Source organism: Allorhizobium sp. GW101-3B10 (genome assembly GCF_059424725.1).
The window spans coordinates 3475838-3531072 of the sequence record NZ_JBWKZR010000001.1 but is presented as its reverse complement, the minus strand read 5'-3'; the positions used below and the strand labels follow the sequence as shown (position 1 = coordinate 3531072).

The window sequence follows — 55235 nt, the reverse complement described above, 5'->3', positions numbered from 1 at the left end:
TCGGTCGAGAGAATGACCGGCGCGTCGCCGCGGCCGCGTTTGCCGAGCCGTCCGAGCAGGTCCGGCCGCGGATGGATATGGCCCTCCTCGTCACCCGACGAGATGACGAAGGCGGCCGGGTTGACCGCGTCGAGAAAGGCATCCGTCACCTTCTCCGATCCGTGATGGCAGACCTTCATCAGGTCCGAGCGCAGCCGGGTCGACGCTTTCGCGATCATCGCCGCATAGGCCGGCGTGCCGATCTTCGGGAACTTGGCCTCGCCGCCGTAGTGGCAGAGCAGGTATTTTTCCGCCTTCTCGTTGAGGTCGCCGCCGAACAGGATTTTGAAGTCGCCATAGTGCAGGCGCAGGATGACGGAATGGCCGTTCTTCGTCTCGCCGTAGTCGCCGAGCACGCGCAGGCGGTCCTTTCCCGCCGCATCCGGTTCGGGCACCGGTCCGAGCACCTCGATGCTGAAGCCCCGCTGATTAGACGGCGCAAAGCCGGGCAGCCAGCCGCGTCCGTCCTCCCGCTTGCCGTGGCGGGCCGACAGCATGGCGAAGTCGCCGATATTGGGGTTGTCGAGCGCATGCTTCATCGTCTGGGCAAAGGCCTGCCTCTCATTCGCCCCGACGGCACCGAAATGCCGCTCGATGTCGGCCCGCGACATTGCCAGGTCGCCGACATAGTTGATGCCCGTCGCGGCATTCTTCACCTTGCCGCCCAGCTTGTCGAAGGTGCCTCCGCCGACCCGCTCGACCAGGCCATTTTGATAGACCGTTTCGAAGCCGAAATTCGGCCAGTTGAAGATCGGCTCGAAGCCGCCATAGTGGTCGATGTCCGGATGGGTGATGATCGCGGCGCGGAACTTGAAGCTGGTGTTGTAGGAGCGGAAGCGCTGCAGCAGGAATTCGTACATGTGCTCCGAGACGCCGGCGTCGATGACGACAACCGCCTCGCCGAGATTTTCCTCCGGCGCGATCAGCACCGCACCGTCGCCCTGTCCGACGTCGAGAAAGACGATTTCCAGCGGCCGCTCGTCGGTCGTATGGTCCTTGCGGATGTAGAGCGTCTCGGGCGTCGTGCCCGTCGGACCCCAGAGGACTTCCAGCCAGCCGTCCGGCTGTTCCGAGGTGACCTGCAGCCAGTCGCCCCACAGAACCTGGCGTTTCCGGGTCCGGCGGTCGGCGGCGTAGAGATAGGTTTTCGCGGTCTTTCCCCGCGCATCCTTCGGCAGTCCGACGAAACGATGATCCATGCCATTCGCCTCCTCGTTGCAGCGCCGCAAGGTCCCGGCGCGCCTCTATCTGGGATGGTTCCACCATAGCGCACACCTTGGCCTCTGGCGAGATTGGCGGCTCAGAATTCGCGCTATGCGGGTGTTGCTGTCATGCGCCGGCGAGGCAGGTGACAGCCGCTCTGGCGATGTCTATAACAGGTCCATTGAGAGACAGGGGCGTTCGTCGCAAGGCGGGCTGAGAAGTACCCTTAGAACCTGAACCAGATAATGCTGGCGGAGGGAGTCGCTCGGGGCCTTTCGCCGTTCGCGCGCCGTCCGCCCCCTGCACTTGCCCCGCCCGAAAGGGGCAAGATGACGAAGACCGAAACACCCGGAATCCTGCTGACGGAAATGCGTAGCAATGCGCCGCTCGTCCAGTGCATCACCAATTACGTGGCGATGAACGTCGCGGCCAATGTCCTGCTGGCGGCCGGGGCCTCGCCCGCCATGGTGCATGCGGAAGAAGAGGCCGGCGAATTTGCCGGCTTCGCGGGCGCGCTCACCGTCAATATCGGCACGCTCTCGCCGGCCTGGGTGGCCGGCATGAAGGCGGCGATCGGTGGCGCCGTGGCGGCCCGTCGTCCCTGGGTGCTCGATCCCGTCGCCCATTTCGCCACCGCCTTTCGCCGCAAGGCGACGGCCGAACTCCTCGCATTGGGACCGACCATCGTGCGCGGCAATGCCTCGGAGATCATCGCCCTTGCCGGTGGCGTGAGCAGCGCAAAGGGCGTCGACAGCCGCGATCCGGTCGAGCAGGCGGAGGAGGCTGCAGGGCGCCTGGCGGGAACGCAGCGCTGCATCGTCGCCGTCACAGGCGTGACCGATTTCGTCACCGATGGCCGAAGGGCGGCCAGGATCGAAGGCGGCTCGCCGCTGATGCCGAAAGTGACGGCGCTGGGCTGCTCGCTCACCTGCCTCGTCGGCGCCTTTGCCGCGATCCGCCCGGACGATCCCTTTGACTCCACGGTGGCCGCTCTTGCCCATTTCGCCGTCGCCGGCGAGCAGGCCGGCAAGGAGGCGCAAGGGCCGGGCAGTTTCGCGGTGCGCTTCCTCGACCTCTTGGCCGAGGTCGACGGTGCCGTGCTCGACAACCGCGCCCGGGTGGTGCGGCTGTGAAGCGCTTCGACCTCTCCCTCTATCTCGTACTCGATCCGGATCTTTGCCGGCCGCTCGGCATGGTCGAAACCGCGCGGCTGGCCGTCGCCGGCGGAGTGACCATGGTGCAACTACGCGACAAGGATGCCTCGCCCAGGCAGATGATAAGAACCGGCCGGGCACTGAAGGAGGCTCTGGCCGGAACCGGTGTGCCGCTGATCGTCAACGACGATGTAGAGGCGGCGATCGCCATCGGCGCGGATGGCCTGCATGTCGGCCAGGACGACAGGGATGCGCTGACGGCGCGTCGCCTGATCGGGCCGGACATGATCCTTGGACTGTCGGTCGAGACGGAGGCGCTGGCCGCTGCGGTCGATCCGGCCGTCGTCGACTATGTCGGTGCCGGCCCCGTCTTTGCCACTCAAACCAAACCCGGTCACAAGCCGCCGGTCGGTTTGGACGGGCTTGCCCGGTTGATTGCGGCGACGTCGCTGCCTGCCGTCGCCATCGGCGGCCTGAAGACCTGCCATGTCGAGGAAGTTCTCAAGTCGGGCGCCCGGGGTCTCGCCGTCGTTTCCGCGATCTGCGGACAGCCGGATCCGCAGGTTGCCTCAGGTCAACTCTCTGAAGCCATCCGAAAGGCCCGATCATGATCCGCAATGTCCTCTCCATCGCCGGCTCCGACCCTTCGGGCGGCGCCGGCATCCAGGCCGACCTTAAGGCTTTCTCCGCCCGGGGCGTCTACGGCATGGCGGCGCTCACCGCGCTGACGGTCCAGAACACGCAAGGCGTTTCCGCCGTCCACGTCGCGCCGCCGGACTTCGTCACCGAGCAGATCCGCATGATATTTGCCGATGTGCGTGTGGATGCGGTGAAGATTGGCATGATTGCCAATGCCGCGATCGCCGAAGCCGTCGCCGGTGCCCTCGAGACGCATCGCGGCATGCCGATCGTGCTCGACCCGGTCATGGTCGCCAAGGGCGGCGCCTCTCTGCTCGATCCGCGCGCCGTCGCGGTGCTGACGACGCGCCTGCTGCCGCTCGCCACCCTGATCACGCCCAACCTGCCGGAGGCCGCCGCCCTGCTGGGCGAGCCGGAAGCAACCGACCGGGCGACAATGGAGGCGCAGGCGCTGAGACTTCGCGTGCTCGGCCCGGCCGCCGTGCTGGTCAAGGGCGGGCATCTCGGCGGGACGGAGAGCCCCGACGTGCTGGTCTCGGACGGCGGCACGCATTGGTTCGAGGCGCCGCGCATCCAGACGAAGAACACCCATGGCACGGGCTGCTCGCTGTCGAGCGCCATCGCCGCGGAGCTCGCCAAGGGCTCTGCGCCTGCTGAGGCCGTTTCTGCCGCCAAGGCCTGGCTCGCCGGTGCGGTTGCCGCGGCTGGAGATCTCTCCGTCGGCACCGGCCACGGTCCCGTCCATCATTTTCATGCGCTGTGGAACATGGAGAGAAACCGCTGATGAGCCTGCCATTGAACGAACAGACGGTCCTCATCACCCGTCAGAATCTGATCGTCGACGGCGGGCCGGTGTTCAACTGAACCGGTGGTCTACGGCATCTTCGACGCGAGGGTGATCTCCTCTCCGTCGATCGCGAAGGTGCCGTAGCCCTTGTGATGCAGGGTCTTCGGCGCAACCCGTTTCGGGTCGTACCATGCCTGCACCACATCGAGCACGAACAGGTTGTGGCGCTCGACGAAGTCCCGGTCCGTGACCTTGCATTCCAGATTGGCGAAGCATTCGCCGATCAGCGGGGCCGAAACCTCTTCGGCCGGCAGCGCCGTCAGGCCGATCTCGGCGAACTTGTCGGTGTCGCGGCCGGAGCAATTGCCGATCGCCACGACATTTCTCGCCATGTCGGCCGAGGGAATGGCGATCACACATTCGCCGGTCCTGAACAGCGCGGTAAAGCTGTGGTCGGCGGAACTGACGATGCAACCGATGCGCGGCGGCACAAATTCCATCATCATGTGCCAGGACATGGTCATGACGTTCGGCTTGTCGTCGATGGCCGTGGTCAGCAGCACCACGGGCCCGGGCTCGATGAGCTGATAGACCTTGTCGAGCGGGAAGGGTTTCATGATTTTTCCTTCTCGGGCTGGTTCTTCGTGCGGCGATAGTTTTCCACCCAGGCACGATAGGCCTCCGCATCGCCGTATTCGAGGAATTTTTCGAAATGCGGATGCGGGTCGGCGACCCGGCTTGCATGCTTGATCGGGCACCAGAAGCGCTCGGTCCGTCCGGCGATCTCCCGGGCATAGGCGATCACGCCATTGCCGTAGCCGCAATAGACGCAGTTGAGCTTTTCGAGGGCGTTGAGATAGGCGAGGTGATGGCGGTCGATGACGACGTAGTCGCTCCGTTTCACCCGATCGATGCCGTAGACGCGAAAGCAGATCTGCTGGTAGATCGTTACCGAAAGGTCGAGCAGCGCCAGCGGGATGACGAGGCCGTAGATCACCGGCGCCGTCAGCAGATAGGCAAGGTTGCCGCGCGTGACATAGCGCAGAAGGCCGGTGCGATACTGGCGCTGCCATGCCTTCATGTCCTTCTCGAAGCGGACCTTGCCTTGCTGCAGCTGGTAGCGGAAGCGCTCGCGCTGTGCCGCGATGCGGCGGTCAAGCTCGTCCTCCAGTTCCCGACGCGCTGCGGCGAGCCGCTCCTGAATGTCTTCGAGAACGGTCTTTTCCATGATTCACTGTTCCTTGTCGCGATACGCGGCGATGGAGCCGGCGGATGTCCGCCTAGCCGAAATGGACCGCGTGAATGGGGGCGACAAGCGGGTTCTGTGCGATCGTTGCGGCCAGCGCCGTGATTTTCGGACAATGGGCGGCCAGCCAGTCCTGGTCCATCCAGCCGGCCAGCATCCACAGATAGACGTCAGCCATGGTCATTTCCGGCCCGAGGATGAAGGGTCCGACGATTGCGTCCTCCAGGATGGCGTGATGCCGTTTCACATAGGCGTCGGCGCTGGTCCTGACGCCTTCGATGCCGGCCGGATCGTCCGTATAGCGATCCGAATAGCCCTTGCGCAGTTCGCCCTCGTAGATGTTGACCGCCATGAAGACCAGCCAACGGTCATGCTGGGCGCGGGCGGGCGTCCCAGGTGCCGGCGCAAGCCGTGCGGCCGGAAGGGCGTCGGCCAGGTGCAGCATCATCGCCGAGCCTTCGGTCATGACGGAACTGTCGGGCAGCCGCAGTGCCGGCACCTGCTGGCGCGGATTGATGTCCTTGAAGTCCTCGGTGAGGTGCATGCCTTCGGCGGTCGGTGTCTGGACGACCCGATATTCGGTGCCGGTCAAGGCCAGGGCCGCTTCGACCGATGCGCTGCCCGAACCATTCGATCCATAAAGTAAGTACATGAAAGTGCCTCTATTGTTCCCCCGGCACTCTATCGCAAGGCGGCGGGATGGAAAGGCATGTTTGACGGGAACCGTCCCCAAACGAAAACGCCGGGCGCATCGCCCGGCGTCGCGTCTTTCTGGTCTTGGATGCAAAGGTCAGTGATCGGCCTTGATGAAGGTGCCGTTCTGCAGTTCGCGCATCGCCTGCATCAGTTCCTCGCGGGTGTTCATCACGATCGGCCCGTGCCAGGCGACCGGTTCCTTGATCGGCTTGCCGGTGACCAGCAGGAAGCGGATGCCCTCGTCGCCGGCCTGCACCGTGACTTCGTCGCCGGTATCGAACACGACCAGCGTGCGGTTGCCGGAGAGGTCGCGGATATTCAGTTCCTCGCCCATGTATTCCTTCTCCACCTTCACGCCGAAGGGCTGGGAGGCGCCGCGGAAGGAGCCGGAGCCGGCGAAGACATAGGCGAAGGCCGAGCGGTAGGTGTCGACCGGAAAGCTCTGGCGCTTGCCCGGCTGTACGGAGATGTCGAGATAGACCGGCTCGGCGGCGATGCCATCGACGGGACCCGTCTTACCCCAGAACTCGCCGGTGATGACGCGCACCACGGTGCCGTCGTCGTCGACGACCACGGGAATATCCGTGCCCTTGATGTCTTGGTACCGCGGCGCGGTCATCTTCAGCGAAGAGGGCAGGTTGGCCCACAGCTGGAAGCCGTGCATCTTTCCGGCGAAATCGCCCTTCGGCATTTCCTGGTGCATGATGCCGCTGCCGGCCGTCATCCACTGCACGTCACCGGCGCCAAGCAGTCCGCGGTTGCCGAGGCTGTCGCCATGCTCGACCGTTCCGGCCAGCACATAGGTGATGGTCTCGATGCCCCGATGCGGATGCCAGGGAAAGCCGCGGATATAATCGGACGGATTGTCGTTGCGGAAATCGTCCATCATCAGGAAGGGGTCGGTCATCGACGGATCGCCGAAGCCGAAGACGCGGTGCAGCTTGACGCCGGCGCCTTCCATGGCAGGCGTGGCGCGGCTCTCGTGCTTGACGGGGCGTATGGACATCGGTCGTGCTCCTTTCGAGCGTGGCTTGAACTTGCGGTCAATATAGTCGATCTCCGCCGCGCCCGCAGGTGCACGGGGCGGAACGCAGTGTTCACAAAAGGCAATGCCGCACCGCAAAAAGTGATTGCCGGTATCGTCAAAATTCTGTCATCAATTGCGCCATTGTTTAGATTTCGTTAGCCATTCGAGCGAAGACTGTCGATGTTGCCGGTCTTCGCGGTTTCGGACCTCCGCGTCCGGGCGAAGGCAAAGGCTGACAGGCCATCGGAGTACGGGAAAGCATGTGTCGTTGGGCAGCCTATCGCGGTGAACCGATCTATCTCGAGGAACTCGTCACCTCGCCCGCCCATTCCCTGATCGAACAGTCGCACTGCGCCACCAAGGCGAAGACCGCGACCAATGCCGACGGCTTCGGCATTGCCTGGTATGGCGACCGGCCGGAACCGGGGCGCTTCCGCGACGTGCTGCCGGCCTGGTCCGACTGCAACCTCAAGAGCCTCGCCCGCCAGATCCGCTCGCCGCTTTTCCTCGCCCATGTGCGGGCCGCGACCCATGGCGCGACGCGTCGCGACAACTGTCACCCCTTCGTCAACGGCTCCTGGTCGTTCATGCACAACGGCCAGATCGATCACTTCGAGCGGCTGCGCCGTCCCATGGAATCCATGCTCGACGACGAGCATTTCCACGCCCGCGCAGGCACGACCGATTCCGAGCTGCTCTTCCTGCTCGCCCTGCAATTCGGCCTGCGCGACCGCCCGATCGCCGCCATGGCGGAGGCGATCGGTTTCGTCGAGCAGATCAGCCGCCATCTGATGGGCACGGCCCGGGTGCGCTTCACGGCCGCCTTCTCCGACGGCCGCACCCTCTATGCCGTGCGCTATGCCACCGACGCCCATGCGCCGACGCTTTTCGCCGCGCCCATGGGCGGGAAAGGCGGTTATTGCCTCGTCTCCGAACCGCTCAATGACGAGACCGACACCTGGGTCGAGATCCCGGCGGGCAGTGCGGTCATCCTCGATGCCAACGGTCTCGATGCCGCGAAGTTCGAGCCGGCCTGGGAGCGGGAGACCAAGATCGAGCGCGTAGCCGAACCCGCCATGGCACTCTGACAGGCAAGGCGTATCAGTTGAGCGGAACGATCCCTAGCTCGCTCCGAAGCTTGCGGGTCAAGCCGTCGGCGACGAGATCGTAGGATCGCTTCACGTAGTGCACGACCTCTTCGGCCGGCAGTGATGCCCCGTCGGTGATCGACACCCATTTGCGCTTGGCGAAATAGGGCGCCTGACCGACACCTTCGAGCGAAGTCAGGATCTCGAAGCTCTCCTCCGTGACCTTGACGCAGATATTGGCGCCTTGATCGCCGCGATGCAGCAGGGTGAAGACCTTGTCGCCCACCTTGGCGACATGTGATTCCCACTGGTCGACCAGCGTGACGCCGGCAAGTCCGGTGACGAAGGCATCGAAATCCACTTGGTCGAAAAGGTTCATGGCCGTCAGCCTCCGTTGAACGTTTCGGCGATCCGCTGCGCCAGTCGGTCGGCCACCTCGTCCTTGGAAAGGTCTGGCCATTGCTCGACGCCGGTCTTGGTGATCAGCGTCACGCTGTTGCGCGTGCCGCCCATGATGCCGGTCTCGGGCGACACGTCATTGGCAACGATCAGGTCGGCGCCCTTGCGTTCCAGCTTGGCGCGGCCATTGTCCTCGACATTCTCGGTCTCTGCGGCAAAGCCGACGACGACTTTCGGACGGTGTTCGTGGTGGCCGACGGTCTTTAGAATATCCGGGTTTTCGGTGAGCTGCAGCGGCGCGGGAGCCTCGCCGGGTTTCTTCTTGATCTTCTGGCCGGCGGATGCAGCGACGCGCCAGTCGGCGACGGCGGCGACCATGACCGCTATGTCGGCCGGCAGCCGCGAGATGACGGCGTCGCGCATCTCCTCCGCCCGTTCCACATGCACCGTCTCCACGCCCTTCGGATCGGCAATCGTGACGGGTCCGGAGACGAGGGTCACGTTCGCGCCGAGCCTGGCGAGTGCGGCGGCGATCGCATGGCCCTGGCGGCCGGAGGAGCGGTTGGCGATATAGCGGACCGGATCGATCGGCTCATGCGTCGGACCCGAAGTGACGATCGCGGTCCGGCCGGCAAGCGGCTTCGGGGTATCGTCGAGCAGCCGCTCGGCGGCAGCGACGATGTCGAGCGGCTCGGCCATGCGGCCAAGGCCGCTTTCGCCGCTCTCGGCCATTTCGCCGGCCATCGGCCCGACGAAGGAAAGCCCGTCAGCAGTGAGTGTCGCGACGTTGCGCTTCGTCGCCGGATGCGCCCACATCTTCGGGTTCATGGCCGGCGCAACCAGCACCGGCTTGTCCGTGGCCAGCAGCACCGTCGAGGCGAGGTCGTCGGCGAGGCCGTTCGCCATCTTCGCCATCAGGTCCGCGGTGGCCGGCGCAATCACGATCAGGTCGCAGTCCCGCGCAAGGCGGATATGGCCGACGTCCTGCTCGTCCTCGCGGGAGAACAGCTCGGTATAGACGTGGCTCGCCGACAGGGCGCCGACCGCAAGCGGCGTGACGAATTCCTGTGCCCCGCGCGTCATGATTGGCCGGACCGCGGCGCCGCGTTCGCGCAGACGCCGGATGAGGTCGAGGCTCTTGTAGGCGGCGATGCCGCCCGAGATGATGAGAACGATGCGCTTGCCGGCCAAGGTCATGCCAGTGGAGTCTCCCTCAGAGCAGTTCCAGGAAAGATGCGAAACGATTTCCGTCCGGAACTGCGTCAATACAAAGAGATAGAGTTTCTCACCGTTCCCGTGAAACGATGAAACGCTCTAAGTCGCGGCGACACTATCCGAAATTCCGTATCGGGGAAATCGCCGGGCGATGGCGGAAATCAGCCACGCCACGGCGCTCAACTGCGGGCCACTTGCGGGATGCAGATCTGCAAGGGCACTTCGGCGATCGTCCCGTCGGGCGTTTCAAGATAGGAAATGCCGGGTCCGAGCGTCGCGGCCATCGACTTGACGATGCGGCTGCCCAGGCCCGTGCCGGCCGGGGCACTTGCCGGCTGGATGCCAACCCCGTCGTCCTCGACGCGCAACAGGGCCTCGTTCTCGCCGGTGCGCTTCAGCTTGACGCGGATTTCGCCGCCCTTTGCTTCGTCGGGATAGGCATATTTGAATGCATTGGTCACCAGTTCGGTGACGATCATGCCAACGGAGACGGCGCGGTCGGCGCTGATCGAGATCGGATCGACCTCAAGCACAAGGTGCATCGGCTTTTCCGGATTCTGCAGCGAGCCCGCGAGTTCTCCGGTGAGGTTTTGCAGGTAGCGGTCGAGTTCGACGCGGCTGACGTCGTCGGAGGTATAGAGACTGCGATGCATGCCGGAGATTGCCGTGATGCGCGCCTGCGTCTCGGCGAGTTCGCTCTTCACTTCATCGCTGTTGGAGTTCGAGATCTGCAGCCTCAGCAGGCTTGCGACCAGCGCCAGGGAATTGGCGACGCGATGGTTGACCTCGGCCAGAAGCGCTTCCGCACGCTCCTTGGCGCGGCGGATTTCCTCTTCGGCGCGCTCCTTGGCGGCGCGCAACTGTGCATTCGCCACCGAATGCTCGATGGCGCTGATGAGCAGCGGCATGAAATCATCGCTGACGGTCTTGATGACGTAGTCGGAAGCGCCGGCCCGAATGGCCTCGATGGCGATCTTGGCTTCGTTCGAACCGGTCACATAGACGACGGGCACAGTGATGTCGCGCGCGCGCAAACGCTTGAGGACTTCATGGCCTGTGATGTTCTGGAGGTAATGGTCGAGCACCATGACGTCGAAGCTTTCCGCCTCGAGCAGCGCAATGGCCTCCTCGGGCGTTGCGGCATGCGCCAGCGAGTGCCCGAGGCGTTCCAGAGCCTTCTGTACCAGACGGACGATGGCCGCATCGTCATCCAGATAGAGTATCCGGATGCTCATCGGCCCGCATCCGCATCACGGGATCTGCATGACCGAGAAAAACAGCCCAAGCTGCCGGATAGCATTGGCGAAATTGTCATAGTCGACAGGTTTTGTGATGTAGACATTCGCCCCAAGATCGTAGCATCGCTGAATTTCGCGCTCATCGTCGGTCGTGGTCAGGATGACGACCGGCAGGCGACGTGTATGCAGGTTGGATTTGACTTTTTCGAGAATATCCGTGCCGGACATGTCCGGCAAGTTGAGATCGAGCAGGATCAGCAGATAGCGGTCGATCGAGGCGGTCCCGCTCCTGTCCTTGCCGAGGATGAAGTCCAGCGCTTCGGTGCCATTGGTGAACGGGATGATCTCGTTGTTCACGCCGGCCCGGCGCACATTCTTCTCGATCAGACGGGCGTGACCCTCGTCGTCCTCGACCATGACGATGGTGACTTCTTTTCCCACGGCTTTCATCTCTCAACTCCGTACGATACGCGATAAATCCGATGGCAGGCGCAGCACGAAGGTTGACCCCGAACCAAGCCTGGACCTAACGGTTATCTCGCCACCGAGGTTCCTTGCCAGGGATCGCACATGCGCAAGTCCGATGCCTTCGCCCGACTTGTCCTGTTGGCCGGAGCGCCGGAACAGCTCGAAAATGCGTTCGTGGTCCTCGTCTGCAATGCCGCGACCGTTATCCTCGACCTCGATGCGCACCAGATTGCGGCCTTCCGGTATCGCGCGCACCGTCAGGTTGAGCGGTCTCTCCGGATGTTTATACTTCACGGCATTGTCGAAAAGGTTACCAAGGATCTGTTCGAGCGAAAAACGATCGGTTGTGATGGACGGAACGCGGATATCCAGCTGGACCTCACCATTGCTTTCGCTGATCTGATGATGGACGCTGGCGCTCGCCGACTCCACCAGGCTCTTGAGGCCGATCTGCTCCGGCTTCAGGGCGCGCCGTCCGTCGCGCGAAATCTTCAGGATGGCATTGATCAGGCCGTCCATCTTCTTCGTCGACGAACGGATGAAGCCGATCGCCTCCGGCAGGTCTTCCGATGCGGCGAGCCGTGCTTCCCGGATCTGGTCCTCGCTAAGCGTGCCGCCATCGGCGAGCACATAGGTCTGCAAGGCCTTGAGCGATGTATCGAGCTCCGCGGTAAAGCCCATGACGTTGACCAGCGGCGCACGCAGGTCGTGCGTGACGATATAGGCGAAGCGCTGGATTTCCTGGTTCGCCTGCATCAGGTCTTCGGTGCGTTCGTTGACCCGCTCCTCGAGTCCGCTGTTTAGCAGTTCCACCTCGCTGCGGGCACTGGAGAGCGCGCGGACATGCTGGGTGATGATCGCGATGGCCCCGCCCATGATCGCGAGGATCGCGATGGCGCCGCCGAGGGTGAACCACTTCAACTGGCGGGTGGCCTCGAGCTGCTCATCGACGCCGCGCTGGACGTTGGCGTCGGATTGAGTCTTGAAAAATTCAAGGATCGCCCGGATATCGTCCATCAACACGCGCCCGAGCTCGGACTTGATCAGTTGGATCGCTTCGTCCTGCCGGCCGCTGCGGGTCAGCTCGACGCTGTGGATCATCTCTTCGAGCTTGCTTTCGCTCAGGCTGCGAAGTTCCGGTATGCGCTCTTCCTTGATCGGCCGGTCTTTGACCAGATCGGCGACCAGCGCAAGGTTCTGGCGCACCTCGGTCAGGGACTTTTCGTAGACGCCGAGGAAGCTCTCGTCCTGGGTCAGGACGTAGCCCCGCTGCCCGGTCTCCGCATCGACGAGCGTCTGCAGCAGGTCGGCGGCGGCCCGGCGGATGTCGCGCTCCTGGATGATGTAGGCGAAGGTCGACTGGTTCCGCTCGACGAGCCAGAGCGACGAGATGATGATACCGGTCAGGACGATGGTCCCGACGATCAGCATCAGGAAGGTCGTGCGAACGAAATTGGCATTGGTGGCCGACATGGCATTTCCCGGATCATGACGCGCGAAAGGAGCGCAGATGGGTCAGATCGAAAGCGTGGCGAGCAGCACGGACGCCGTTGCGGCCGAACCGACCACCCATTCCGAGGTGAATGGAGCACGAAGGCGTCGTCTAACGGGTAGAAAGGATTGAACGGCAAATCAACCGATTTTGACCGCGATCAAGAGCAGGAGCCCGGCGATCACCCAGAGCGCCAGCCGCCCGAACCGGCTGTGGCGGGCTTCCGAACGTCCGATTGCCTCGGTCGTCTCAGGGTCGAACCTGAGACCGTTCTCGCTCATATGGACGATTTCGCCGTGCAGCTTTTCCGTCTTGGCGGCGATCTCCGGAAGTGCTTCCGCCAGCCTGAGCGCCGCGCGCACCCCATCCTTGAGGTCGCCAACGATGCGCTTCGGGCCGAGATTGTCGCGGATCCATTGGGAGACGACCGGATCGGATGCCTTCCACATGTTGAAGCGCGGATTGAGCATGCGCGCCACGCCCTCGACCACCACCATGGTCTTCTGCAGCATGACGAGCTCGGGCCGCGTTTCCATGTCGAACAGCTCGGTCACCTCGAACAAGAGGGTCAGCAGCTTGCCCATGGAAATAGTCTCGGCCGGCTGGCCGTGGATCGGCTCGCCGATTGCCCGGATCGCCTGGGCAAAGCTCGCGACATTGTGGTGCGAGGGCACGTAGCCGGCCTCGAAATGGACCTCGGCGACACGCAGATAGTCGCGGGTGATGAAACCGTAGAGGATCTCGGCGAGGAAGCGGCGTTCCTTCTTACCGAGCCGGCCGGCAATGCCCATGTCGACCGCGACGATCATGCCGTCCGGGGCGACAAACAGGTTCCCCGGATGCATGTCGGCGTGGAAGAAACCGTCGCGCAGGGTGTGGCGCAGGAACGACTGGATCAGTGTGTCGGCCAGATCGTCGAGATCGTGGCCGGCCGCCTTCAGCGCCTCGATATCCGACATCTTGATGCCGTCGATCCATTCCATGGTGACGACGTCGCGGCCGGTGCGTTCCCAGTCGACGACCGGCACGCGGAAACCCGGGTCATCCCTGGTGTTCTCGGTGATTTCCGAAAGTGCGGCTGCCTCGAGCCGGAGGTCCATCTCGACCTTGGTGGTCTGCTCGAGCGTGCGCGTCACCTCGACCGGACGCAGGCGCCGCGTGTGCGGCAGGAAACGTTCCTGCAGGTGGGAGACGAGATACATGGCCTCGAGATCGTCGGCGAAGCGCTTGCGCACGCCGGGCCGGATGACCTTGACTGCCACCTTCTTGCGTCCCTCGGGCGTGTCCACCTCCGCCGGATGGACCTGGGCGATCGAGGCCGCGGCGATCGGCTCGCCGAACGAGGCGTAGAGATCGTCGATGGAACGGCCGAGCGATCCCGTCACGGTCGCCTTGGCGGCCTCCGTCGGGAAGTAGGCCATGCGATCCTGCAGGCCGGCGAGGTCGTCGGCGAAATCGGCACCGACCACGTCCGGCCGTGTCGCCAGGAACTGGCCGATCTTGACATAGGAGGGGCCGAGCCGCTCGACGGCGCGGGCCAGCCGGTCGGAGCGCTGTTCACGCCTGGCGCGCTTGCGCGCCAGAAGTCCGGCCGCGCCCTTGGCGAAGGCGATGAGCGGCGGAAGGCCTTCGGAGGGCAGGGCCGCGATCACGCCTTCCCTGACCAGCACCCAGCCGACCCGCGCCAGGCGGAAATATGCCCCGACAGTGCTCATGAAGATCAGAGTTTCCAGCCGGAATGCAGCGCTGCGATGCCGCCGGAATAATTGGTGAAGGTCACGCGCGAGAAGCCGGCATTGGAGATCATCTTGGCGAAGTCGCCCTGGTTGGGGAACTTGCGGATCGATTCCACCAGATACTGGTAGGGCTCGGCATCGCCGGTGATCATCTTGCCGAACCGCGGAATGGCCTTGAACGACCACTGATCGTAAAAGCGGTCGAGCAGCGGCATCTCGACTTCGGAGAACTCCAGCACCAGCAGGCGCCCGCCGCGCTTCAGCACGCGATAGGCTTCACTCAAGGCCACGTCGATGCGCGGCACGTTGCGGATGCCAAACGCGATCGTGTAGGCGTCGAAGCTCTTGTCCTCGAAGGGCAATTCCTCGGCATTCGCCTCGACGAAGGTGAGATTGTCCGACAGGCCCTTTTTCTCGGCGCGCTCGGCGCCGACGCCGAGCATCGAGCCGTTGATGTCGAGCACGGTGGCGTGTGCCAGCCGGCCGGACGCCTCGACGATGCGAAAGGCTATGTCGCCGGTGCCGCCGGCCACGTCGAGCACCTTGTAGGCGGGATCCTTGCGCGGGTTGAGCGCAGCGATCATCGCGTCCTTCCAGATGCGGTGCAGGCCCGCCGACATGACGTCGTTCATGATGTCATAGCGCTTGGCGACCTTGTGGAAGACCTCGTTGACCAGAACCTGCTTCTCGCCTTCGGCGACCTCGCGGAAGCCGTAGGAGGTTTCCATGCCGCCATCGGCGGAAGTGCGGCTCTCGGCCATCTGATCACTCCATTGTCTCATGCGGTCGAAAGACCATAGCGAAATCGCCTCAGGCGCGCTATCTCGGGCCTGGCCGGCAAACGCGCTGTTGCGCTGGTCTACAGACGTTTCAGGCGCCGTTCAAACGGAAAGATGGGATGCAATGCCGGAATTGCCAGAGGTCGAGACGGTCAAAAGAGGGCTTTCGCCGACCATGGAAGGGGCGGTGATGCAGCGGGTCGAGCTGCGTCGTCCCGACCTGCGCTTTCCCCTGCCGCGCGATTTCGTCGCACGGTTGACCGGACGGCAGATCATCGGCCTTGCCCGCCGCGCCAAATACCTGCTGATTGATCTCGACGACGGAACCACCCTCATTGCCCATCTCGGCATGTCGGGTTCGTTTCGCATCGAAGAGGGCGAAAGGTCCGACCAGCCGGGCGATTTCCACCATGCCCGCTCAAAGGACGAAAAGCACGATCACGTCATCTTTCATCTGCAGCAGGCGCAGGGCAGGGGCGTCGCGCGCGTCATCTATAATGACCCGCGCCGTTTCGGCTTCATGGATCTGGCGCTGCGCAACGATCTCGACGCCTATCCGGCCTTTCGCGAACTCGGACCCGAGCCCGTCGGCAATACGCTCGACGCCGCCTATCTCGCCGGCCGTTTCGCCGGAAAGCAGCAGCCGCTGAAGACGGCCCTGCTCGATCAGAAGGTCGTGGCCGGGCTCGGCAATATCTATGTATGCGAGGCGCTGTGGCGATCGCACCTGTCGCCGAAGCGCGCGGCCGCCACCTTGGTGACCGCGACCGGCCGGCCGAAGAAGGAACTGCAATCGCTCACGGAGGCGATCCGCGCGGTGATTGCCGATGCGATCGAGGCGGGCGGCTCGTCGCTGCGCGACTACATCCAGACCGACGGCACGCTCGGCTATTTCCAGCACAGTTTCTGCGTCTACGACCGCGAGGGCGAAGCTTGCCGGACGCCGGGCTGCGGCGGTAGGGTCGAGCGCATCGTGCAGGGCGGACGCTCGTCATTCTATTGTCACCACTGCCAGAAATAGACTTCGAGAAGAAACGGGAGATACCGATGACCTATGAAACCCTCCTGCTGGAGACCCGCGGCCGCGTGGCGATCATCACGCTCAACCGGCCGCAGGCGCTGAATGCGCTCAATTCGACAGTGCTGGCCGAAATGCGCCAGCTGCTCGGCGCACTGCAGGCGGATGACGGCATCGGCGCCGTCGTGCTGACCGGCTCGGAAAAGGCCTTTGCCGCCGGCGCCGACATAAAGGAGATGCAGTCGCTCGAATTCGTCGATGCCTATCGGGACGACCTGTTCAGCGGCTGGGACGACGTCGCGGGCTTCCGCAAGCCGATGATCGCCGCCGTATCCGGCTTTGCCCTCGGCGGCGGCTGCGAGCTCGCCATGATGTGCGACTTCATCATTGCCGCCAAGACGGCGAAGTTCGGCCAGCCGGAAATCACCCTGGGCGTCATTCCCGGCATGGGCGGGACGCAGCGCCTGACCCGGGCGGTCGGCAAGGCGAAGGCGATGGATCTCTGCCTCACCGGCCGGCTGATGGACGCCCACGAGGCCGAGAGCGCCGGACTGGTCGCGCGCGTGGTGGACCAGGAGCGCCTGCTGGACGAGGCGGTGGCCGCGGCGGAGAAGATCGCCGGCTTCTCGCAGACGGCCGTCGGCATGGTCAAGGAGACGATCAGCCGGGCTTTCGAGCAGACGCTGAGTGAGGGGCTGCGCTTCGAGCGTCGTCTTTTTCATTCGCTCTTTGCCACGGAAGACCAGAAGGAAGGCATGGCGGCCTTCACCGAGAAGCGCAAGCCGGTGTTCAAGAACCGCTAAGGGACTCGCAACGCGCGATTTCCTGCAAATTGCGCGTTGACGACCCTCCGCTTTCGGGCTATATGCCCGCCCACGGTTGGGAGAGCCAATGGCTCTTCCGAGAATAGCTCCCGAATTGCTGATATGGCAGGTCGCAACGACCCGACGCGGCGGTGGCGGGTTTTGGTTTGAATTCGAAGAGAGGCATCCATGGCCAATACAACTTCGGCGAAGAAGGCGACCCGCAAGATCGCTCGCCGTACTGCAGTCAACAAGGCTCGCCGTTCCCGCGTTCGCGGTTTCATCCGCAAGGTCGAGGAAGCCATCGCCTCCGGTGATGCCGCTCTCGCCAAGGACGCCCTGCAGGCCGCACAGCCGGAACTGCAGCGTGCAGCCAGCAAGGGTGTGGTTCACGCCAACACCGCTTCGCGCAAGATCTCGCGTCTCGCGAGCCGCGTTAAGGCCCTGGCGATCTAATTTTCGCCGCATTTTTGTCATGATTGAATGAGCCTGGCTGCGAAGCCGGGCTTTTTCTGCGTTTGCTCGGTTCGGCTTTGGCCTGCGACCCGTTTGACAATTGGGTGTCAGCTGGATGACAAAAAAAGCACAATAAAATCATATGGATACGGGAGGAATGCCGACCGCTGTCGGCTTCACTTAACGGCAGGCGGCCCCGGTTTCGAGTCAAGCGAATTTTTATTTTTGGCCGATTTCCCCCTCCTCGTCCCCGCCATTTTTTGAATCTCGTTGATTCAAAAGCGATTCTCCAGACGGTAATTGTGACAGTCTGATGAGGGCGCGGGAGTCAATGGCCGCGGTTTAATTTTGCGTAAAAATCACAGTTGATCTTCACTTTTGATCCTGCCTTAATGCTTCTCAACAAGGGGCGCGGAGTTGACCTCCGGGGGTGATCTGAACTGGCAAATTGCGTGTCAGGACCACTCATCGTCTCTTGTGGCGGGATTATCCTATTCCGTTTTTTCAGACAGTGTTGGTCTTGCGCCGGGAATCTCATGGTTTCCGCGGAAGGGTGATTTTGTCGAATGCGCCGGTGATCAGTCGGCGCTGAAGAACAGGTGTAGGAACTGGATCGCCGCCACGGCCAAGGTCTTTCATGTCGAGGATGAAAGATCCGCCGGAATTTGCGGGATGTACGTCACTGTTGCGGTGACCGCGTTTCGTGTCGCGTGGGGAACCCTTTGGCTGGGGCGGGCCACGCGATGAAGGGGTGTGGCCGTTGTCTTCTTGAGGGCGCGGTCCGACACCCCGTACGGGGATAAAAGTTGCACATCGGACGTTCAGCGCCCGGTGGGACAGAGAAGTGAAAAAGGCGGCGAAATGCAGATGAATACAGTGACGGCCGGTGCGCTGGTTAACGGGGACCATGCACAGACGGCGCTCGGCGCCGTATGCTCCGATGCGGCAGGGGGCAATTCCGAAATGAAGCATGATGTGCTGTTCGAGCGTTTCAGCCAGCGGCTGAAGGCACAGGTCGGTCCTGATGTCTATGCCAGCTGGTTCGGTCGACTGAAGTTGCACTCCGCCTCGAAGAGCCTCGTGCGCCTGACGGTGCCGACGACTTTCCTCAAGTCGTGGATCAACAACCGTTATCTCGACCTGATCACCAGCATTTTCCGGCAGGAAGATCCGGCGATTCTGAAAGTCGAGATCCTGGTGCGCAGCGCAAGCCGCAACCTGAAGGCCCCGGCCGCCGACGAGCGTCCCGCTGCGGAAACGGCGCCCGCCGCCCCGGCCCGCAAGTCTTCCGCCCAGTCGATCGGCCAGCTCGCAGGACCTGTCGGCAATGCGACGACGACGCGCAGCACCCCGAACGGCCCGCTCTTCGGTTCGCCGCTCGACAGCCGCTATACCTTTGACGGCTATGTCGAAGGCGCCTCGAACCGCGTGGCTCTTGCCGCGGCCAAGACGATTGCCGAAGCCGGCGCCGGCGCCGTGCGCTTCAACCCGCTGTTCATCCATTCCTCCGTCGGGCTGGGCAAGACCCACCTGTTGCAGGCGATCGCCAATGCCGCCGTCCACAGCCCGCGCGCGCCGCGCGTCGTCTATCTGACGGCCGAATATTTCATGTGGCGCTTTGCCACCGCGATCCGCGACAACGATGCCCTGACGCTCAAGGACTCGCTGCGCCATATCGACCTGCTGATCATCGACGACATGCAGTTCCTGCAGGGTAAGATGATCCAGCACGAATTCTGCCATCTGCTCAACATGCTGCTCGACAGCGCCAAGCAGGTCGTTGTCGCCGCCGACCGCGCACCCTGGGAGCTGGAGTCGCTTGATCCGCGGGTGCGTTCGCGCCTGCAGGGCGGCGTGGCCATCGAGATGGAAGCGCCGGACTATGAGATGCGCCTGGAAATGCTGAAGAGCCGTCTCGATGCCGCCAAGAAGGACGATGCATCGCTCGACATTCCGCTGGAAATCCTCTCGCATGTCGCGCGCAACGTGACGAGCAGCGGCCGTGATCTGGAAGGCGCCTTCAACCAGTTGATCTTCCGCCGCTCCTTCGAGCCGAACCTGTCGGTCGAGCGGGTCGACGAACTGCTCGCCCACCTGGTCGGCGCCGCCGAGCAGAAGCGTGTCCGTATCGAGGACATCCAGCGCATCGTCGCACGCCACTACAACGTCTCGCGCCAGGAACTGGTGTCGAATCGCCGCACCCGCGTCATCGTCAAGCCGCGCCAGATCGCCATGTATCTGGCCAAGACGCTGACGCCGCGCTCCTTCCCGGAAATCGGCCGCCGCTTTGGCGGTCGCGATCACACGACCGTGCTGCATGCGGTGCGCAAGATCGAGGAACTGGTTGGCGAGGACACCAAGCTCAGCCACGAGATCGAGCTGCTGAAGCGGCTGATCAACGAAAACAACGCATGACGAAAGGCCGGCGGAAACGCCGGCCTTTCTCATTGCGGCCGGTCGCGGAGCCACGACTTGGAGAATTCAGCGCAAAAGCCCATCGCCTTCTATGACGAGAACGCGGCCACCTATGCGGCCCGGCAACGCCGGGAACCGGTCGCACGGCTGACGGCTTTCGCCGAGCTTTTGCCGCCGGGCGGCACGATCCTGGAGCTCGGCTGCGGCGCGGGCGCAGACAGCGCATGGCTGATCGAACGCGGCTTTGCCGTCACGCCGACGGACGGATCGGCGGCCATGGCGCGCGAGGCCGAGGCAAGGCTCGGCCGCGCGGTGCGGGTGATGCGTTTTTCCGATCTGGACGAGGTGGCTGCCTATGACGGCGTCTGGGCCAATGCCTGCCTGCTGCACGTGCCCCGCGCCGAACTTGCCGATATCCTTCGCCGCATTCGCCGCGCGCTGAGGGGCGGCGGACACTTCCATGCAAGTTTCAAGGCAGGGGTCGAGGAGGGGGCGGATCGCTTCGGCCGCTACTACAATCGGCCCGACCAGGAATGGCTGACGGAAGCTTATCGTCTGGCAGGCTTTACCACGCCGCGGATAGAGGCGGCGTCCGGCGGCGGCTATGACGGGGAGCCGACCGAGTGGCTGCATGTCTGGGCGCAAGGCTGACCTGCCGATCGCGTCCGACGGCTGTGTCAGGCTTCGGCAATCACGATGATTTCTGGGCTGTGCGGGTGAAGCGGCGCTCCGTCCCAGTCTCCGAGCCATTTGACCGAAGAGAAGTCGGCGGCTGCGAGCAGGTGCGCGATGGCGTCGCGGCCCGGAAACCGCAGCGTGCTCTCGCTGATCCGGCGCTCGCCGCTCTTCAGCAGGGTGAAGACGGCGTCGAAGCGGACGAAATCTCCCCATGCCTCCCGCACCTGATAGTAGACCTCGACCGGTCCGATGCCCGGCACATCGGTCCGTTCGCGCGTCAGCTCTTCGGTCCAGCCTTCCCACGCCCGCGCCGGCGGGTTGCGGCTTTCGAAAACGAGCCGCCCTCCGTCCGCCAGGTGCCTGCGCGCGCTGGAAAGGACGGCCAGCGTCTCGGAGTCGTCGAGAAAGACCTGGAAGACATGGCCGGTCATGATGATCAGGTCGAAGGTCTCACCCAGGACAAAGTCGCGGGCGTCCCCGGCAATCCAGCGGACCGTGCCCGCCTTGTCCTTCTCGCGGGCGACTTCGAGCATGCCGGGCGCGGGATCGAGCCCGGTGACACGGTGGCCGAGGCTCGCGAACCGCAGCGTGACGGAACCGGTGCCACAACCAAGGTCGAGAATGCGCCAGGGGCTGTGAGCGAGGCTCAGATAGAAATCGCCATCGGCGCCGTGAGCATTGAAGCTGTCATAGAGGATTGCCATGTCGTGGCGGGCAAAGGCTGCATCGACCGGCATGGCGTCCTCTCCTCGTTTCAAGCCTTCTTAGCAGGCGAGATCGGCCACCACCGCGTCGAGGATCAGCATTCCCTTCGGCGTGCAGCGCAGCCGCGAATTGCCCAGGCGTTCGATGAAGCCGTGTTCCAGTAAAGTCTGTTCGCGCGCCGGATCCGGATCGCGGCCGGAAAGCTGCTGCCAGCGGGCCAGATCCACGCCTTCGCGCAGCCGAAGCCCCATCAGCAGCAGTTCGTCGGCCTGCTCGTCCGATCCCAGCAATTCCTGGTCGATCATGCCATGGCCGTCGCGCTCGACGGCGGCAAGCCAGCCTTCCGGATTGCGCTCGGTCGCAGTCGCAAGCTTGTCGCGGCCGCGCGTCAGCCGGCCATGGGCGCCGGGGCCTATGCCGGCATAGTCGCCATAGCGCCAGTAGGTGAGGTTGTGCCGGCTTTCCGCGCCCGGGCGGGCATGGTTGGACACCTCGTATGCCGGAAGCCCTTCGCTTTCGGTGATTTCCTGCGTCGCCTCGTAGAGCAGCGCCGCCTGCTCCTCGTCGGGTACGATGAACTTGCCGGCCTTGTGCAGGCCGAAGAAGGCCGTGCCTTCCTCGATCGTCAGCTGGTAGAGCGACAGGTGGTCGACGGCATAGGAGATCGCCTGCCTAAGTTCCTTCTCCCAGGCCTCGACCGTCTGGTGCGGCCGGGCATAGATCAGGTCGAAGGACATGCGCGGAAAGATCTCGCGGGCCAGCCGGATCGCCTTCAAGGCATCCTCGACGTCGTGCAGCCGGCCGAGGAACTTCAGGTCCTGGTCGTTGAGCGCCTGCACGCCGAGCGAAGCACGGTTGACGCCGGCGGAGCGATAGCCACGAAAGCGGGTGGCCTCGACGCTCGACGGATTGGCTTCCATGGTGATCTCGATGCCGTCGGGAACGTGCCACTGGCGGGCAATGCCGTCGAGGATAGCCCCGACCGTCGCCGGATCCATCAGCGAGGGCGTACCGCCGCCGAGAAAGATGCTGGTGACGGTCTTCGGGCCGCTCAACCGCCGCATCTCCTCCATCTCCCGCAGGAAGGCGGAGACGAAGCGCGGCTGGTCGACCGGCTGGTGGCGGACATGGCTGTTGAAGTCGCAATACGGGCACTTCGCCGCGCAGAACGGCCAGTGCACGTAAACGCCGAAGCCCGGTTCGCCGGTATCGGGCAGGAGAAGCGGCGGGGCCTCTAGCATCGGCGGCTCAGGCCTCCAGGCAGGTTTCGACGAAGATTTTGAAGGCGCGTGCCCGGTGGGAGAGCGCCTGGGCATCACCGGGCTTCCAGCCATGCTTCTGTTCCGCCGTCATCTCGCCGAATGTGGTGCCGAAACCCTCGGGCTGGAAGACCGGATCATAGCCGAAGCCCTTTGTGCCGCGCGGCGGCCAGACGATCTTGCCCTCGACTTCGCCGCGGAACATTTCCGTGTGGCCGTCGGGCCAGGCCAGGCACAGCACGCTGACGAAACGCCCGCTGCGCTGTTCAGGCGTGGTGGCGCCGCGTTCGGCAAGGGCCTTTTCGACCTTCTCCATCGCCATGGCGAAATCGCGACTGCCGTCCTCGCGCTCCGCCCAGTTGGCGGTATAGACGCCGGGCGCCCCGTCGAGGGCATCGACGACCAGACCGGAATCGTCGGAAAGCGCTGGCATGCCGGCGGCGCGCGCCGAGGCGAGCGCCTTGATCGCGGCGTTTTCCTCGAAGGTGGTGCCGGTCTCGTCGGGTTCGGCGAACTTCAGTTCGGCGGCGCTCCGGGCAGAAAAGCCGAAGGGACCGATCAGGTCGGCGATCTCGGCGATCTTACCGGCATTGTGGCTGGCGACGACGATGGTGCGGGTGTCGAGCTTGCGCATGCGGTCAAATCCTATTCGAGGTTCCAGAGCCGGGGCTCTGCGCATTCCAGGCTGTTGCCGGCCGGATCGCGGAAGTAGATGGAGCGCGCCCCGTTCGGCCACAAGAAGTCCGATTCCACCGGCACGTTTGCCGCCTGCAGCCGTTCGACGATCCTGTCCATCTGCTCGCCGCGCACGCGGAAGCAGACATGGCCGGGTCCGGTCGCCCCATGGCTCGGCACCGGCAGGGCGCCGGCCGGGACGGGCTTAGCCGTCTCGGCCGGGTTGAAGATCAGGAGGATGCCGGGTCCGCAGCGGTAGAAGAGATGCCGGTTTGCCTGCCTAGTCACCTTTTCCAGGCCGAGCACTCCGCCATAGAAAGCCTCGGCCGCATCGAGGTCAGCGGCGTAGATCGCTGTCTCCAGGATACCGTCCAAGGGCTGCGTCACGTCTCCCGGTCCTCTGTCGCCGTCGCGCCTAAAGTATCGCCTGCTTCTGCATCTGGACGAGTTCGCCGATGCCGCCGCGGGCAAGCCGCATCAGCGTCAGGAATTCTTCTTCCGAGAACGGTGCGCCTTCGGCGGTGCCCTGCACCTCGACGATCGCGCCCGAGCCGGTCATGACGAAATTGGCATCCGTCTCGGCTGCCGAATCTTCCAGATAGTCGAGGTCGATGACCGGCTGGTTGGCGAAGATGCCGCAGGAAATGGCCGCAACATGGTCTTTCAAGACCTTCTCGACCTTCACCATGTTGCGGGCTTCCATCCACTTCAGGCAGTCGTGCAGCGCAATCCATGCGCCGGTGATCGATGCCGTGCGGGTGCCGCCATCGGCCTGGATGACGTCGCAATCGAGCGTGATCTGGCGCTCGCCGAGCGCTTCGAGGTCGACGATGGCGCGCAGCGAGCGGCCGATCAGCCGCTGGATTTCCTGCGTGCGGCCGCCCTGCTTGCCGGCTGCGGCTTCGCGCTTCATGCGGTCGCCGGTGGCGCGCGGCAGCATGCCGTATTCGGCTGTGACCCAGCCCTTGCCGCTGTTGCGCAGCCACGGTGGGGTCTTTTCCTCGAGGCTCGCGGTGCACAGCACATGCGTGTCGCCGAACTTGACGAGGCAGGAGCCCTCCGCGTGCTTGGAAAAATTGCGCTCGAAGGACACCTTGCGCATTTGGTCGGTTTTTCTGCCTGATGGCCGCATTGCCCACTCCTAGGATCGTTAGTGGCCTTCTACGGTCCGTGGTTGCGATTTGCAAAGAAAAACCATGGAGCGAGCCGATTCCGGCGGAACTTGGCGAAATTCCCCATTGGTGATCGCTGCCGGAGTGACTATATTTCAGGGCAATGACAGACCAACAAAGCCTGCGCGACGAATGAAATCACCGACGTCACTGTCCAAGGACGTGGCAGCTTCCCTGGATGACCGCTCCCGGGAGGTCTTTCGGCGTATCGTCGAGACCTATCTCGAATCCGGCGATCCGCTCGGCTCGCGCAACCTGTCCCGCCTCCTGTCCACGTCGCTGTCGCCGGCATCGGTGCGCAATGTGATGGCCGACCTCGAGGATCTGGGGTTGATCTATTCCCCGCATATCAGCGCCGGACGGCTGCCGACGCAGCAGGGGCTGCGCTTCTTCGTCGACGCCTTCATGCAAGTCGGCGATCTGACCGCCGAGGAACGCGGCAGCATCGAGCGGCAGATCCGGCCACCGGGTCCGGCCCAGCCGATGGAAAACCTGCTCACCGAGGCAAGCCGCATGCTCTCCGGCCTGTCGCGCGGCGCGGGCCTGGTCATCTCGGCCAAGAACGACCCCATTCTCAAACATGTCGAATTCATCCGGCTGGAGCCGACCAAGGCGCTGGCCGTTTTGGTCGGCGAGCATAACCAGGTCGAAAACCGTATCATCGACCTGCCGGCCGGCATCACCGCCTCGCAGCTGACCGAGGCGGCGAATTTCCTCAATGCCAACATGACCGGCCAGACGCTGCCGGAACTGCGAACCCAGCTCGTGCGGCTGAAGCAGCAGGTGGCCGGCGAACTCGACACCCTGTCGCAGGATCTGGTGGAGCGCGGCCTTGCCGTCTGGTCCGGCGGCAGCGACGAGGAAAAGCCGACGCGGCTGATCGTGCGCGGCCGAGCCAACCTGCTGGAAGGGCTCGCCGGTTCGGAAGACATCGACCGGCTGCGGCTGCTGTTCGACGACCTGGAGCGCAAGGAAAGCCTGATCGAGATCCTCAATCTCGCCGAAAGCGGCCCCGGCGTGCGCATCTTCATCGGCTCGGAAAACAAGCTCTTTTCGCTTTCCGGCTCCTCGCTGATCGTCGCGCCCTATCGCGACGGCGAGGACCGGATCGTCGGCGCCGTCGGCGTCATCGGCCCGACGCGGCTCAACTATTCCCGCATCGTGCCGATGGTCGACTACACGGCCCAGCTGATGGCGCGACTGTCCCGGACGGGGCTTTAGCCGCTGGGCGTGAGACTTCTTTCGCCCAAGCCTTGATTTTTCCACCTTAAACCCTGATATCGGGCACGAATTCCAAACACTGTCACTCGGAGGACGTCATGACCGACGAAGCCAACAACAACGGACCTGACGCAACGGCTGGCGAGACCGCCGCAGCCGATATGGCACAGGACGCAGCGACCACGCCCGGCGAGGAAGCGGTCGACCCGTTGGAGGCGCTGAAGGCCGAAAATGCCGAACTGCGCGACCGTTTCCTGCGCCTGGCCGCGGAGATGGACAATCTGCGTCGCCGCACCGAGCGCGAGCTGAAGGACGCCAAGACCTATGCCGTCACCGGCTTTGCCCGGGACATGCTGGCGGTATCCGACAATCTGCGCCGCGCGCTCGAAGCACTGCCGGACGAGGCCCGTGCCGCCGCCGATGCCGGGCTTTCGGCGCTGATCGAAGGCGTGGAAATGACTGAACGCGGCATGCTTTCGACGCTCGAGCGCCATGGCGTTCGCAAGATCGAGGCGGAAGGCCAGAAGTTCGATCCGAACTTCCACCAGGCGATGTTCGAAATTCCCAATCCGGACGTGCCGAACAACACCGTCGTGCAGGTGGTCCAGGCTGGCTACGCCATCGGCGACCGCGTGCTTCGCCCCGCCATGGTCGGCGTCGCCAAGGGCGGCCCGAAGGCCGAGGCCAACGGCGAGGCTGCGGACGCCAAGAACGCCTGAACTGCCAGGCGCAAGCACCGAACAAAAAAAAGCGCCCGACGGGCGCTTTTTTCTTGCAGTCTGCCTTTGTCGTCAGGCGGCGTTCGAAGCCTGTTCCTCGTTGAGGAAGGCATAGATGGCCGAAGCGGAATCGGTCGCGCGCAGCTTGGCCACCAGGTCCTGGTCGCGCAACACGCGGGCGATGCGCGACAGCGCCTTCAGGTGATCGGCGCCGGCCCCTTCGGGCGCAAGCAGCAGAAACACGAGATCGACCGGCTGGTCGTCGAGGGCCTCGAAGTCGACTGGCGTCTCAAGCCGCGCGAAGATGCCGGTAATGGTGTGGATGCGATTGAGCTTGCCGTGCGGAATGGCGATGCCATTGCCCACCCCGGTGGAGCCGAGCCGCTCGCGCTGCAGGATGACGTCGAAGATTTCCCGCTCGGGGATGCCGGTCAGCTTCGCGGCCTTGGCCGCCAATTCCTGCAGCAATTGCTTCTTGGAATTCACCCGCAGGGCGGGGACGACCGCATCTTGTTGCAGCAAATCTGCCAAGGCCATTTCAAAATCCTTCATGCCGCCGAGACAAGGTGAAGCAAGCGGCGGCGGGCCGCCGCCTGCCATTGGGCTCTTCAGCCCTTGATGTTGGCGGAATCGATCCATCCGATATTGCCGTCGGTGCGACGGTAGACGATGTTGACTTCCTGATTGCCCGGGCTGCGGAACAGCAGGACCGGTTCGTCGGTCATGTCGAGCGCCATGACGGCATTGGCCACCGACATGGTGCGCAGCCGCTTGGTGCTTTCGGCGACGATCGTCGGCGCGTAGTCCTCGGGCAATTCATCGTGTTCGTCCGGCACTGCGTCCATGACCGTGTAGGCGATCTCGATCGACGGATTGGACTGGTTGGCCGGGTGGTGATCCTTGAGCTTGCGCTTGTAGCGGCGCAGGCGCTTCTCGATGCGGTCCGCTGCCATGTCGAAAGCGATCTGCGGGTCATTGGCGGAACCGGTGGCCTGCAGGTTGGCACCCGCATCCAGGTGCACCATGCAATCGGCCACGAACTGCGCTGCAGCGGCTGCCGACTTGGTCACGGTAACCTGACCCGAATACCCTCCGTCGAAGTACTTCGTGACGGCGTCCTCGACCCGCTCACCGATCTTCTGCCGGAAAGCATCGCCGATTTCCATATGTTTGCCGGATACACGAACACTCATGGCGTTTCCCTTCTTATCATTGGTTGGCGAGATCAGTTTACGCCAAGCCCCTTCCGCATCCAAGCTTTTCGAGCGCTAATGTCGGTTCGTTTCCTGTATGCCGGGCGTGTGCTGGGGATAAGTCGGACCGTCTGTGAACCCGTATCGATCGCGGCGGGCTTCTAGCCCTGCCGCCTGCAAAAGTCAATGTCTTCTTAACTTTTCCTCAACCTGACCCGTATTTGCGCAATCCTAAATTGCCGCGACCTTGGCAATCGCTCGCTTCTCGCGACGCCGCTGTACCGACGACGGAATGTTCATCGCCTCGCGGTATTTTGCCACGGTGCGGCGCGCCAGATCGACGCCCGCCGACTTCAGCGTATGCACGATGTCGTCGTCGGACAGCACCGCCTCCGGGCTCTCCTGGGCGATCATCGTGCGGATGCGGTGGCGCACCGCCTCGGCCGAGTGATTGTCGCCGCCTTCGGCCGAATTGATCGAGACGCTGAAGAAATACTTGAGCTCGAACAGCCCGCGCGGGGTCAGCATGTACTTGTTGGAGGTGACTCGGCTGACGGTCGACTCGTGCATCTTGATCGCGTCGGCCACGGTCTTGAGATTGAGTGGACGCAGATGGTCGACGCCGTGCTGCAGGAAGGCATCCTGCTGCCGGACGATCTCGCAGGCCACTTTGACGATCGTGCGGGCGCGCTGGTCGAGGCTGCGCGTCAGCCAGTTGGCGTTCTGCAGGCACTCCGACAGGAAGGCCTGGTCCTTGTCGGATGCCTTGCTGCCCTTGCCGACCGCCGTCACGTAATTCTGATTGACGAGAATGCGGGGCAGGGCATCCGGATTGAGTTCGACCTGCCAGGTGCAGTTCGGCGCCGGGCGCACGACGATGTCCGGTATGACCGACTCGAGAATGGTGTTCTCGAAGCCGCTGCCCGGCTTGGGGTTCAGTTTGCGAATCTCGGCCAGCATGTCGATGAGATCTTCCTCGTCGACGCCGCAGAGCTTCTTCAGGGTGTTGAAGTCGCGCTTGGCGAGCAACTCGAGATTGTCGACCAGCGACTGCATGGCCGGGTCCAGCCGGTTGCGCTGCCTGAGCTGGATCGAGAGGCATTCGCTCAAGGATCGGGCAAATATGCCGGGCGGATCGAGGTTCTGCAGCACGTCCAGAACGGCCGCAACGCGTTCGACGCTTTCGCCGAGGCGCGTGGCAACTTCAGCCAGGTCGGCCCGCAGATAGCCGGCCTCGTCGAGATGGTCGGTGAGGACCGCGGCGATCAGCCGATCGCCCGGCTTGGCAAGCGCGAAGGGAACCTGCTGGCTTAGATGGTCGCGGATGCTGATCTGGCCCGCGACGAAATCGTCGAGATCGTAACCCTCGCCCGATTCCGCCCCCCCGCCCGGCATCGATTTCCACTGGCCGAGCAGTTCCGGGGCATCAGCCCGGGTGGCCGTGCCTTCGTCGGAAAGTGCGGTGTCGAAGTTGGAGTCGAGACGCTCGTTGAGGCTGTTGCCATGGCCAGGCTCGTACCATTCGCTGTCGAGCGTGTTGCCCGCGCTGCGGCCCTCGTCGCTCGCATTGCCGTCCGCCTGGGCGGTCGACTGCGCGTCGTCATTGCCGCCGGACCGTGGCTCGCCGATCGGTTCACCGTCGTCGGACGCCATCTCGAGCAGCGGATTTTTCTCCACCTCCTGCGAGATGAAATGAATCAGTTCAAGATGGGTCATCTGCAGCAACTGGATGGATTGCATCAGTTGCGGTGTCATGACCAGGGACTGATTCTGGCGCAGGAATAGGTTGGCCGACAAAGCCATGCGGACGCGAAACTCCCCTACATTCCCCCGGAATCTCCAGCGCAATGGTGCCGGAAGTTCCGCTAAACTCCACTTGGCCCAAAAATTGCTTTTTTGGAGGGTTTGGTCAAGTCGAACCGTGGAGAGCAGGCGAATTTCTTAAGTAGGGGGGGTCAGAGGCTGAACTTGTCGCCGAGATAGAGCCGGCGCACATCGGCATTGTTGACGATGTCGTTGGCGCGTCCGTGGGTCAAGACCTCACCGGCGTGGATGATGTAGGCGCGGTCGATCAGGCCGAGCGTTTCACGCACATTATGGTCGGTGATCAGCACGCCGATGCCGCGGGCCGTCAGGTGGCGCACCAGGTTCTGGATGTCGGAGACCGAGATCGGGTCGACGCCGGCAAAGGGCTCGTCGAGCAGCATGAAGGTCGGGTCCGTGGCCAGCGCCCGGGCGATTTCGAGGCGGCGGCGCTCGCCCCCCGACAGCGCCACGGCCGGTGCCTTGCGAAGCTTCTCGATATGGAATTCGCTCAGCAACTCGTCGAGCTTGGCTTCGCGCTTCTTGCGGTCGCTCTCGTGCAGTTCGAGAACCGCCCGGATATTCTCCTCGACCGTCAGGCCGCGAAAGATCGACGCTTCCTGAGGCAGGTAGCCGACGCCGAGGCGCGCGCGCCGATACATCGGCATGCCGGTCACTTCATTGCCGTTGATGGCGATGGTGCCCGCATCGACGGGAACGAGGCCGGTGATCATGTAGAAGCAGGTCGTCTTGCCGGCGCCGTTCGGACCGAGAAGGCCGACCGCCTCGCCGCGGCGCACGACGAGCGAAACACCGTTGACCACGCGCCGCGTGTTGTAGCTCTTCGTCAGGCCGTGGGCGATCAGCGTGCCCTCGTAGCGCGCCTTGTCCAGGCGCGTCTCCGCAGGCTTCGGCGGCTGCGCCTGCTTTGCGCCGATCAGGTCTGAGACGACGGGAATCTTCACGTTGGGGCCGATGCTACTAATTCTTCTTCTGGGACTTGGGGTCGAGCTGGATCTGCACCCGGCCGCCGCAACTGTCGAGCTTTGCTTCCCCGGAATTCATCTGCACCGTCAGCTTGCAGCCGACAAAGACATTCTGGCCTTCCGACAGCACCACGCGGTCGCCCTCGAGGACGAAGACCTGGGCGTCGAGATTGAAGGTGCCCTTGTCGGCGGTCGCCTGCTGCGTTCCCGAAGATAGGAACACCTTGTCCGTCACGTCGATCTTCTCGATGTCGGCATCGCCGTTGGTGACACTGGTGCCTTCACCGCGGTAATGCACCGTCATGTTGCCGGACTGCAGCGTGGTCGTGCCCTGCACGACCTTGACATTGCCGGAGAACAGCGCGGTCTTCTCCTGCTCGCGGATCTCAAGCGCATCGCTCTCGATCTGGATCGGCTGTTCGTTCGACAGCTTGAGGCCGTTCAGATTGCTCTTCGTCGATTGGGCGAGCGCGGCCGGAGATGCGGCCATGAGCGCGAAGCCCGTGGCGATTAGCAGGCCGGTCGGCAGAAGCGGTGTGCGGCGTTCGAATATCATGACTGGCCCGGCTCTCAATTGCCCGTTTTGCGGATGGCGGAGGGTTGGATGTTCACCCGAACGGCGCCCTGAAAAGTGATAATGCGTCCCTTATCCGTTATCTTGAGCGACTGCGCAACAATGGACGCTTCGTCGGCCTTGATGGCGACCGGCTCGCTCGTCTCCATCTTGCCGCCCTTGATGTCGAGATGGGCCGACTGGAAGCTGGCTTCGAGACCGGTCGACAGCTTGATGGTGAAGGGCTTGTCCATGTCGAGAAGGTCGGAAGAGCGATCGAAGACGCCGCTCAGGGCCTCGACTCTGGCGATGATCTTCTCGTTTAGCGGAACCGCGGCGGCGATCGTCTCGAGTGCGATGATGTTCGGATTCTTGATGTCCTGGAGCGCGCGCTCGGCGCGCATCGAATAGCTGATGCCGTCTTCGTTGCGCCCGGCGATCGCCGGCTTTTCCATCACGACCTTGCCGTTCTCGATCTTGGCGGAGGCAATCTGCAGGTTTTCCGGCAGGTAGGCCCTGACCACGGAGACGCCGAAAAAGGCGAGCGAAATGATGAAGGCGCCGATCGGCAGCAGGATCTTCAGCCGCTTGACGCGCGCCGAGTGGCTGACCGCAAGACGATAGGGATCGCCGCCTGGCCGGCCGCCAGCGGTCGTCGCACTATAGTCTACGCGATTCAGCATGCATGAGGCCTGTTCGGGTTCGCCCGCCCGGAAACGCTTTGGGAGGAATCCGGCTGACATTTCGCATTATTGCGTTCTCTTGCCAATATGGAAATTGCGTCTGCGAATACAAGCCGCGGCGCATTCTGAGTGCCCGATCGCCCATCGGCAAAGGTTCCGACCGATCCCGGGCGCACGAGATGCCCCAATGCGACCGCGAAGGTTGATTATCGCGTGACATTGTGGTGTTTTACCGGCGGCCCGGCAGATCGCCTCGGGCTGGTTAAGTTGTTCCTTGACGCTGCTTTTTTGGTTTGGCACGTTTGGAGCGACCAAGGTTTACTCAACCATTCAGGGGGCGCGCGTGATCAAGTCGGAACTGGTGCAGATTGTCGCGGCGCGTAATCCGCACCTCTATCATCGTGACGTGGAAAATATCGTCAATGCGGTGCTGGACGAGATCACCGACGCGCTCGCGGCGGGCAATCGCGTCGAATTGCGCGGCTTCGGCGCCTTTTCGGTGAAGAACCGGCCGTCGCGGTCGGGACGCAATCCGCGCACGGGCGAGACCGTCTTCGTCGAAGAAAAATGGGTCCCGTTCTTCAAGACCGGCAAGGAACTGCGCGAGCGGCTCAACCCCGGCATGGCCGACGAAGGCGACGAATAAGAGATCGAAGCCCGGCGCGCTTGAAAAGCCCCCGGTCGGGCTTAACTTGGAGGCATCCGCCGAGTTGAACCCGGATGCGTGGTGGTAAGCCGCCGAGGAGTAATGCGCTATGGTCAAGAAAGTCGTCAGTCTGGTTGTCTTCGTGCCCCTGGCGATCGTGCTGATCGTCCTGTCGGTCGCCAATCGGCAGGCCGTCACCCTGGCGCTCAATCCGTTCAAGCCCGACGATGCGCTTCTGTCGCTGACCGCGCCGTTCTTCGTCTTCCTGTTCCTCGCGCTCATCCTCGGCCTGCTGCTGGGCTCTGCCGCGACCTGGCTCGCCCAGGGCAAGTATCGCAAGAAGGCCCGCACCGAATCCCGCTCGGCGGTGCGCTGGCAGGCGGAAGCCGATCGCCACAAGAGCCGCGCCGAAGAGATCGCCGGTCGCGGGCTTCCGCAATTGCCGGCCAAGTGACGCCGTTTCCCGGCGAGGGAACGGCCGTGGCATCGTGAAAGCGCTTTTCCCTGCATGGCGGTGGTGCTAAGGCGTTTCGCTCAATTTCAGGACAAGCAGGATCAGCGTGTGAAGAACAAGGAACGCCGGCCGATGCAGAAGGCATCCGCCGGAAAAGCCGGCAAGGCGACCAAGCCCGTCAAGGGCGGCCCGCGCGAGGCGGAAAAGGCCGTACCCTTCAAGCCGCGCGGCGATCGTCGTCCCGAAAGCGCGACGCGCGCGCCGCGGCCGGCCGACGCCCCTCCGGTATCGGAACCCGTGAAGGCGCCCGCCGAGCCCCAGCGCACGCTGATGGTGCGGACCGGAGAACGCCCGGCCGAGCGCGTGCCGCTGATCCTCGAATCCCAGGGTGCCGGCGACTTCCACCTGATCGACAGCGGCGAGGGCGAGAAGCTTGAGCAATACGGCCCCTATCGCGTCGTCAGGCCCGAGGGCCAGGCCCTGTGGCCGAAGGCGCTGCCGGCGCATGTCTGGGAGCGCGCCGACGCGATCTTCACCGGCGATACCGACGAGGACGGCATGGGCCGCTGGCGCTTTCCGCGTGAGGCGCTCGGCGAAACCTGGCCGCTGTCGCTGCTCGGCGTCGATTTCCTCGGCCGCTTCACCTCCTTCCGTCATGTCGGCGTGTTTCCCGAACAGATCGCCCACTGGACCTGGATGAAGGAGCGCATCGAGACGGCCGGCCGGCCGCTGAAGGTGCTGAACCTGTTCGGCTATACCGGCGTCGCCTCTCTCGTTGCCGCCGCCGCCGGGGCCGAGGTCACCCATGTCGATGCGTCCAAGAAGGCGATCGGCTGGGCGCGCGAGAACCAGTCGCTGAGCCGGCTCGACAAGGCGCCGATCCGCTGGATCTGCGACGACGCGATGAAGTTCATCCAGCGCGAGGAACGGCGCGGCCATCGCTATGACATTATCCTGACCGATCCGCCGAAATTTGGCCGCGGGCCGAACGGCGAGGTCTGGCACCTGTTCGAGCACCTGCCGCTGATGCTCGACGTCTGCCGCGAACTCCTGGCGCCCAAGGCGCTCGGCCTGGTGCTGACCGCCTATTCGATCCGCGCGAGCTTCTACTCGATTCACGAACTGATGCGCGAGACGATGCGCGGCAAGGGCGGCCTGGTCGAGTCGGGCGAACTGGTGATCCGCGAGGCTGGCCTCGACGGCAAGACGCCGGGACGGGCGCTTTCGACCTCCCTTTTCAGCCGCTGGGTGCCGAAATGAGCGACGACTACAGAAACGACGGTCCGCGCCGCGTCGGCCAGGTGAAGGAAATCACCAGCCTCGCCAACCCGATCATCAAGGACATCAAGGCGCTGTCGCTGAAGAAGGCGCGTGACGAGACGAAGACCTTCATGGCGGAAGGCCTGAAGCTGGTCATCGACGCGCTCGAACTCGGCTGGACGATCCGGACGCTGATCTATTCCAAGGCGGCCAAGGGCAAGCCCATGGTCGAAAAGGTCGCCGCCCGCACCATCGCTTCCGGCGGCCTGGTGCTTGAGGTCAGCGAGAAGGTGATGTCGGCAATCACCCGTCGCGATAATCCGCAGATGGTCGCCGGCGTGTTCGAGCAGCGCTGGATGGCGCTGAAGGATGTCCGTCCTTCCGCATCGGAGACCTGGGTGGCGCTCGACCGCGTTCGTGATCCCGGCAATCTCGGCACCATCATCCGCACCGCCGACGCGGCCGGCGCTTCGGGCGTGATCCTGGTCGGCGACTGCACCGATCCGTTTTCGCTGGAAACCGTGCGCGCCACGATGGGCTCACTCTTCGCCGTGCCGCTGGTCAAGACGACGCCCGCCGACTTTCTGCGCTGGAAGAAGGACAGCGGTGCGCGGCTCGTCGCGACCCATCTCGCCGGCGCGGTCGACTACCGCACCATCGACTACCGCAGCAGGCCGGTCGTGCTGATGATGGGCAACGAGCAATCCGGCCTGCCGGACGATCTGGCGGGAGCCGCCGATGCGCTGGCCCGCATTCCGCAGGTCGGCCGCGCCGATTCCCTCAATCTCGCCGTCGCGACCGGCGTCATGCTGTTCGAAGTGCGTCGGCACCTTCTGAGCCTCGACAAGCCGCAATGAACGCTTTCCTCGCACCCTTCAGCCGGCCCTTACCGGCCGCCATCTTCATCGTCGTCGCCTTGCTGCTCGACCAGGCGATCAAGCTTGCCGTCGAGCTTTACCTGCCGCTGCACGAGGCCGTGCCAATCATGCCGATGCTGGCGCTCTATCGCACGCACAATCTCGGCGTGGCCTTCTCCATGCTGGCCGACGCCCAAGGCTGGTTCATCGTCGGGCTGCGCATCGCCATCGTCGCCTTCGTCATGTGGCTATGGGGTCGCACGGGCCCGGGGCATCACATCGCTCATCTCGGCTTTGCCATGATCATCGCCGGGGCGCTCGGCAACATCATCGACCGCTTCATCTACGGCCATGTCGTCGATTACGTGCTGTTCTATACGCAGACCTGGTCCTTTGCCGTCTTCAACCTTGCCGATAGCTTCATTTCGGTCGGCGCGTTTCTCATTCTGGTCGACGAGATACTGGCGCACCGTGCATCGGAGGCGTAATCTACAGCATGCCGCAGATCGGATATTCGACGACGCAGGTGAAGCTGAGGGGCCGGCGTGGCACGCCGCGATTATGCCGCAGGCCCTGTCACTTTCTTGTCGCAGATCCATGGTTTATGGCACTGAACACAAGATGGACGAGTCGCTATGAGCATTGAACTTTTGGATCGAGTGTCCCTGGTCGATGGTGCTGCGCAGTCCAATGGCGCGGCGGCCAGGCCGTCGGAAGGCCTGCTCGGGCGCATCGGCAATCTCGAAACCCGGATTGCCCGCAACGAGCGCGAGATCGACGCCGCGCAGGCGGTTCGTTACCGTGTGTTCATCGAGGAGATGGGGGCAAAGATCGCCCCGGACGCGACGCGCCGCAAGCGCGACATCGATGCATGGGACGCTGTCTGCGATCATCTCCTGGTATTGGACTGCTCGGTCGAGGGGGATCCCGAGGACCAGATCGTCGGCACCTACCGCCTGTTGCGCCATGACGTGGCGCGAAACCACGGCGGCTTCTACTCGGCGACCGAATTCGAGGTTGAATCCTTGATGGCGCGTCATCCGGAAAAGCGCTTCATGGAACTCGGCCGCTCCTGTGTCCTGCCGGAATACCGCACCAAGCGCACCGTCGAACTCCTGTGGCAGGGCTGCTGGGCCTATGCACTGATGCACCGTGTCGACGCCATGTTCGGCTGCGGTTCTTTCCCCGGCATCCGGCCGGAGGAGCATGCGCTGGCGCTCTCCTTCCTCTACCACCACGCAGTGGCGCGCGGCGAATGGGCTGTCCGGGCCCTGCCGGGACTCTATCGCGAAATGGACCTGATGCCGGTCGAGGCGATCAACCCGCGCAAGGCCCTTGCCGCCATGCCGCCGCTAATCAAGGGCTATCTGCGGCTTGGCGCGATGATCGGCGAGGGCGCGGTGGTCGACCACGCCTTCAACACCACCGACGCCCTGATCGTGCTGCCGATCTCCAGCATTTCCGACCGCTATCGCAACTATTACGGTGCCGACGCGGGCCGGTTCGCCAGCTGATCACCTGACAGCCCGGTTTCTGCCCATGGCTTCGCCTGACCGCGGGCTCTTCCTGCTGACCGCTTCGTAGTCATGCCCGTCGCTCGGCGGTGGCACGAGCGGCAGGTCGGCAAGCTCGCGCGTCGACATGGCGGCGATGTCCGGATGGGAGAGCGGGTCCCGCGACCAGTCCTCGTCCGCCCCTCTCCAGTTTTTCCGGGATTGCTGGCGACCGAAGAGAAACTTCAGCATCGGCACGCTCCTTCCCTGACGCGTTAAGACGAAGGCCGGCTTGGCGGAGCTTTCGGCCGTGGGTTTCTTCTGCGCGATACTCGGTTATCCAGGCATGCCTCGCAATTGAGTTTCGTGGGGAGAGCCTTTAGAAAAGCTATATGCGAAATCTCAATCTCATCCATCTGAACGGTCTGCGTGCGGTGGAGGCGGTCGGCCGGCTGGGCTCGCTTCCGGCCGCGGCCGAAGAGCTGGGCGTGTCGGTCGGTGCCGTCAGCCAGCAGGTGATCAAGGCCGAGCAGCAATTGCACCACAAGCTCTTCGAGCGCCAGCCGAAGGGCATGGTGCCGACCGAGGCAGGCCGCGACATCCTGCCCCGGCTGGCCGAGGCCTTTCGCTTGCTGTCCGGCGCGGTCGCTGCCGCCCATCACCGCAATGACGACCTGCTGACGATCTCGGTCGCACCCGTCTTCGCCGCGCGCTGGCTGGTCTACCGGCTGGGGGCATTCTCCGAGCGCCACCCCGACATCAACCTGCGGATCGACGCCACCACCCGGCTTGTCGATCCGGCGGTGTCCGACGTCGATCTCTGCATTCGCGTCGGCAAGGGGCAATGGCCGGGAGCGCGCGCCGAACTGCTGCTCGAACAGAGGATCTTTCCGGTCTGCGCGCCGGCCCTCGCCGAACGGCTGTCCGCTCCGGAGGATCTCCTGGAACTGCCGGCCATCATCGACGGGAGGGCCATGTTCAGCTGGGAAGTCTGGCTCGGCGCAGTCGGTCTCGCGGGAAGGCCCGTGAATGTGCGCCATGTTTTCAACGAGGCGTCACTCTGCCTCGACTCGGCGATCTCCGGCCAGGGCGTGATGCTCGCCTGGCAGACCATCGCGTCCCATGCGATACGGGCCGGCCAGCTGGTCGTGCCCTTTGGACCCTGGGTGGCGACGGGGGACGGCCATTATCTTGTCACTGCCGATACGGCCCGTCCCGACCCCAAGGTCGCGGCGTTCCGCCGCTGGCTGAAAGAGGAGCTGGCCGAGGACATGGAGCGGCTCGCGAAAGCCGCCCCGGGTCAGATTCATTCCCCGGCATTGTAGGCGGCAATCGCCGCCATGTTGACGATGTCGGTGTCCTTGGCGCCGATCTGGGCGATCTGCACCGATTTCTCCAGCCCGACCAGCAGCGGGCCGATCACGGTTGAGCCGCCGAGTTCCTGCAGCATCTTGGTCGAGATGGAAGCCGAGTGGATCGCCGGCATGACGAGCACGTTGGCGGTGCCCGACAGGCGGCAGAACGGATACTGCTCCATGCGATGCGCGTTGAGCGCCACGTCGGCCCCCATTTCGCCGTCATATTCGAAGTTGACGCGGCGTGCATCGAGGATCTTCACCGCTTCGCGGAGCCGCTCGGAACGCTCGCCGGTCGGATGGCCGAAGGTCGAATAGGCGAGAAGCGCGACGCGCGGCTCGTAGCCGAGGCGGTGGGCAAGGCCGGCCGCTTCCTCGGCGATGTCGGCGAGTTCCTCTGCCGTCGGCATGTCGTGGACGGCGGTGTCGGCCACCAGCACCGTGCGGCCGCGGGTCAGCGCCAGCGAGACGCCGATCACCCGGTGGCCCGGCTGCGGATCGATGCAGCGGCGCACGTCCTCCAGCGCGGTCGAGTAGTTGCGCGTCGTGCCCGTCACCATGGCGTCGGCGTCGCCGAGCGCCACCATGCAGGCGGCGAAGTGGTTGCGGTCGGTGTTGATCAGGCGCTGGCAGTCGCGGTGCAGGTAGCCTTTGCGCTGCAGGCGCGAGTAGAGATATTCGGTATAGGCGTCGACGCGGTTCGAGACGCGGGCGTTGACGACCTCGATGCCGGGACGGTCGAGGTCGATGCCGGCGCGTTCGGCGGTTTCCTTCAGCGGCGCATCGCGGCCGAGCAGGATGGCGGTGCCGAGCTCCTGGTTGACGAAGGAGATCGCCGCCCGCATCACCTGTTCCTCCTCGCCCTCGGCGAAGACGACCCGCTTCGGGTTCTGGCGCACCCGCTCATAGAGGTGCTGGGTCGTGGCGGCGATCGGATCGCGCCGGGCCGAAAGCTCGCGGCTGTAGGCGCCGAGATCTTCAATCGGCTTGCGTGCAACGCCGGTCTCCATGGCCGCCTTGGCAACCGCGACCGGAATGGCCGAGATCAGGCGCGGATCGAAGGGCACGGGAATGATGTATTCGGCGCCGAAACGCGGCCGGTTGCCCTGATAGGCAGCAGCGACATCGTCCGGCACGTCCTCGCGCGCCAGGCTTGCAAGCGCCCGCACAGCGGCGATCTTCATCGCGTCGTTGATCTGCGACGCGCGCACGTCGAGCGCCCCGCGGAAGATGTAGGGAAAGCCCAGCACGTTGTTGACCTGGTTCGGATAATCCGAGCGCCCGGTTGCCATGATTGCGTCGTCGCGGATCTCGGAGACTTCTTCCGGCGTGATTTCCGGGTCCGGATTGGCCATGGCGAAGATGATCGGGTTTGCCGCCATCGAGCGGATCATGTCGGAGGAGAAGGCGCCCTTCTGCGACAGGCCGAGCACGACGTCGGCGCCCTCCATGGCTTCCTTCAGCGTGCGGCGGTCTGTCTTGACCGCATGCGCCGACTTCCACTGGTTCATGCCCTCGATGCGGCCCTGGTAGATCACGCCCTTGGTGTCGCACAGGATGATGTTGGCGGGATTGAAGCCCATCGCCTTGATGAGTTCGATGCAGGCGATCGCGGCAGCGCCGGCGCCGTTGCACACCAGCTTCGTGGTCTTGAAGTCGCGGCCGGTCAGTTCGAGCGCGTTGATCAGGCCGGCCGCGGCGATGATCGCCGTGCCGTGCTGATCATCATGGAAGACGGGGATGTCCATGATCTCGCGCAGCCGCTGTTCGATGATGAAGCAGTCGGGTGCCTTGATGTCCTCGAGATTGATGCCGCCGAAGGACGGGCCGAGATAGCGCACGCAGTTGATGAATTCCTCGACATTCTCCGTATCGACCTCGAGGTCGATCGAATCGACGTCGGCGAAGCGCTTGAAGAGCACGGCCTTGCCCTCCATCACCGGCTTGGAGGCCAGCGCGCCGAGATTGCCCAGCCCGAGGATCGCCGTGCCGTTGGAGATGACGGCGACCATGTTGCCGCGCGTCGTGTAGTCGTAGGCGGTTGCCGGATCGGCGGCGATCGCCTTCACCGGCACGGCGACGCCCGGCGAATAGGCGAGCGAAAGGTCGCGCTGGGTGGCCATGGCCTTGGTCGGGGTGATCTCCAGCTTGCCGGGGCGTCCCTGCGAATGAAAGTCGAGCGCTTCCTGCTCCGTGACGGACGTCTTGCTGCGCGGGTTGCGATCCTTGCTTGCCATGTTCCCTCGAACCTTGTTGTGGGCAGCCTTGCGCCGGCTGTCCTTGGTGGTTGTTTTTGTTTGCTATAGGTCGTTAGTGTTGCACGACTTCCTTTTCAAGAAAACTTTAGACAGTGACAATCAACAGCGCCCCCACCAACGAGGTCCTGAACGCCGCCGAGCTTGCCTCGGAGGAAAGCCGCGCGTCCGCCACCCCGATGATGGAACAGTATATCGAGATCAAGGCCAACAATCCGGGCAGCCTGCTGTTCTACCGGATGGGCGATTTCTACGAGCTGTTCTTCGAGGACGCCGTCGACGCCTCGCGCGCCCTCGGCATCACCCTGACCAAGCGCGGCCAGCATCTCGGCCAGGACATCCCGATGTGCGGCGTGCCGGTCCATGCCGCCGACGATTACCTGCAGAAGCTAATCTCGCTCGGCTTTCGGGTGGCGGTCTGCGAGCAGGTGGAGGACCCGGCCGAGGCGAAGAAGCGCGGATCGAAATCGGTAGTCAAGCGCGACGTCGTGCGCCTGGTCACCCCCGGCACGCTGACCGAGGAAAAGCTGCTTTCGCCATCGGAATCGAACTACCTGATGGCGCTCGCCCGCATCCGCGGCGGCTCCACGCCGCAGCTGGCGATCGCCTGGATCGACATCTCGACCGGCATCTTCCGTCTCGCCGAGACAGACGAGGGGCGCCTGCTCGCCGATATCCTGCGGATCGAGCCGCGTGAGCTGATCGTCGCCGACACCCTGTTCTTCGATCCCGAGCTGAAACCCGCCTTCGACGTGCTCGGCCGCGTCGTCGTGCCCCAGCCGGCGGTGCTGTTCGACAGCGCCGCGGCGGAGGGTCGCATCGCCCGCTATTTCGGCGTGAAGACGCTGGACGGTTTCGGCTCGTTCAGCCGCGCCGAGATTGCGGCGGCGGCCGCCGCCGTCGCCTATGTCGAGAAGACCCAGATCTCCGAGCGCCCGCCGCTCGGGCTTCCCGAGCGCCAGAGCGCCGCCTCGACCCTGTTCATCGACCCAGCCACCCGTGGGAATCTCGAACTGGTGAAGACGCTGTCGGGCGATCGCAACGGTTCGCTGCTGAAAGCCATCGACCGTACGGTCACGGGCGGCGGCGCCCGCCTAATGGCCGAACGGCTGATGTCGCCGCTCACCGATCCGGATGCCATCGCCGGCCGCCAGGATTCCGTCGCCTTCCTGCTGTCCGAGCCTTCACTTTCCGATCGGCTGCGCGACGGCCTGAAGCGGGTGCCCGACATGCCGCGCGCGCTTTCACGCCTGGCGCTCGATCGCGGCGGCCCGCGCGACCTCGGTGCCATCCTGCAGGGGATCGCCGCGGCCGGGGAAGTCGCGGCCCTGCTGGGAGACGTTGCTCTTCCCGAAGAACTCGCCGCAGCCGTCACCGATCTCAAGGCCCTGCCCAACGGCCTCGCCGACCTGCTCGGTGCCATGCTGGCCGAAGACCTGCCCTTGCTGAAGCGCGACGGAGGATTCCTCAAGGCCGGTGCCGTCCCTGCGCTTGATGAGGTTCGGGCGCTCCGCGACCAGTCGCGCCGGGTGATCGCTGGCCTGCAACTGCAATATGCCGAGGAGACCGGCATCAAGTCGCTGAAAATCAAGCACAACAACGTGCTCGGCTATTTCATCGAGGTGACCGCCGGCAATTCCGGGACGATGACGGAAGGGGAGGCTGCCAAGGCCCGCTTCATTCACCGTCAGACCATGGCAAGCGCCATGCGCTTCACCACGACCGAGCTTGCCGATCTCGAAACCCGCATCGCCAATGCCGCCGGCCAGGCGCTGTCGATCGAACTCGAAGCCTTCGAGCGGATGACGGCGGACGTGGTGGCCGCCGCCGAGCCGATCAAGGCGGCGGCGCGGGCGCTTGCCGTGATCGACGTCGCAGCCGGACTCGCGGCCCTTGCCGAGGAGCAGGGCTATTGCCGCCCGCTGGTCGATGACAGCAACATGTTTTCCATCGTCGCCGGGCGCCATCCTGTGGTGGAACAGGCGCTACGCCGCCAGTCGGCGAGCCCCTTCATCGCCAATGACTGCAATCTCTCGCCCTCCGAGACGGGTTCGGACGGGGCGATCTGGCTGCTGACCGGCCCGAACATGGGCGGTAAGTCGACTTTCCTGCGCCAGAACGCGCTGATCGCCATCCTGGCCCAGATGGGCTCCTTCGTGCCGGCGGGCGCCGCCCATATCGGTGTGGTCGACCGTCTGTTTTCCCGCGTCGGCGCTTCCGACGACCTGGCGCGCGGCCGCTCGACCTTCATGGTCGAGATGGTCGAGACGGCGGCGATCCTCAACCAGGCGACCGAGCGCTCGCTCGTCATTCTCGACGAGATCGGCCGTGGCACGGCGACCTTCGACGGCCTGTCGATCGCCTGGGCGGCGGTCGAGCACCTGCACGAGGTCAATCGCTGCCGGGCGCTGTTCGCCACCCATTTCCACGAACTGACGGTGCTCTCGGAAAAGCTCGGCCGCCTTTCCAATGTCACCATGCGGGTCAAGGAATGGGACAACGACGTCATCTTCCTCCACGAGGTCGGCCCCGGCGCCGCCGACCGGTCCTACGGCATCCAGGTGGCGCGCCTTGCCGGCCTACCGGCCTCGGTCGTGGCCCGGGCGCGCGACGTGCTGACAAGGCTGGAGGATGCCGACCGCAAGAACCCGGCGAGTTCGCTGATCGACGACCTGCCGCTTTTCCAGGTGGCGGTGCGGCGGGAGGAGGCGCGGAAGGCGGGGCCCTCGAAGGTCGAGGAAATGCTCAAAGGCCTCGATCTCGACGACATGACGCCGCGCCAGGCGCTCGACGCGCTCTATGATCTGAGGAAACAACTTGGCAAGCCTTGACGGCTAATATCCCTGTCCAAGGCGCCTGAAAGGCGTTATAGCGCCATCCGTCGCCGGCCCTCGGGCAGGCTGATAAGCCAGGAAAGCAAGCCGCAACAATGGCCATGACCGAACTCGAATACGGCGACCTGCTCGACGTCGCCGCCCTCAAGGCCGACTGCGAGGCCGTCGCCCGCGCCCATGCCGGGCATCTGCTCGACATTCGCGCTGGCCTGCTGCCGATCCTCAAAAAGGCGAGCGCCGACGGACGCGACCTGGCGAAGGCCAAGCTCTTCGCCGACGGCCGCGGCATTCATTGCGCCCAGCGCATTTCCTGGATCCAGGACCAGCTGATCTCTGTGATCTTCGATCTGGTGGTCCGGCATGTCTACCGCGACAAGGCCGATATGGTCGCCGTGTCGGCGGTCGGCGGCTATGGCCGCGGCACGCTGGCGCCGGGGTCGGACATCGACCTCCTCTTCCTCACCCCGCCGAAGCTGACCGCCGACATGCACAAGGCCGTCGAGTTCATCCTCTACCTGCTGTGGGACATCGGCTTCAAGGTCGGCCATGCGACGCGAACGGTCGACGAGTGCATGCGCCTGTCGAAGGGCGACATGACGATCCGGACCGCGATCCTCGAAACCCGCTTCGTCTGCGGCCAGGAAAGCCTCGTCACTGAACTGCAGCGCCGGTTCGACCAGGAAGTCACCAACAATACCGCGCCGGAATTCATCGCCGCCAAGCTGGGCGAGCGCGACGAGCGCCACCGCAAGGCCGGCGACAGCCGCTACCTCGTCGAACCGAACGTCAAGGAAGGCAAGGGCGGGCTTCGCGACCTGCAGACCCTGTTCTGGATCGCCAAGTACAAATACCATGTCCGCGATGCCGGTGATCTCGTCCGTCTCGGCGTCTTGTCCCGCCAGGAATGGCAGCTGTTCCAGAAGGCGGACGACTTCCTCTGGGCTGTCCGATGCCACATGCACTACCTGACCGGCAAACCGGAGGAGCGCCTGTATTTCGACATTCAGCCAGAGATCGCCCGCAATCTCGGCTATCAGCCGCGCCCCGGTCTCTCGGCCGTCGAGCGCTTCATGAAGCACTATTTCCTGGTGGCGAAGGATGTCGGCGACCTGACCCGCATCTTCTGCGCGACGCTGGAAGAACAGCAGGCGAAAGCCGCTCCGGGCCTGACCGGCGTGATCGGCCGCTTCGCCAACCGGCCGCGCAAGATCCCCGGCACGCCGGAATTCATCGAGGATCGCGGCCGCATCGCGCTTGCCGTTCCGGAGGTGTTCAAGCGCGATCCGGTTTCGATCATGCGGCTCTTCCATGTTGCCGACCTGAACGGTCTGGAATTCCATCCCGATGCGTTGAAGGCCGTGACCCGCTCGCTGGCCCTGATCGACCATAATTTCCGCGAAAACGAGGAGGCGAACCGGCTTTTCCTCGCGGTGCTGACCTCGCGCCGTGATCCGGGGCAGATCCTGCGCCGGATGAACGAATCCGGCGTGCTTGGCCGTTTCGTGCCGGAGTTCGGCAAGATCGTCTCGATGATGCAGTTCAACATGTATCATCACTACACGGTCGACGAACACCTGATCCGCACGGTGGAAGTCCTCGCCGAGATCGACAAGGGCAAGGCCGAGGAGATCCATCCGCTTGCCGCCAAGCTCATGCCGGGCATCGAGGACCGCCAGTCGCTCTATGTGGCAGTCCTGCTGCACGATGTCGCCAAGGGCCGGCAGGAAGACCACTCGATCGCCGGCGCGAAAGTGGCGCGCAAGCTCTGCCCGCGCTTCGGCCTCAACCCCAAGCAGACGGAGCTCGTCGTCTGGCTGATCGAGCAGCATCTGCTGATGTCGATGGTCGCCCAGACCCGCGACCTGCACGACCGCAAGACGATCACCGACTTCGCCGACAAGGTCCAGTCGCTCGACCGGCTGAAGATGCTGCTCGTCCTGACCGTGTGCGACATCCGCGCCGTCGGGCCGGGCGTGTGGAACGGCTGGAAGGGCCAGCTGCTGCGCACGCTCTACTACGAGACCGAACTTCTGCTCTCCGGCGGTTTTTCGGAAGTCTCGCGCAAGGAGCGCGCCAAGCACGCCGCCGAACAGCTCGGCAAGGCGCTCGGCAACTGGAGCCAGAAGGACCAGAAGACCTATACCAAGCTGCACTACGAGCCCTACCTGCTCTCCGTCGAGCTGGAGGACCAGATCCGTCACGCCCATTTCATCCGCGAGTCGGACAAGGCGGGCAAGGCACTGGCGACCATGGTGCGGACCCATTCCTTTCACGCCATCACCGAGATCACGGTGCTCTCGCCCGACCATCCGCGCCTGCTGTCGATCATCGCCGGTGCCTGTGCGGCCGCCGGAGCCAACATCGCCGACGCGCAGATCTTCACCACCTCCGACGGCCGAGCCCTCGACACCATCCTGATCAATCGCGAGTTTCCGATCGACGAGGACGAGATGCGCCGTGCCGCCACCATCGGCAAGATGATCGAGGACGTGCTGTCAGGCCACAAGCGCCTTCCGGAAGTCATCGCCACGCGCAGCAAGGGCAAGAAGAAGAACAAGACCTTCCCCGTCCAGCCGGATGTGACGATCTCCAACGCCCTTTCCAACAAGTTCACCGTCGTCGAGGTCGAATGCCTCGACCGCATCGGCTTGCTGGCGGAAATCACCGCCGTCCTGTCCGACCTGTCGCTCGACATCCACTCGGCACGCATCACCACCTTCGGCGAGAAGGTCATCGACACCTTCTACGTCACCGATCTGGTTGGCCAGAAGATCACCAACGAGAACCGCCAGGCCAGCATCGTGACCCAGCTGAAGGGTGTCATGGCTGAGCAGGGCGACGAACTGCGCGACCGAATGCCGTCCGGCATCATCGCCCAGGCCGTCCAGCGCTCCGCGCCCGCCCAGAAGAAGGCCAAGGTCTGACCATGGGACTGGTGAAGAAGTTCATGACCGTCGGCGGCGCGACGCTCGGCAGTCGCGTGTTCGGCTTCGCCCGCGAAACGCTGATGGCGGCCGCCCTCGGCACGGGGCCGATGGCCGACGTCTTCTATGCCGCCTTCCGTTTTCCGAACCTCTTCCGCCGGCTGTTCGCCGAAGGGGCCTTCAATGCCGCCTTCGTTCCGCTTTTCGCCAAGGAGATCGAGGCGAACGGCGTCGACGGCGCCAAGCGCTTTTCCGAAGAGGTCTTCGGCGTCCTGTTCTCGGTGCTCCTGCTCATCACCATCGTCATGGAATTGTCCATGCCGCTCCTGGTGCGATGGGTCATCGCGCCGGGTTTTTCCGACGATCCGGAAAAATTCTCGCTGACGGTCCGGCTCGCCGTGGTCATGTTTCCCTATCTGATGTGCATGTCGCTGACGGCCATGCTGTCCGGCATGCTCAATTCGCTGCACCATTTCTTCGCCGCTGCGATCGCCCCCGTCTTTCTCAACGTGATGATGATCGGCGCGCTGCTCTGGGCGCTCTACAGCGGCGCCGACCCGGCTCTGACCGCCTGGTACCTGTCCTGGTCGGTGCTCGGCGCGGGCCTGTTGCAGATGGCCGTCGTTTATGCCGGCGTTCGCCATGCCGGCATGAGCATTGCCTTCAAGCTTCCGCGCTTCACCCCGAATGTGAAGCGCCTTCTGGTGCTGGCCGTACCGGCTGCGGTGACGGGCGGCATCACCCAGATCAACCAGCTGATCGGTCAGGCGATCGCCTCCGGCAAGGAAGGCGCGATTGCCGCCCTGCAATATGCCGACCGTATCTACCAGCTGCCGCTCGGCGTCGTCGGCGTGGCCGTCGGTGTCGTGCTGCTGCCCGAACTCGCGCGTGCGCTGAAGTCCGGGCACATGAAAGAGGCCGGCAATATCCAGAACCGCTCGATGGAATTCGTGCTGTTCCTCACGCTGCCGGCCGCGGCCGCGCTCTGGGTTCTGTCCGACGAAATCATCCGCGTGCTCTACGAGCGCGGCGCCTTTTCGCAGGAGAACACCACGGTCGTCGCCGCCATCCTGGCGATCTACGGCATCGGTTTGCCGGGCTTCGTGATGATCAAGGCGCTGCAGCCGGGCTTCTACGCCCGCGAGGACACCCGTACGCCGATGCGGTTCACCGGCATCTCCGTGGTGATCAACTCGGCGCTGGCGATCTCGCTCTTTCCGATTCTGGCCGAGCGCGGCATCGCGGTCGCCGAAGCGGCAGCCGGCTGGGTCAACACGATGCTGCTCTTCGCCACGCTGTATCGGCGCGGCCACCTGACCTGGGAATGGGCACTCCTAACCCGCACGCTGCGCCTCATCGTCGCCGCGGCGATCATGGCGGTCATGCTCGTCTACCTGTCGGACTACTGGTCGTCCTGGCTGGCGCCGGAAGCCTCGCTGCTCCATCAGGTCACGGCGCTCGGCGGTCTGGTTGCCGTCGCGATGGTGGTCTATTTTTCCATTGCCTTTGCCATCGGCGGCGCTGATCTCGGCATGCTGCGGCGGAACCTCAAGCGCAAGCCGAGGGTCTGACCGGGCGCTTGGTCTAGCGCCGCTTGCAGTGTGTCCAGGTGCGCTTCGGGCCGATGTCGACATGCACCAGGCCGTTGCAGTAGCGACCGATGCCGCCAATGCCGGGCGCGGTCGCCGCCGCCGCGAGCACGCGCTTTTCCGAGACACCGGGCACGCGGATGTCGGCCGCATAACAGTGGCTGTGCTGCGATGTGCCGGAACGCGGGCGATGGCCCGACGTGATGATCGGCTTGCGCTTGGTCTCCACGGCGATATGGGCGAGAATCGCCTTCAGTTTCGTCGGAAAGCAGCTGGCCCTGACACTCACCCGCTGCAGCGTATAGGCCGCCGTGTAGTCGTGATTGAGCTTGGTGACGCGGCGTTTCTGGCTCTCACCGGCTTCGACGGTGGCATTGAAGCCGAGTGCCAAAAGACAGGCAAGCGCGATGCGAAAAGTAATGCGCATGGCATCCCCCGTGAAAGGACCTTTCGTCATGAAAGGCTGATTAGGTTGCGGGATAGTATTTCATTTCAAAAAGTGACGTGAATAAGGAGCGGTTTGCTTCAGTTCTGGATTTGTGCTGCCTCAATGGTTAAATTGACTTAACTTTTCGACCAAATCGGCCTTTCTTCCCTCGCTCTGCGAACACGCCAGCCGCCGCCAGTCAGGAGCCCCCATGCCCTCCCAGTCGCTTTTCCTCGTCGCCCTCGTTGTCGATGACTATGCCCGCGCCAGGAATTTCTACTGCGACATTCTCGGTTTCGACTGCCTCGAGGACACACCCCAGCCGGATGGAAAGCGGTGGCTCGTGGTCAAACCGAAGGGCGGGGAGGGGGCGGCCCTGCTGTTGGCCCGCGCGGACGGTGCCGATCAGGTGCGGGCGATCGGCAACCAGACCGGCGGACGGGTCGGCTTCTTCCTCAAGACCGACGATTTTGCCCGCGACCACGCGGCCTATCTCGCCGCCGGGGTGACCTTCCTCGAGGCCCCGCGTCACGAACCCTATGGGACCGTGGCGGTCTTTCAGGATATCTTCGGTAATCGCTGGGATCTCATTCAGCCTGCCGGCTGAGCGGTGCGGGAAACAGCCCCTTGATTGTGGGCGATCCGGCGTGCATAAGCGCCAGCGTATTTCGATCGACAGATCGGGCCCTCCACCAGCCTGTTGAGGACAATCATGGGTGAGTTCAAGCCGCTGGTCTTTTCCGGCGTTCAGCCGACCGGCAACCTCCATCTCGGCAACTATCTCGGTGCGATCCGCAAGTTCGTCGCGCTGCAGGAACATCACGACTGCATCTATTGCGTCGTCGATTTGCACGCCCTGACGGCGCAGCTCGTCCACGACGACATGCAGGGCCAGATCCGGTCGATCACGGCCGCCTTCCTCGCCAGCGGCATCGACCCGAAGAGCCATATCGTCTTCAACCAGTCGGCCGTGCCGCAGCATGCCGAGCTCGCCTGGATCTTCAACTGCGTCGCCCGTATCGGCTGGATGAACCGCATGACGCAGTTCAAGGACAAGGCCGGCAAGGACCGCGAGCAGGCCTCGCTCGGCCTCTATGCCTATCCGAGCCTGATGGCAGCCGACATTCTCGTCTACCGCGCCACCCATGTGCCGGTCGGCGAGGACCAGAAGCAGCATCTGGAACTGACCCGCGACATCGCCATGAAGTTCAATCTCGACTTCGTCGATCATATCCGCCGCACCGGCTACGGCATCGACATCACCGTCGGCGAGGAGCCGGTGCACGCCTATTTCCCGATGGTCGAACCGCTGATCGAGGGCCCGGCGCCCCGCGTCATGAGCCTGAAGGACGGCACCAAGAAGATGTCGAAGTCGGATCCATCCGACCTGTCGCGCATCAACCTGATGGACGACGCCGAAACGATCTCGAAGAAGATCCGCAAGGCCAAGACCGATCCGGACGCGCTTCCGAGCGAGACCGAAGGCCTGAAGGGCCGTCCCGAAGCCGACAACCTGGTCGGCATCTTCGCAGCCCTGTCCGACCGCACCAAGGAAGACGTGCTGACGGAGTTCGGCGGACAGCAGTTCTCGGTGTTCAAGCCGGCGCTCGTCGAGCTTGCGGTCGAGGTCCTGTCGCCGGTCAACGGCGAAATGCGCCGTCTGATGGGCGACACCGCCTATATCGACGGCGTCCTGCGCGACGGCGGCGAAAGGGCGCGGGCACGGGCCGAAAAAACCATGAAGGAAGTCCGCGACATTATCGGTTTCGTGCAGTAAAGTCGCCGCGATCCGCGCGGCTGGGGTTCTGAACCGGTCGCTGAAACGGCCGAGTTCAACCCATCCTGCGGCGGGGTTCCCTATGGTTTCAACACGCCTGTCACGCCTCGAAGGTCACCGCCGCAAGTTCATGGCGGTGATCGACAACACGCCGGAATGCTCCCGCGCGGTGCACTATGCCGGACGGCGCGCCAAGAATTCGAACGGCGGCCTGGTGCTGATTTATGTCATTCCGGAAGGCGACTTCCAGCAATGGCTGGGCGTGGAGGAGATCATGCGGGCCGAGGCCCGCGAAGAGGCCGAGGCCGTAATGGCCAAGGCGGCGCAGACGGTGCGCGAGACGATCGGGATCGAGCCTGAAATCGTCATCCGCGAGGGAAATTCCACCACGGCGATCAACTCCCTGATCGAGGAAGACCGCGACATCGCCATCCTCGTCCTGGCGGCCGGTTCGACCAAGGAGGGCCCGGGGCCGCTGGTCTCTATGATCGCCGGGCGCGGTGCCGCCTTCCCGATCCCCGTGACCGTCCTGCCGGATTCCCTCACCAATGAGGAAATCGATGCGCTCTGCTGATCGGCCCCATGGCAAAAGTCAGATCCAGCCTTGAAGGCCGTTGCGTTCGGGCCTATTTCTTTTGAAGTATTCTAAATTGAACGGCGGTCCTTGAAGCCGCTCGGAGGTTCCCATGTTCATACAGACCGAAGCCACGCCGAACCCGGCGACCCTCAAGTTCCTTCCCGGCAAGGTGGTGATGGAGTCCGGCACCGCCGAGTTCCGCGATGCCGACAGCGCTGCGGTCTCGCCGCTGGCGGCCCGCATCTTCTCGATCCCCGGCGTGACCGGGGTCTTCTTCGGCTATGATTTCGTCACCGTCACCAAGGACGGCCCGGAATGGCAGCACCTGAAGCCGGCGATCCTCGGCACGATCATGGAGCATTTCATGAGCGGCGCGAAGGTCATGGGCTCAGCCGCGACAGCCAATGACGAGGACGGCGAGGAAGAATTCTTCGAGGCCGGCGACGAAACTATCGTCGCCACCATCAAGGAACTGCTGGAAACCCGCGTGCGTCCGGCCGTCGCCCAGGATGGCGGCGACATCACCTTCCGTGGCTTCAAGAACGGCAAGGTTTATCTCAACATGAAGGGCGCCTGCTCCGGTTGCCCGTCCTCGACCGCCACGCTGAAGCACGGCGTGCAGAACCTGCTGCGCCACTTCGTTCCCGAGGTCCAGGAAGTCGAAGCAGTCTGACAAGGGTCGGACGAGGAGCAGGGAATGATCGTACTGGCGATCGATACGGCCGGGGTCGATTGTTCGGCTGCCGTCTATGACGGTGGCGCCAAGCGCCTGCTGGGTCAATCGACCGAGATGATCGGCCGCGGCCATGCGGAAAAGCTGATGGCGACGATCGACGCGGCCCTGGCCGCCGCCAATCTCGATCTCTCGGCCATCGAGCGCGTTGCCGTGACCGTCGGGCCGGGCTCGTTCACCGGTATCCGTGTCGGCGTTGCCGCTGCACGCGGTCTGGCGCTTTCCCTCGGCATCGAGGCCGTCGGTATATCTACATTGGCCGCGCTGGCGAACACGGCTGACGAAACCGGCCGTCCCGTCCTGGCTGCCATGGATGCCAAGCGCGCCGAGATTTATCTGCAGCGCTTCTCCGCGGCCCGGGTGTCGCAGGGTGAGCCGGAAATGGTCTCGCTCGATCGCTTCCGCGAAATCGCAGCCTCCGGCGAATGGCAGCTTGCCGGGTCAGCCGGTGCGCTGCTCTTGGACCCGGACGCCGAGACCGAGAAGGATCGCTTCTCCATTTCCGTCGTCGCCAGGCTTGGCGCGGAAGCGAAAGCTGCGGGCAAGCCGAAGCCGCTATATTTGCGAGGCCCCGATGCAAAACCGCAGACGGGCTTTGCCGTTTCCCGAGCGTGAAAGCCTATGCTGGATACCTATCTCAAGCGAAAGCCCGAATTCGAAATCGTACCCATGTCCACCGAGCACTGCGCGGCGGTCGCGGAAGTGCATGCCCAGCGCTTTTCCAAGGCATGGAACGACGGCGAGTTCCTGAGCCTGCTGCTGCAGCCCAATTCCTTCGGATTCGTCGTCTGGCAGACCAACACGCTGATCTTCAAGGCGCCGCTGGCGGGTTTCGTGCTGGCGCGTGAAACGGCAGGCGAAGCGGAAATCCTGACGATTGCCGTCGGCGACAAGTTCGCCCGTTTCGGTCTCGGCTGGCGGCTGATGCAGGCGGCAATGCGCGAGGCGGGCGGGCGAGGTGGGGAAGCGATGTTCCTCGAAGTGGACGACGGCAACGAAGCGGCCCTCGGTCTTTACCGCAAGCTCGGCTTCCAGAAGGCGGGAGAGCGGCCGGCCTATTATACCGACGCAAGTGGACGGCGGTCGTCCGCGCTTGTCATGCGCCGCGATCTTCGATAGTTGCCTCTGTCATACGTCCGACATGCGCGGGAACCATGTGGCCATGAGCGAAGCACCTAAATCGCTGGAAGACTTGTGCGTCGAGCGCGGCATGCGCATGACGGAGCAGCGCCGTATCATCGCGCGGATTCTTGAGGAGTCCGCCGATCACCCCGATGTCGAGGAACTCTATCGGCGCTCGGTGAAGATCGACGCCAAGATATCGATCAGCACCGTCTATCGCACCGTCAAGCTGTTCGAGGATGCCGGCATCATCGAACGCCACGACTTTCGCGATGGCCGCTCGCGCTACGAGACGGTTCCGGAAGAGCATCACGACCACCTGATCGACCTGAAGACCGGCGTGGTCATCGAATTTCATTCGCCCGAGATCGAGGCGCTGCAGGAGCGCATTGCGCGCGAACACGGCTTCCGCCTTGTCGATCATCGGCTCGAGCTCTACGGTGTGCCGCTGGCCAAGGACGAAGGCTGAGCTCATGCATCCGCCATCGAGGGTGACTGCGTGATCAACTGGCTCAGGGTCGGGCTTGCCTTGTTTCTCGTGCTGCTCGTGACGCTGGTACTGGCACCCCTGCAGTTGCTGGCGCTGCGCTTCGATTGGAAGCTCCGCCGCCGCCTGCCGCGGCTATGGCACAGCACGACGTGCCGGCTGATCGGCATCCGCATCCGTGCCCACGGAACGCTCGAACGACACCGGCCCCTGATGATCGCCGCCAACCATGCGTCCTGGAAGGATATCCTGGTGCTCGGGGCGCTGGCCGACGTCGTGTTCATCGCCAAGACCGAAGTGGCCGACTGGCCGATCTTCGGCACGCTCGCCAAGCTGCAGAAGAGCATATTCGTGGTGCGCGAGCAGAAGCGCCGCACCGGCGACCAGGTGAGCGAGATCGCTGAACGCATGGCCGACGGCGAGATCGTCGTGCTATTCCCGGAAGGCACGACCTCCGACGGCAACCGCGTTCTCGAAGTCAAGACCTCCTTGTTCGGCGCTGCGGCTGCAGCGCTGCCGCTGGCACCTGAGGGCGTCGTCTACGTCCAGCCGGTGGCGATCGCCTATACCCGGGTGCACGGCATGCCGATGGGCCGCTATCATCGGCCAATCGCCGGCTGGCCGGGCGATGTCGGTATGGTGCCGCATCTGATGGGCGTGCTGAAAAGCGGTGCGATTGACGTCGACGTCAGTTTCGGTGAGGTGGTGGAGTACCGCGAAGGGGGCAATCGCAAGCAAGTCGCGGGGCTCGTCGAGAAGCGGATTCGCAGCATGTTGCTCGACCATCTGCGTGGCCGGCTGTGGCGTTGAGCCTCCGGCACCACTTTTCGGTTTAATCTGCCGGGAAAAACCACTAAATAGCCCGCATGACACAGGACACCGCACTTCTCGACGCCACGGGCCAGCCGGAAGGCGCCACCGCTGTTGCCGAACGCAAGGTCTTCATCAAGACCTATGGCTGCCAGATGAACGTCTACGATTCCGGCCGCATGACCGATGCGCTGGCCGCTGAGGGCTATGTCGCGACGGAGACCATGGACGATGCCGATCTGGTCCTCCTGAACACCTGCCATATCCGCGAGAAGGCCGCCGAGAAGGTCTATTCGGCGCTTGGCCGCCTGCGCGAGACCAAGAAGGCCCGCGCGGCGGAAGGCCGCGAGTTCATGATCGGGGTTGCTGGCTGCGTCGCCCAGGCCGAAGGCGACGAAATCGCCCGCCGCGAGCCTGCCGTCGACGTCGTGATCGGGCCGCAGACCTACCACCGCCTGCCGCAGGCGCTGCGTCGCGCCCGCACCGGCGAGCGGGTGGTCGATACGGAATACGCGCTGGAAGACAAGTTCGAGCATCTGCCGGACCCGGCCAAGGTCAAGGGCGGGGTGCGCAGCGTCACCGCCTTCCTCACCGTCCAGGAAGGCTGCGACAAGTTCTGCACCTTCTGCGTCGTGCCCTATACGCGCGGGTCGGAAGTGTCCCGTCCGATCGCCCAGATCGTCGCGGAAGCCGAGAAGCTCGTCGCCTCCGGCGTGCGCGAGCTGACCCTGCTCGGCCAGAACGTCAATGCCTGGCACGGCACGGATGCGGCGGGCCGGGCACTCGGTCTCGGCGAACTGCTCTATAGGTTGGCGGAGATCCCCGGGCTCGCCCGGCTGCGCTACACCACGAGCCATCCGCGCGACATGGATGACCGGCTGATCGAGGCGCATCGCGACCTGAGAATGCTGATGCCTTATCTGCACCTGCCGGTGCAGTCCGGTTCGGACCGCATCCTCAAGGCCATGAACCGCCGGCACAAGGCTTCGGAGTATGTCGCGCTCGTCGAGCGCATCCGGGGCGCCCGGCCGGACATCGCCCTGTCCGGCGATTTCATCGTCGGCTTCCCCGGCGAGACGGAAGAGGATTTTCAGGCGACCATGGATCTGGTCCAAACCGTCGGCTACGCCCAGGCCTATTCGTTCAAATATTCGACACGTCCCGGCACGCCCGGCGCCGATCTGCCGGATCATGTGGCCGAAGAGGTCAAGGTCGAACGCCTTGCCCGGCTCCAGGAATTGTTGCTGAAACAGCAGCAGGATTTCTCCCGCTCCTTGATTGGACGCGAAATCGACTTACTTCTGGAGAAGCCCGGTCGGATGCCTGGTCAACTGATCGGACGATCTCCTTGGCTGCAATCGGTGAATGTTGATGCAAACGCATCGAAAATCGGTGACATTATCAATGTACGAATCACCGCAGCCGGCCCAAACAGCTTGTTTGCCGAGGTGGCAGAGGGTTAGAGTGAGGGCCTGAACCTGATCGAACAGGAGCCTGATCGCTTGAACGCACAAGAAGTGATTTCTTCATCCTCACGCAACCTCCAAGCCGCCGTGACCGACGCCAATCACTTCATCTTGACGTTCGAGAACAATCGGTTCGCCAGCGAACTCTTCGGCCAGTTCGACCAGAACCTGAAGCTGCTGGAAGATCGGCTGCAGATCCAGGCGCGCGCGCGCGGCAATTCCGTATCGATTTCCGGTGATCTGCTCGCGACCAACCAGGCGCGCCGGGCGCTGGATTTCCTCTATGCGCGGCTGCAGAGCGGCGGTTCGGTGGAATCGTCCGACGTCGAGGGTGCGATCCGCATGGCGGTTGCCGCCGACGATCAGCTGACGCTGCCGACGATGGAGCGCAAGGCCAAGCTCTCCATGGCGCAGATCGCCACCCGCAAGAAGACCATTTCCGCCCGCACGCCGACACAGGACGTGTACATGCGTGCGCTCGAGCGTTCCGAGCTGGTATTCGGCGTCGGTCCGGCCGGTACCGGCAAGACCTATCTGGCGGTGGCCCACGCGGCGCAACTGCTGGAGCGCGGCGTGGTGGACAAGATCATCCTATCCCGCCCGGCCGTCGAGGCCGGCGAACGC

Annotated in this window: 57 protein-coding genes and 1 riboswitch (2 of these 58 running past the window's edge); of the genes, 31 read left to right on the top strand and 26 right to left on the bottom strand. The window is 64.0% G+C overall.

The genetic code is table 11. From position 1 onward, the window contains the following. Positions 1-1238: the 5' portion of a ComEC/Rec2 family competence protein gene (locus tag AC07Y0_RS17540; RefSeq protein WP_498678997.1), read on the bottom strand. It extends 289 nt beyond the left edge of the window; 1238 of the gene's 1527 nt are visible here — the first part of the coding sequence; it begins with the start codon at positions 1236-1238; the stop codon falls past the left edge of the window. A 184-nt stretch (positions 1239-1422) separates the two neighbouring features. After that, positions 1423-1519: riboswitch (TPP riboswitch) on the top strand. A 52-nt stretch (positions 1520-1571) separates the two neighbouring features. Here AC07Y0_RS17540 and thiM point away from each other — a divergent pair. From thiM to thiD, 3 genes are read left to right on the top strand one after another with little or no spacing between them, the layout of a single operon-like run. Then, positions 1572-2375, top strand: a complete 804-nt coding sequence (gene thiM, locus AC07Y0_RS17535) for a hydroxyethylthiazole kinase (RefSeq protein WP_498678996.1) — start codon at positions 1572-1574, stop codon at positions 2373-2375. After that, on the top strand, positions 2372-3007 hold the full coding sequence (gene thiE / locus AC07Y0_RS17530) for a thiamine phosphate synthase (protein WP_498678995.1): 636 nt from the start codon (positions 2372-2374) through the stop codon (positions 3005-3007). The genes thiM and thiE overlap by 4 nt, the downstream gene beginning before the upstream one ends. Continuing rightward, entirely contained in the window at positions 3004-3819 is an 816-nt protein-coding gene (thiD, locus tag AC07Y0_RS17525) for a bifunctional hydroxymethylpyrimidine kinase/phosphomethylpyrimidine kinase (RefSeq protein WP_498678994.1), read from the top strand. Before thiE ends, thiD begins: the two co-directional genes overlap by 4 nt. A gap of 89 nt (positions 3820-3908) precedes the next feature. On the opposite strand, the gene AC07Y0_RS17520 is transcribed toward thiD, so the two are convergent. The 4 genes from AC07Y0_RS17520 to AC07Y0_RS17505 all read right to left on the bottom strand — a co-directional run bounded on the left by AC07Y0_RS17520 (position 3909) and on the right by AC07Y0_RS17505 (position 6770). Continuing rightward, positions 3909-4439 (bottom strand): flavin reductase family protein, encoded by a 531-nt coding sequence (locus tag AC07Y0_RS17520; RefSeq protein WP_498678993.1) that lies wholly within the window; start codon positions 4437-4439, stop codon positions 3909-3911. After that, a complete protein-coding gene (locus AC07Y0_RS17515) occupies positions 4436-5050 on the bottom strand; it encodes a hypothetical protein (protein WP_498678992.1) in 615 nt (204 codons plus the stop codon). Before AC07Y0_RS17515 ends, AC07Y0_RS17520 begins: the two co-directional genes overlap by 4 nt. A 52-nt stretch (positions 5051-5102) precedes the next feature. Next, complete coding sequence (locus AC07Y0_RS17510) at positions 5103-5720, bottom strand: glutathione S-transferase family protein (protein WP_498678991.1); 618 nt, start codon at positions 5718-5720, stop codon at positions 5103-5105. A gap of 138 nt (positions 5721-5858) precedes the next feature. Beyond that, complete coding sequence (locus tag AC07Y0_RS17505; RefSeq protein WP_498678990.1) at positions 5859-6770, bottom strand: pirin family protein; 912 nt, start codon at positions 6768-6770, stop codon at positions 5859-5861. 281 nt (positions 6771-7051) lie between these two features. Between AC07Y0_RS17505 and AC07Y0_RS17500 the strand changes: the two genes are divergently transcribed. Next, the gene (locus AC07Y0_RS17500) at positions 7052-7879 is read left to right on the top strand and encodes a class II glutamine amidotransferase (RefSeq protein ID WP_498678989.1); all 828 of its coding nucleotides are present in this window, start codon (positions 7052-7054) and stop codon (positions 7877-7879) included. Positions 7880-7892: 13 nt separating this feature from the next. Here AC07Y0_RS17500 and AC07Y0_RS17495 read toward each other — a convergent pair whose 3' ends face one another. From AC07Y0_RS17495 to ubiE, 7 genes are all read right to left on the bottom strand, one after another. Continuing rightward, positions 7893-8258 (bottom strand): MmcQ/YjbR family DNA-binding protein, encoded by a 366-nt coding sequence (locus AC07Y0_RS17495; protein WP_498678988.1) that lies wholly within the window; start codon positions 8256-8258, stop codon positions 7893-7895. A gap of 5 nt (positions 8259-8263) precedes the next feature. Next, positions 8264-9475, bottom strand: coding sequence for a bifunctional phosphopantothenoylcysteine decarboxylase/phosphopantothenate--cysteine ligase CoaBC (gene coaBC / locus AC07Y0_RS17490; protein WP_498678987.1), 1212 nt, complete (start codon positions 9473-9475; stop codon positions 8264-8266). 197 nt (positions 9476-9672) lie between these two features. Beyond that, complete coding sequence (locus AC07Y0_RS17485) at positions 9673-10728, bottom strand: sensor histidine kinase (protein ID WP_498678986.1); 1056 nt, start codon at positions 10726-10728, stop codon at positions 9673-9675. Between the two features lie 15 nt (positions 10729-10743). Continuing rightward, a complete protein-coding gene (locus AC07Y0_RS17480; RefSeq protein ID WP_498678985.1) occupies positions 10744-11181 on the bottom strand; it encodes a response regulator in 438 nt (145 codons plus the stop codon). 3 nt (positions 11182-11184) lie between these two features. Then, a complete protein-coding gene (locus AC07Y0_RS17475; RefSeq protein ID WP_498678984.1) occupies positions 11185-12672 on the bottom strand; it encodes a sensor histidine kinase in 1488 nt (495 codons plus the stop codon). Positions 12673-12831: 159 nt separating this feature from the next. After that, complete coding sequence (gene ubiB, locus AC07Y0_RS17470) at positions 12832-14406, bottom strand: 2-polyprenylphenol 6-hydroxylase (RefSeq protein ID WP_498678983.1); 1575 nt, start codon at positions 14404-14406, stop codon at positions 12832-12834. Between the two features lie 5 nt (positions 14407-14411). After that, positions 14412-15188 (bottom strand): bifunctional demethylmenaquinone methyltransferase/2-methoxy-6-polyprenyl-1,4-benzoquinol methylase UbiE, encoded by a 777-nt coding sequence (ubiE, locus tag AC07Y0_RS17465; RefSeq protein ID WP_498678982.1) that lies wholly within the window; start codon positions 15186-15188, stop codon positions 14412-14414. A gap of 142 nt (positions 15189-15330) precedes the next feature. On the opposite strand from ubiE, the gene mutM reads away from it, so the two are divergent. The 5 genes from mutM to AC07Y0_RS17440 all read left to right on the top strand — a co-directional run bounded on the left by mutM (position 15331) and on the right by AC07Y0_RS17440 (position 20549). Then, positions 15331-16227, top strand: coding sequence for a bifunctional DNA-formamidopyrimidine glycosylase/DNA-(apurinic or apyrimidinic site) lyase (gene mutM / locus AC07Y0_RS17460; RefSeq protein WP_498678981.1), 897 nt, complete (start codon positions 15331-15333; stop codon positions 16225-16227). A 26-nt stretch (positions 16228-16253) separates the two neighbouring features. Further along, entirely contained in the window at positions 16254-17027 is a 774-nt protein-coding gene (locus AC07Y0_RS17455; protein WP_498678980.1) for an enoyl-CoA hydratase, read from the top strand. Between the two features lie 189 nt (positions 17028-17216). Continuing rightward, complete coding sequence (rpsT, locus tag AC07Y0_RS17450; RefSeq protein ID WP_454288443.1) at positions 17217-17483, top strand: 30S ribosomal protein S20; 267 nt, start codon at positions 17217-17219, stop codon at positions 17481-17483. Positions 17484-18344: 861 nt separating this feature from the next. Continuing rightward, positions 18345-19898, top strand: coding sequence for a chromosomal replication initiator protein DnaA (gene dnaA, locus AC07Y0_RS17445; RefSeq protein WP_498678979.1), 1554 nt, complete (start codon positions 18345-18347; stop codon positions 19896-19898). A gap of 57 nt (positions 19899-19955) precedes the next feature. Further along, positions 19956-20549, top strand: a complete 594-nt coding sequence (locus tag AC07Y0_RS17440) for a class I SAM-dependent methyltransferase (RefSeq protein ID WP_498678978.1) — start codon at positions 19956-19958, stop codon at positions 20547-20549. 26 nt (positions 20550-20575) lie between these two features. On the opposite strand, the gene AC07Y0_RS17435 is transcribed toward AC07Y0_RS17440, so the two are convergent. The 5 genes from AC07Y0_RS17435 to rph are packed head-to-tail and all read right to left on the bottom strand — an operon-like array spanning position 20576 to position 24347. Beyond that, a complete protein-coding gene (locus AC07Y0_RS17435) occupies positions 20576-21313 on the bottom strand; it encodes a class I SAM-dependent methyltransferase (RefSeq protein WP_498678977.1) in 738 nt (245 codons plus the stop codon). A 27-nt stretch (positions 21314-21340) separates the two neighbouring features. Beyond that, on the bottom strand, positions 21341-22522 hold the full coding sequence (gene hemW / locus AC07Y0_RS17430) for a radical SAM family heme chaperone HemW (protein ID WP_498678976.1): 1182 nt from the start codon (positions 22520-22522) through the stop codon (positions 21341-21343). A 7-nt stretch (positions 22523-22529) separates the two neighbouring features. After that, complete coding sequence (rdgB, locus tag AC07Y0_RS17425; RefSeq protein WP_498678975.1) at positions 22530-23174, bottom strand: RdgB/HAM1 family non-canonical purine NTP pyrophosphatase; 645 nt, start codon at positions 23172-23174, stop codon at positions 22530-22532. Between the two features lie 11 nt (positions 23175-23185). Further along, a complete protein-coding gene (locus AC07Y0_RS17420) occupies positions 23186-23602 on the bottom strand; it encodes a VOC family protein (RefSeq protein WP_498678974.1) in 417 nt (138 codons plus the stop codon). Positions 23603-23630: 28 nt separating this feature from the next. Continuing rightward, positions 23631-24347 carry a ribonuclease PH gene (gene rph, locus AC07Y0_RS17415; RefSeq protein ID WP_498678973.1) on the bottom strand — a complete coding sequence of 239 codons (717 nt, stop codon included), beginning with the start codon at positions 24345-24347 and terminating at the stop codon, positions 23631-23633. A 172-nt stretch (positions 24348-24519) separates the two neighbouring features. Here rph and hrcA point away from each other — a divergent pair, with 172 nt between their 5' ends. Together hrcA and grpE are read left to right on the top strand one after the other, a co-directional pair. After that, on the top strand, positions 24520-25608 hold the full coding sequence (gene hrcA, locus AC07Y0_RS17410) for a heat-inducible transcriptional repressor HrcA (RefSeq protein ID WP_498678972.1): 1089 nt from the start codon (positions 24520-24522) through the stop codon (positions 25606-25608). Positions 25609-25706: 98 nt separating this feature from the next. Then, on the top strand, positions 25707-26327 hold the full coding sequence (gene grpE, locus AC07Y0_RS17405; protein WP_498678971.1) for a nucleotide exchange factor GrpE: 621 nt from the start codon (positions 25707-25709) through the stop codon (positions 26325-26327). Positions 26328-26399: 72 nt separating this feature from the next. On the opposite strand, the gene ptsN is transcribed toward grpE, so the two are convergent. The 6 genes from ptsN to lptC form a co-directional block, all read right to left on the bottom strand. Continuing rightward, on the bottom strand, positions 26400-26864 hold the full coding sequence (ptsN, locus tag AC07Y0_RS17400; protein WP_454744258.1) for a PTS IIA-like nitrogen regulatory protein PtsN: 465 nt from the start codon (positions 26862-26864) through the stop codon (positions 26400-26402). A 71-nt stretch (positions 26865-26935) separates the two neighbouring features. Beyond that, entirely contained in the window at positions 26936-27520 is a 585-nt protein-coding gene (gene hpf / locus AC07Y0_RS17395) for a ribosome hibernation-promoting factor, HPF/YfiA family (protein WP_498678970.1), read from the bottom strand. Positions 27521-27751: 231 nt separating this feature from the next. Continuing rightward, on the bottom strand, positions 27752-29323 hold the full coding sequence (gene rpoN / locus AC07Y0_RS17390; protein ID WP_498678969.1) for an RNA polymerase factor sigma-54: 1572 nt from the start codon (positions 29321-29323) through the stop codon (positions 27752-27754). Positions 29324-29475: 152 nt separating this feature from the next. Continuing rightward, the gene (lptB, locus tag AC07Y0_RS17385; RefSeq protein WP_498680265.1) at positions 29476-30264 is read right to left on the bottom strand and encodes an LPS export ABC transporter ATP-binding protein; all 789 of its coding nucleotides are present in this window, start codon (positions 30262-30264) and stop codon (positions 29476-29478) included. A gap of 40 nt (positions 30265-30304) precedes the next feature. Beyond that, a complete protein-coding gene (locus AC07Y0_RS17380; RefSeq protein WP_498678968.1) occupies positions 30305-30883 on the bottom strand; it encodes an LptA/OstA family protein in 579 nt (192 codons plus the stop codon). Beyond that, complete coding sequence (gene lptC, locus AC07Y0_RS17375; protein ID WP_498678967.1) at positions 30880-31545, bottom strand: LPS export ABC transporter periplasmic protein LptC; 666 nt, start codon at positions 31543-31545, stop codon at positions 30880-30882. The genes AC07Y0_RS17380 and lptC overlap by 4 nt, the downstream gene beginning before the upstream one ends. A 328-nt stretch (positions 31546-31873) precedes the next feature. Here lptC and AC07Y0_RS17370 point away from each other — a divergent pair, with 328 nt between their 5' ends. The 6 genes from AC07Y0_RS17370 to olsB all read left to right on the top strand — a co-directional run bounded on the left by AC07Y0_RS17370 (position 31874) and on the right by olsB (position 36276). Further along, the gene (locus tag AC07Y0_RS17370) at positions 31874-32191 is read left to right on the top strand and encodes an integration host factor subunit beta (RefSeq protein WP_498680264.1); all 318 of its coding nucleotides are present in this window, start codon (positions 31874-31876) and stop codon (positions 32189-32191) included. A 109-nt stretch (positions 32192-32300) separates the two neighbouring features. Continuing rightward, the gene (locus tag AC07Y0_RS17365; RefSeq protein WP_498678966.1) at positions 32301-32645 is read left to right on the top strand and encodes a DUF1049 domain-containing protein; all 345 of its coding nucleotides are present in this window, start codon (positions 32301-32303) and stop codon (positions 32643-32645) included. 54 nt (positions 32646-32699) lie between these two features. Continuing rightward, the gene (locus tag AC07Y0_RS17360) at positions 32700-33905 is read left to right on the top strand and encodes a class I SAM-dependent methyltransferase (RefSeq protein ID WP_498678965.1); all 1206 of its coding nucleotides are present in this window, start codon (positions 32700-32702) and stop codon (positions 33903-33905) included. After that, entirely contained in the window at positions 33902-34762 is an 861-nt protein-coding gene (locus AC07Y0_RS17355) for a TrmH family RNA methyltransferase (RefSeq protein WP_498678964.1), read from the top strand. Before AC07Y0_RS17360 ends, AC07Y0_RS17355 begins: the two co-directional genes overlap by 4 nt. Continuing rightward, positions 34759-35250, top strand: a complete 492-nt coding sequence (lspA, locus tag AC07Y0_RS17350) for a signal peptidase II (RefSeq protein WP_498678963.1) — start codon at positions 34759-34761, stop codon at positions 35248-35250. The genes AC07Y0_RS17355 and lspA overlap by 4 nt, the downstream gene beginning before the upstream one ends. A gap of 147 nt (positions 35251-35397) precedes the next feature. Further along, the gene (gene olsB / locus AC07Y0_RS17345; RefSeq protein WP_498678962.1) at positions 35398-36276 is read left to right on the top strand and encodes a l-ornithine N(alpha)-acyltransferase; all 879 of its coding nucleotides are present in this window, start codon (positions 35398-35400) and stop codon (positions 36274-36276) included. On the opposite strand, the gene AC07Y0_RS17340 is transcribed toward olsB, so the two are convergent. After that, positions 36277-36507 carry a hypothetical protein gene (locus AC07Y0_RS17340; RefSeq protein ID WP_498678961.1) on the bottom strand — a complete coding sequence of 77 codons (231 nt, stop codon included), beginning with the start codon at positions 36505-36507 and terminating at the stop codon, positions 36277-36279. It abuts the gene before it with no gap. 140 nt (positions 36508-36647) lie between these two features. On the opposite strand from AC07Y0_RS17340, the gene AC07Y0_RS17335 reads away from it, so the two are divergent. Next, positions 36648-37580, top strand: coding sequence for a LysR substrate-binding domain-containing protein (locus tag AC07Y0_RS17335; protein WP_498678960.1), 933 nt, complete (start codon positions 36648-36650; stop codon positions 37578-37580). Here AC07Y0_RS17335 and AC07Y0_RS17330 read toward each other — a convergent pair. Beyond that, positions 37562-39847 carry an NADP-dependent malic enzyme gene (locus AC07Y0_RS17330; protein ID WP_498678959.1) on the bottom strand — a complete coding sequence of 762 codons (2286 nt, stop codon included), beginning with the start codon at positions 39845-39847 and terminating at the stop codon, positions 37562-37564. The two genes, AC07Y0_RS17335 and AC07Y0_RS17330, sit on opposite strands and share 19 nt — an antisense overlap. A gap of 113 nt (positions 39848-39960) precedes the next feature. Between AC07Y0_RS17330 and mutS the strand changes: the two genes are divergently transcribed. The 3 genes from mutS to murJ all read left to right on the top strand — a co-directional run bounded on the left by mutS (position 39961) and on the right by murJ (position 47194). Beyond that, on the top strand, positions 39961-42696 hold the full coding sequence (gene mutS, locus AC07Y0_RS17325; RefSeq protein WP_498678958.1) for a DNA mismatch repair protein MutS: 2736 nt from the start codon (positions 39961-39963) through the stop codon (positions 42694-42696). A gap of 98 nt (positions 42697-42794) precedes the next feature. Continuing rightward, the gene (locus AC07Y0_RS17320; RefSeq protein WP_498678957.1) at positions 42795-45623 is read left to right on the top strand and encodes a [protein-PII] uridylyltransferase; all 2829 of its coding nucleotides are present in this window, start codon (positions 42795-42797) and stop codon (positions 45621-45623) included. Positions 45624-45625: 2 nt separating this feature from the next. Then, the gene (murJ, locus tag AC07Y0_RS17315) at positions 45626-47194 is read left to right on the top strand and encodes a murein biosynthesis integral membrane protein MurJ (protein ID WP_498678956.1); all 1569 of its coding nucleotides are present in this window, start codon (positions 45626-45628) and stop codon (positions 47192-47194) included. Between the two features lie 13 nt (positions 47195-47207). Here the strand turns inward: murJ and AC07Y0_RS17310 are convergent, their stop codons facing one another. Continuing rightward, positions 47208-47639, bottom strand: coding sequence for a YcbK family protein (locus AC07Y0_RS17310; protein WP_498678955.1), 432 nt, complete (start codon positions 47637-47639; stop codon positions 47208-47210). A 211-nt stretch (positions 47640-47850) separates the two neighbouring features. Between AC07Y0_RS17310 and AC07Y0_RS17305 the strand changes: the two genes are divergently transcribed. The 10 genes from AC07Y0_RS17305 to AC07Y0_RS17260 form a co-directional block, all read left to right on the top strand. After that, the gene (locus AC07Y0_RS17305; RefSeq protein ID WP_498678954.1) at positions 47851-48246 is read left to right on the top strand and encodes a VOC family protein; all 396 of its coding nucleotides are present in this window, start codon (positions 47851-47853) and stop codon (positions 48244-48246) included. A gap of 105 nt (positions 48247-48351) precedes the next feature. Next, complete coding sequence (gene trpS, locus AC07Y0_RS17300) at positions 48352-49416, top strand: tryptophan--tRNA ligase (RefSeq protein WP_498678953.1); 1065 nt, start codon at positions 48352-48354, stop codon at positions 49414-49416. Positions 49417-49498: 82 nt separating this feature from the next. Beyond that, positions 49499-49990: a universal stress protein gene (locus tag AC07Y0_RS17295; RefSeq protein ID WP_498678952.1), complete on the top strand. Its 492-nt coding sequence runs from the start codon at positions 49499-49501 to the stop codon at positions 49988-49990. Positions 49991-50102: 112 nt separating this feature from the next. Beyond that, positions 50103-50666, top strand: a complete 564-nt coding sequence (locus AC07Y0_RS17290) for a NifU family protein (protein WP_498678951.1) — start codon at positions 50103-50105, stop codon at positions 50664-50666. Between the two features lie 24 nt (positions 50667-50690). Further along, positions 50691-51341: a tRNA (adenosine(37)-N6)-threonylcarbamoyltransferase complex dimerization subunit type 1 TsaB gene (gene tsaB, locus AC07Y0_RS17285; protein ID WP_498678950.1), complete on the top strand. Its 651-nt coding sequence runs from the start codon at positions 50691-50693 to the stop codon at positions 51339-51341. Between the two features lie 6 nt (positions 51342-51347). Further along, on the top strand, positions 51348-51845 hold the full coding sequence (locus AC07Y0_RS17280; protein ID WP_454744279.1) for a GNAT family N-acetyltransferase: 498 nt from the start codon (positions 51348-51350) through the stop codon (positions 51843-51845). 43 nt (positions 51846-51888) lie between these two features. After that, the gene (locus tag AC07Y0_RS17275) at positions 51889-52317 is read left to right on the top strand and encodes a Fur family transcriptional regulator (RefSeq protein ID WP_498678949.1); all 429 of its coding nucleotides are present in this window, start codon (positions 51889-51891) and stop codon (positions 52315-52317) included. 30 nt (positions 52318-52347) lie between these two features. Beyond that, the gene (gene olsA / locus AC07Y0_RS17270) at positions 52348-53145 is read left to right on the top strand and encodes a lyso-ornithine lipid O-acyltransferase (RefSeq protein ID WP_498678948.1); all 798 of its coding nucleotides are present in this window, start codon (positions 52348-52350) and stop codon (positions 53143-53145) included. Positions 53146-53201: 56 nt separating this feature from the next. Further along, positions 53202-54608, top strand: coding sequence for a tRNA (N6-isopentenyl adenosine(37)-C2)-methylthiotransferase MiaB (gene miaB, locus AC07Y0_RS17265; protein WP_498678947.1), 1407 nt, complete (start codon positions 53202-53204; stop codon positions 54606-54608). A 39-nt stretch (positions 54609-54647) separates the two neighbouring features. Beyond that, positions 54648-55235, top strand: the 5' portion of a protein-coding gene (locus AC07Y0_RS17260) for a PhoH family protein (protein WP_498678946.1). 468 nt of this gene lie beyond the right edge of the window; 588 of the gene's 1056 nt are visible here — the first part of the coding sequence; its start codon is at positions 54648-54650; the stop codon falls past the right edge of the window.

Excerpts from the sequence above, each read along its gene's own strand:
- thiM (WP_498678996.1), top strand. The coding sequence starts at position 1,572 with ATGACGAAGACCGAAACACCCGGAATCCTGCTGACGGAAATGCGTAGC.
- thiD (WP_498678994.1), top strand. The coding sequence starts at position 3,004 with ATGATCCGCAATGTCCTCTCCATCGCCGGCTCCGACCCTTCGGGCGGC.
- AC07Y0_RS17520 (WP_498678993.1), bottom strand. The coding sequence starts at position 4,439 with ATGAAACCCTTCCCGCTCGACAAGGTCTATCAGCTCATCGAGCCCGGG.
- AC07Y0_RS17515 (WP_498678992.1), bottom strand. The coding sequence starts at position 5,050 with ATGGAAAAGACCGTTCTCGAAGACATTCAGGAGCGGCTCGCCGCAGCG.
- AC07Y0_RS17510 (WP_498678991.1), bottom strand. The coding sequence starts at position 5,720 with ATGTACTTACTTTATGGATCGAATGGTTCGGGCAGCGCATCGGTCGAA.
- AC07Y0_RS17505 (WP_498678990.1), bottom strand. The coding sequence starts at position 6,770 with ATGTCCATACGCCCCGTCAAGCACGAGAGCCGCGCCACGCCTGCCATG.
- AC07Y0_RS17500 (WP_498678989.1), top strand. The coding sequence starts at position 7,052 with ATGTGTCGTTGGGCAGCCTATCGCGGTGAACCGATCTATCTCGAGGAA.
- AC07Y0_RS17495 (WP_498678988.1), bottom strand. The coding sequence starts at position 8,258 with ATGAACCTTTTCGACCAAGTGGATTTCGATGCCTTCGTCACCGGACTT.
- coaBC (WP_498678987.1), bottom strand. The coding sequence starts at position 9,475 with ATGACCTTGGCCGGCAAGCGCATCGTTCTCATCATCTCGGGCGGCATC.
- AC07Y0_RS17485 (WP_498678986.1), bottom strand. The coding sequence starts at position 10,728 with ATGAGCATCCGGATACTCTATCTGGATGACGATGCGGCCATCGTCCGT.
- AC07Y0_RS17480 (WP_498678985.1), bottom strand. The coding sequence starts at position 11,181 with ATGAAAGCCGTGGGAAAAGAAGTCACCATCGTCATGGTCGAGGACGAC.
- AC07Y0_RS17475 (WP_498678984.1), bottom strand. The coding sequence starts at position 12,672 with ATGTCGGCCACCAATGCCAATTTCGTTCGCACGACCTTCCTGATGCTG.
- ubiB (WP_498678983.1), bottom strand. The coding sequence starts at position 14,406 with ATGAGCACTGTCGGGGCATATTTCCGCCTGGCGCGGGTCGGCTGGGTG.
- ubiE (WP_498678982.1), bottom strand. The coding sequence starts at position 15,188 with ATGGCCGAGAGCCGCACTTCCGCCGATGGCGGCATGGAAACCTCCTAC.
- mutM (WP_498678981.1), top strand. The coding sequence starts at position 15,331 with ATGCCGGAATTGCCAGAGGTCGAGACGGTCAAAAGAGGGCTTTCGCCG.
- AC07Y0_RS17455 (WP_498678980.1), top strand. The coding sequence starts at position 16,254 with ATGACCTATGAAACCCTCCTGCTGGAGACCCGCGGCCGCGTGGCGATC.
- rpsT (WP_454288443.1), top strand. The coding sequence starts at position 17,217 with ATGGCCAATACAACTTCGGCGAAGAAGGCGACCCGCAAGATCGCTCGC.
- dnaA (WP_498678979.1), top strand. The coding sequence starts at position 18,345 with ATGCAGATGAATACAGTGACGGCCGGTGCGCTGGTTAACGGGGACCAT.
- AC07Y0_RS17435 (WP_498678977.1), bottom strand. The coding sequence starts at position 21,313 with ATGCCGGTCGATGCAGCCTTTGCCCGCCACGACATGGCAATCCTCTAT.
- hemW (WP_498678976.1), bottom strand. The coding sequence starts at position 22,522 with ATGCTAGAGGCCCCGCCGCTTCTCCTGCCCGATACCGGCGAACCGGGC.
- rdgB (WP_498678975.1), bottom strand. The coding sequence starts at position 23,174 with ATGCGCAAGCTCGACACCCGCACCATCGTCGTCGCCAGCCACAATGCC.
- rph (WP_498678973.1), bottom strand. The coding sequence starts at position 24,347 with ATGCGGCCATCAGGCAGAAAAACCGACCAAATGCGCAAGGTGTCCTTC.
- hrcA (WP_498678972.1), top strand. The coding sequence starts at position 24,520 with ATGAAATCACCGACGTCACTGTCCAAGGACGTGGCAGCTTCCCTGGAT.
- grpE (WP_498678971.1), top strand. The coding sequence starts at position 25,707 with ATGACCGACGAAGCCAACAACAACGGACCTGACGCAACGGCTGGCGAG.
- ptsN (WP_454744258.1), bottom strand. The coding sequence starts at position 26,864 with ATGGCCTTGGCAGATTTGCTGCAACAAGATGCGGTCGTCCCCGCCCTG.
- hpf (WP_498678970.1), bottom strand. The coding sequence starts at position 27,520 with ATGAGTGTTCGTGTATCCGGCAAACATATGGAAATCGGCGATGCTTTC.
- rpoN (WP_498678969.1), bottom strand. The coding sequence starts at position 29,323 with ATGGCTTTGTCGGCCAACCTATTCCTGCGCCAGAATCAGTCCCTGGTC.
- lptC (WP_498678967.1), bottom strand. The coding sequence starts at position 31,545 with ATGCTGAATCGCGTAGACTATAGTGCGACGACCGCTGGCGGCCGGCCA.
- AC07Y0_RS17365 (WP_498678966.1), top strand. The coding sequence starts at position 32,301 with ATGGTCAAGAAAGTCGTCAGTCTGGTTGTCTTCGTGCCCCTGGCGATC.
- AC07Y0_RS17360 (WP_498678965.1), top strand. The coding sequence starts at position 32,700 with ATGGCGGTGGTGCTAAGGCGTTTCGCTCAATTTCAGGACAAGCAGGAT.
- AC07Y0_RS17355 (WP_498678964.1), top strand. The coding sequence starts at position 33,902 with ATGAGCGACGACTACAGAAACGACGGTCCGCGCCGCGTCGGCCAGGTG.
- lspA (WP_498678963.1), top strand. The coding sequence starts at position 34,759 with ATGAACGCTTTCCTCGCACCCTTCAGCCGGCCCTTACCGGCCGCCATC.
- olsB (WP_498678962.1), top strand. The coding sequence starts at position 35,398 with ATGAGCATTGAACTTTTGGATCGAGTGTCCCTGGTCGATGGTGCTGCG.
- AC07Y0_RS17340 (WP_498678961.1), bottom strand. The coding sequence starts at position 36,507 with ATGCTGAAGTTTCTCTTCGGTCGCCAGCAATCCCGGAAAAACTGGAGA.
- AC07Y0_RS17335 (WP_498678960.1), top strand. The coding sequence starts at position 36,648 with ATGCGAAATCTCAATCTCATCCATCTGAACGGTCTGCGTGCGGTGGAG.
- AC07Y0_RS17330 (WP_498678959.1), bottom strand. The coding sequence starts at position 39,847 with ATGGCAAGCAAGGATCGCAACCCGCGCAGCAAGACGTCCGTCACGGAG.
- AC07Y0_RS17320 (WP_498678957.1), top strand. The coding sequence starts at position 42,795 with ATGGCCATGACCGAACTCGAATACGGCGACCTGCTCGACGTCGCCGCC.
- murJ (WP_498678956.1), top strand. The coding sequence starts at position 45,626 with ATGGGACTGGTGAAGAAGTTCATGACCGTCGGCGGCGCGACGCTCGGC.
- AC07Y0_RS17310 (WP_498678955.1), bottom strand. The coding sequence starts at position 47,639 with ATGCGCATTACTTTTCGCATCGCGCTTGCCTGTCTTTTGGCACTCGGC.
- AC07Y0_RS17305 (WP_498678954.1), top strand. The coding sequence starts at position 47,851 with ATGCCCTCCCAGTCGCTTTTCCTCGTCGCCCTCGTTGTCGATGACTAT.
- trpS (WP_498678953.1), top strand. The coding sequence starts at position 48,352 with ATGGGTGAGTTCAAGCCGCTGGTCTTTTCCGGCGTTCAGCCGACCGGC.
- AC07Y0_RS17295 (WP_498678952.1), top strand. The coding sequence starts at position 49,499 with ATGGTTTCAACACGCCTGTCACGCCTCGAAGGTCACCGCCGCAAGTTC.
- AC07Y0_RS17290 (WP_498678951.1), top strand. The coding sequence starts at position 50,103 with ATGTTCATACAGACCGAAGCCACGCCGAACCCGGCGACCCTCAAGTTC.
- tsaB (WP_498678950.1), top strand. The coding sequence starts at position 50,691 with ATGATCGTACTGGCGATCGATACGGCCGGGGTCGATTGTTCGGCTGCC.
- AC07Y0_RS17280 (WP_454744279.1), top strand. The coding sequence starts at position 51,348 with ATGCTGGATACCTATCTCAAGCGAAAGCCCGAATTCGAAATCGTACCC.
- AC07Y0_RS17275 (WP_498678949.1), top strand. The coding sequence starts at position 51,889 with ATGAGCGAAGCACCTAAATCGCTGGAAGACTTGTGCGTCGAGCGCGGC.
- miaB (WP_498678947.1), top strand. The coding sequence starts at position 53,202 with ATGACACAGGACACCGCACTTCTCGACGCCACGGGCCAGCCGGAAGGC.